The sequence below is a fragment of the Metabacillus sp. cB07 genome (assembly GCF_016839225.1).
Lineage (GTDB): Bacteria > Bacillota > Bacilli > Bacillales > Bacillaceae > Bacillus_P > Bacillus_P indicus.
On the sequence record NZ_CP069296.1, the window covers coordinates 400372 to 456745 of the forward strand.

At 44.5% G+C, this 56374-nt stretch carries 63 protein-coding genes and 1 pseudogene (1 of these 64 cut by a window edge); 51 read left to right on the forward strand and 13 right to left on the reverse strand.

All coding sequences use genetic code 11. From position 1 onward, the window contains the following. The 15 genes from JOJ89_RS02150 to JOJ89_RS02220 all read left to right on the forward strand — a co-directional run. Positions 1–686, forward strand: partial view of an ABC transporter permease gene (locus tag JOJ89_RS02150; RefSeq protein WP_203289459.1) — the 3' portion only. Its footprint begins 250 nt before the window's first position; only the last 686 of its 936 coding nucleotides appear in the window; its start codon lies off the left edge, out of view; the stop codon is at positions 684–686. A gap of 10 nt (positions 687–696) precedes the next feature. Beyond that, positions 697–1620 carry a carbohydrate ABC transporter permease gene (locus JOJ89_RS02155; protein WP_203289460.1) on the forward strand — a complete coding sequence of 308 codons (924 nt, stop codon included), beginning with the start codon at positions 697–699 and terminating at the stop codon, positions 1618–1620. An 88-nt stretch (positions 1621–1708) separates the two neighbouring features. Next, positions 1709–3352: a type 2 periplasmic-binding domain-containing protein gene (locus tag JOJ89_RS02160; protein WP_203289461.1), complete on the forward strand. Its 1644-nt coding sequence runs from the start codon at positions 1709–1711 to the stop codon at positions 3350–3352. 76 nt (positions 3353–3428) lie between these two features. After that, the gene (locus tag JOJ89_RS02165) at positions 3429–5747 is read left to right on the forward strand and encodes a glycoside hydrolase family 2 TIM barrel-domain containing protein (protein ID WP_242524650.1); all 2319 of its coding nucleotides are present in this window, start codon (positions 3429–3431) and stop codon (positions 5745–5747) included. A 143-nt stretch (positions 5748–5890) separates the two neighbouring features. Continuing rightward, entirely contained in the window at positions 5891–6820 is a 930-nt protein-coding gene (locus tag JOJ89_RS02170) for an ABC transporter ATP-binding protein (RefSeq protein ID WP_203289462.1), read from the forward strand. After that, the gene (locus tag JOJ89_RS02175) at positions 6817–7905 is read left to right on the forward strand and encodes an ABC transporter permease (RefSeq protein WP_203289463.1); all 1089 of its coding nucleotides are present in this window, start codon (positions 6817–6819) and stop codon (positions 7903–7905) included. The genes JOJ89_RS02170 and JOJ89_RS02175 overlap by 4 nt, the downstream gene beginning before the upstream one ends. A 231-nt stretch (positions 7906–8136) precedes the next feature. Continuing rightward, positions 8137–9198, forward strand: a complete 1062-nt coding sequence (locus JOJ89_RS02180; RefSeq protein WP_203289464.1) for a cyanophycinase — start codon at positions 8137–8139, stop codon at positions 9196–9198. A 163-nt stretch (positions 9199–9361) separates the two neighbouring features. Further along, positions 9362–9784 (forward strand): GNAT family N-acetyltransferase, encoded by a 423-nt coding sequence (locus JOJ89_RS02185; RefSeq protein WP_029566426.1) that lies wholly within the window; start codon positions 9362–9364, stop codon positions 9782–9784. A gap of 15 nt (positions 9785–9799) precedes the next feature. Next, positions 9800–10225 (forward strand): DUF1801 domain-containing protein, encoded by a 426-nt coding sequence (locus tag JOJ89_RS02190; RefSeq protein ID WP_029566425.1) that lies wholly within the window; start codon positions 9800–9802, stop codon positions 10223–10225. Between the two features lie 227 nt (positions 10226–10452). After that, positions 10453–10599 carry a hypothetical protein gene (locus JOJ89_RS02195; protein WP_168713789.1) on the forward strand — a complete coding sequence of 49 codons (147 nt, stop codon included), beginning with the start codon at positions 10453–10455 and terminating at the stop codon, positions 10597–10599. Positions 10600–10636: 37 nt separating this feature from the next. Next, positions 10637–11179 (forward strand): signal peptidase I, encoded by a 543-nt coding sequence (gene lepB, locus JOJ89_RS02200; protein WP_029566424.1) that lies wholly within the window; start codon positions 10637–10639, stop codon positions 11177–11179. A gap of 141 nt (positions 11180–11320) precedes the next feature. Beyond that, positions 11321–12139, forward strand: a complete 819-nt coding sequence (locus JOJ89_RS02205) for an SDR family NAD(P)-dependent oxidoreductase (RefSeq protein ID WP_203289465.1) — start codon at positions 11321–11323, stop codon at positions 12137–12139. 137 nt (positions 12140–12276) lie between these two features. Further along, positions 12277–12717, forward strand: coding sequence for a DUF2243 domain-containing protein (locus tag JOJ89_RS02210; RefSeq protein WP_203289466.1), 441 nt, complete (start codon positions 12277–12279; stop codon positions 12715–12717). 2 nt (positions 12718–12719) lie between these two features. Further along, positions 12720–13508 (forward strand): cytochrome c oxidase assembly protein, encoded by a 789-nt coding sequence (locus tag JOJ89_RS02215; protein ID WP_203289467.1) that lies wholly within the window; start codon positions 12720–12722, stop codon positions 13506–13508. Between the two features lie 13 nt (positions 13509–13521). Next, positions 13522–14358 (forward strand): NAD(P)H-hydrate dehydratase, encoded by an 837-nt coding sequence (locus JOJ89_RS02220; protein WP_203289468.1) that lies wholly within the window; start codon positions 13522–13524, stop codon positions 14356–14358. Here the strand turns inward: JOJ89_RS02220 and JOJ89_RS02225 are convergent. From JOJ89_RS02225 to JOJ89_RS02235, 3 genes are read right to left on the reverse strand one after another with little or no spacing between them, the layout of a single operon-like run. Then, positions 14355–14561 (reverse strand): hypothetical protein, encoded by a 207-nt coding sequence (locus JOJ89_RS02225; RefSeq protein WP_203289469.1) that lies wholly within the window; start codon positions 14559–14561, stop codon positions 14355–14357. The two genes, JOJ89_RS02220 and JOJ89_RS02225, sit on opposite strands and share 4 nt — an antisense overlap. After that, the gene (locus tag JOJ89_RS02230) at positions 14558–15550 is read right to left on the reverse strand and encodes a sensor histidine kinase (RefSeq protein WP_203289470.1); all 993 of its coding nucleotides are present in this window, start codon (positions 15548–15550) and stop codon (positions 14558–14560) included. The genes JOJ89_RS02225 and JOJ89_RS02230 overlap by 4 nt, the downstream gene beginning before the upstream one ends. Positions 15551–15562: 12 nt before the next feature. Beyond that, entirely contained in the window at positions 15563–16261 is a 699-nt protein-coding gene (locus tag JOJ89_RS02235) for a LytR/AlgR family response regulator transcription factor (RefSeq protein WP_029566418.1), read from the reverse strand. A gap of 192 nt (positions 16262–16453) precedes the next feature. On the opposite strand from JOJ89_RS02235, the gene JOJ89_RS02240 reads away from it, so the two are divergent. From JOJ89_RS02240 to gvpU, 26 genes and pseudogenes are all read left to right on the forward strand, one after another. Beyond that, entirely contained in the window at positions 16454–17203 is a 750-nt protein-coding gene (locus tag JOJ89_RS02240; protein ID WP_203289471.1) for an ABC transporter ATP-binding protein, read from the forward strand. Then, a complete protein-coding gene (locus tag JOJ89_RS02245) occupies positions 17193–18350 on the forward strand; it encodes an ABC transporter permease (protein ID WP_203289472.1) in 1158 nt (385 codons plus the stop codon). Before JOJ89_RS02240 ends, JOJ89_RS02245 begins: the two co-directional genes overlap by 11 nt. Before the next feature lie 435 nt (positions 18351–18785). Beyond that, complete coding sequence (proC, locus tag JOJ89_RS02250) at positions 18786–19628, forward strand: pyrroline-5-carboxylate reductase (RefSeq protein WP_203289473.1); 843 nt, start codon at positions 18786–18788, stop codon at positions 19626–19628. A 29-nt stretch (positions 19629–19657) separates the two neighbouring features. Then, positions 19658–20779 (forward strand): glutamate 5-kinase, encoded by a 1122-nt coding sequence (proB, locus tag JOJ89_RS02255; RefSeq protein WP_029566413.1) that lies wholly within the window; start codon positions 19658–19660, stop codon positions 20777–20779. Positions 20780–20792: 13 nt separating this feature from the next. Next, positions 20793–22064, forward strand: a pseudogene (locus tag JOJ89_RS02260) (glutamate-5-semialdehyde dehydrogenase); the annotation flags it as partial. Between the two features lie 226 nt (positions 22065–22290). Beyond that, positions 22291–24696: a carbohydrate binding domain-containing protein gene (locus tag JOJ89_RS02265; protein ID WP_203289475.1), complete on the forward strand. Its 2406-nt coding sequence runs from the start codon at positions 22291–22293 to the stop codon at positions 24694–24696. A gap of 357 nt (positions 24697–25053) precedes the next feature. Continuing rightward, positions 25054–25374: a WXG100 family type VII secretion target gene (locus JOJ89_RS02270; RefSeq protein WP_029566410.1), complete on the forward strand. Its 321-nt coding sequence runs from the start codon at positions 25054–25056 to the stop codon at positions 25372–25374. A gap of 247 nt (positions 25375–25621) precedes the next feature. After that, entirely contained in the window at positions 25622–26869 is a 1248-nt protein-coding gene (locus tag JOJ89_RS02275) for a hypothetical protein (RefSeq protein ID WP_029566409.1), read from the forward strand. Between the two features lie 10 nt (positions 26870–26879). Continuing rightward, positions 26880–27692 carry a hypothetical protein gene (locus JOJ89_RS02280; RefSeq protein ID WP_051827205.1) on the forward strand — a complete coding sequence of 271 codons (813 nt, stop codon included), beginning with the start codon at positions 26880–26882 and terminating at the stop codon, positions 27690–27692. A 14-nt stretch (positions 27693–27706) separates the two neighbouring features. Then, entirely contained in the window at positions 27707–28258 is a 552-nt protein-coding gene (locus JOJ89_RS02285) for a DUF5381 family protein (protein WP_029566407.1), read from the forward strand. 199 nt (positions 28259–28457) lie between these two features. Then, the gene (locus tag JOJ89_RS02290) at positions 28458–29003 is read left to right on the forward strand and encodes a DUF5381 family protein (protein WP_029566406.1); all 546 of its coding nucleotides are present in this window, start codon (positions 28458–28460) and stop codon (positions 29001–29003) included. A gap of 64 nt (positions 29004–29067) precedes the next feature. Further along, positions 29068–29616, forward strand: coding sequence for a DUF5381 family protein (locus JOJ89_RS02295; RefSeq protein WP_242524651.1), 549 nt, complete (start codon positions 29068–29070; stop codon positions 29614–29616). 420 nt (positions 29617–30036) lie between these two features. Then, positions 30037–30303 (forward strand): gas vesicle structural protein GvpA, encoded by a 267-nt coding sequence (gene gvpA, locus JOJ89_RS02300; RefSeq protein ID WP_029285673.1) that lies wholly within the window; start codon positions 30037–30039, stop codon positions 30301–30303. Between the two features lie 41 nt (positions 30304–30344). Continuing rightward, complete coding sequence (gene gvpT, locus JOJ89_RS02305; protein WP_235728248.1) at positions 30345–30836, forward strand: GvpT/GvpP family gas vesicle accessory protein; 492 nt, start codon at positions 30345–30347, stop codon at positions 30834–30836. Between the two features lie 25 nt (positions 30837–30861). After that, entirely contained in the window at positions 30862–31350 is a 489-nt protein-coding gene (gvpQ, locus tag JOJ89_RS02310) for a gas vesicle protein GvpQ (RefSeq protein WP_029285677.1), read from the forward strand. Positions 31351–31353: 3 nt separating this feature from the next. Beyond that, positions 31354–31614 (forward strand): gas vesicle protein GvpJ, encoded by a 261-nt coding sequence (gene gvpJ, locus JOJ89_RS02315; protein WP_029285679.1) that lies wholly within the window; start codon positions 31354–31356, stop codon positions 31612–31614. Between the two features lie 76 nt (positions 31615–31690). Then, positions 31691–31954: a gas vesicle protein GvpO gene (gene gvpO, locus JOJ89_RS02320; protein ID WP_029285681.1), complete on the forward strand. Its 264-nt coding sequence runs from the start codon at positions 31691–31693 to the stop codon at positions 31952–31954. 22 nt (positions 31955–31976) lie between these two features. Then, the gene (gene gvpN / locus JOJ89_RS02325; protein WP_029285683.1) at positions 31977–32888 is read left to right on the forward strand and encodes a gas vesicle protein GvpN; all 912 of its coding nucleotides are present in this window, start codon (positions 31977–31979) and stop codon (positions 32886–32888) included. A gap of 19 nt (positions 32889–32907) precedes the next feature. Continuing rightward, entirely contained in the window at positions 32908–33675 is a 768-nt protein-coding gene (locus JOJ89_RS02330) for a GvpL/GvpF family gas vesicle protein (RefSeq protein ID WP_203289477.1), read from the forward strand. Between the two features lies 1 nt (position 33676). After that, a complete protein-coding gene (locus JOJ89_RS02335) occupies positions 33677–33940 on the forward strand; it encodes a gas vesicle protein GvpG (RefSeq protein WP_029285687.1) in 264 nt (87 codons plus the stop codon). A gap of 3 nt (positions 33941–33943) precedes the next feature. Further along, positions 33944–34747 (forward strand): GvpL/GvpF family gas vesicle protein, encoded by an 804-nt coding sequence (locus JOJ89_RS02340; RefSeq protein ID WP_029566398.1) that lies wholly within the window; start codon positions 33944–33946, stop codon positions 34745–34747. Between the two features lie 21 nt (positions 34748–34768). Continuing rightward, positions 34769–35038 carry a gas vesicle protein gene (locus JOJ89_RS02345; protein ID WP_029285691.1) on the forward strand — a complete coding sequence of 90 codons (270 nt, stop codon included), beginning with the start codon at positions 34769–34771 and terminating at the stop codon, positions 35036–35038. Beyond that, complete coding sequence (locus tag JOJ89_RS02350) at positions 35010–35294, forward strand: gas vesicle protein K (protein WP_029285693.1); 285 nt, start codon at positions 35010–35012, stop codon at positions 35292–35294. Before JOJ89_RS02345 ends, JOJ89_RS02350 begins: the two co-directional genes overlap by 29 nt. 21 nt (positions 35295–35315) lie before the next feature. Then, a complete protein-coding gene (locus JOJ89_RS02355; protein WP_029285694.1) occupies positions 35316–35648 on the forward strand; it encodes a gas vesicle protein in 333 nt (110 codons plus the stop codon). Positions 35649–35663: 15 nt separating this feature from the next. After that, the gene (gvpT, locus tag JOJ89_RS02360) at positions 35664–36422 is read left to right on the forward strand and encodes a GvpT/GvpP family gas vesicle accessory protein (protein WP_203289478.1); all 759 of its coding nucleotides are present in this window, start codon (positions 35664–35666) and stop codon (positions 36420–36422) included. Between the two features lie 27 nt (positions 36423–36449). Further along, a complete protein-coding gene (gene gvpU / locus JOJ89_RS02365; protein WP_029566395.1) occupies positions 36450–36863 on the forward strand; it encodes a gas vesicle accessory protein GvpU in 414 nt (137 codons plus the stop codon). On the opposite strand, the gene JOJ89_RS02370 is transcribed toward gvpU, so the two are convergent. Beyond that, complete coding sequence (locus tag JOJ89_RS02370) at positions 36847–37023, reverse strand: hypothetical protein (protein ID WP_158001616.1); 177 nt, start codon at positions 37021–37023, stop codon at positions 36847–36849. The genes gvpU and JOJ89_RS02370 overlap by 17 nt on opposite strands. Positions 37024–37183: 160 nt before the next feature. Here JOJ89_RS02370 and JOJ89_RS02375 point away from each other — a divergent pair, with 160 nt between their 5' ends. Then, on the forward strand, positions 37184–37840 hold the full coding sequence (locus JOJ89_RS02375; protein WP_234703388.1) for a 5-bromo-4-chloroindolyl phosphate hydrolysis family protein: 657 nt from the start codon (positions 37184–37186) through the stop codon (positions 37838–37840). Further along, complete coding sequence (locus tag JOJ89_RS02380) at positions 37840–38853, forward strand: toxic anion resistance protein (protein ID WP_051827203.1); 1014 nt, start codon at positions 37840–37842, stop codon at positions 38851–38853. Before JOJ89_RS02375 ends, JOJ89_RS02380 begins: the two co-directional genes overlap by 1 nt. 54 nt (positions 38854–38907) lie before the next feature. Here the strand turns inward: JOJ89_RS02380 and JOJ89_RS02385 are convergent, their stop codons facing one another. The 8 genes from JOJ89_RS02385 to JOJ89_RS02410 all read right to left on the reverse strand — a co-directional run bounded on the left by JOJ89_RS02385 (position 38908) and on the right by JOJ89_RS02410 (position 46503). After that, positions 38908–40359, reverse strand: coding sequence for a carbon starvation CstA family protein (locus tag JOJ89_RS02385; RefSeq protein ID WP_029566392.1), 1452 nt, complete (start codon positions 40357–40359; stop codon positions 38908–38910). Positions 40360–40514: 155 nt separating this feature from the next. Then, positions 40515–41246, reverse strand: a complete 732-nt coding sequence (locus JOJ89_RS02390) for a LytR/AlgR family response regulator transcription factor (RefSeq protein WP_029566391.1) — start codon at positions 41244–41246, stop codon at positions 40515–40517. Continuing rightward, positions 41239–42984: a sensor histidine kinase gene (locus tag JOJ89_RS02395; protein WP_029566390.1), complete on the reverse strand. Its 1746-nt coding sequence runs from the start codon at positions 42982–42984 to the stop codon at positions 41239–41241. The genes JOJ89_RS02390 and JOJ89_RS02395 overlap by 8 nt, the downstream gene beginning before the upstream one ends. A gap of 92 nt (positions 42985–43076) precedes the next feature. Beyond that, the gene (locus JOJ89_RS21215) at positions 43077–43202 is read right to left on the reverse strand and encodes a hypothetical protein (protein ID WP_277987847.1); all 126 of its coding nucleotides are present in this window, start codon (positions 43200–43202) and stop codon (positions 43077–43079) included. Positions 43203–43444: 242 nt separating this feature from the next. After that, positions 43445–43834, reverse strand: coding sequence for a hypothetical protein (locus JOJ89_RS02400; RefSeq protein ID WP_203289479.1), 390 nt, complete (start codon positions 43832–43834; stop codon positions 43445–43447). Positions 43835–43936: 102 nt separating this feature from the next. Continuing rightward, complete coding sequence (locus JOJ89_RS02405) at positions 43937–44998, reverse strand: Mur ligase family protein (RefSeq protein WP_347401528.1); 1062 nt, start codon at positions 44996–44998, stop codon at positions 43937–43939. After that, the gene (locus tag JOJ89_RS21340) at positions 44958–45452 is read right to left on the reverse strand and encodes a Mur ligase domain-containing protein (protein WP_347401513.1); all 495 of its coding nucleotides are present in this window, start codon (positions 45450–45452) and stop codon (positions 44958–44960) included. The genes JOJ89_RS02405 and JOJ89_RS21340 overlap by 41 nt, the downstream gene beginning before the upstream one ends. Positions 45453–45540: 88 nt before the next feature. Further along, positions 45541–46503, reverse strand: coding sequence for a D-2-hydroxyacid dehydrogenase (locus JOJ89_RS02410; RefSeq protein ID WP_203289480.1), 963 nt, complete (start codon positions 46501–46503; stop codon positions 45541–45543). A 160-nt stretch (positions 46504–46663) separates the two neighbouring features. Here JOJ89_RS02410 and JOJ89_RS02415 point away from each other — a divergent pair, with 160 nt between their 5' ends. From JOJ89_RS02415 to nadE, 8 genes are all read left to right on the forward strand, one after another. Next, entirely contained in the window at positions 46664–46957 is a 294-nt protein-coding gene (locus tag JOJ89_RS02415) for a hypothetical protein (protein ID WP_139015485.1), read from the forward strand. Positions 46958–47085: 128 nt separating this feature from the next. Next, the gene (locus JOJ89_RS02420; RefSeq protein ID WP_203289481.1) at positions 47086–48429 is read left to right on the forward strand and encodes a DUF6612 family protein; all 1344 of its coding nucleotides are present in this window, start codon (positions 47086–47088) and stop codon (positions 48427–48429) included. A 45-nt stretch (positions 48430–48474) separates the two neighbouring features. Continuing rightward, positions 48475–48705 carry an excisionase family DNA-binding protein gene (locus JOJ89_RS02425; protein ID WP_029285714.1) on the forward strand — a complete coding sequence of 77 codons (231 nt, stop codon included), beginning with the start codon at positions 48475–48477 and terminating at the stop codon, positions 48703–48705. A gap of 785 nt (positions 48706–49490) precedes the next feature. Continuing rightward, a complete protein-coding gene (locus JOJ89_RS02430) occupies positions 49491–50264 on the forward strand; it encodes an NUDIX hydrolase (RefSeq protein ID WP_029566387.1) in 774 nt (257 codons plus the stop codon). 54 nt (positions 50265–50318) lie between these two features. Further along, a complete protein-coding gene (locus JOJ89_RS02435) occupies positions 50319–50867 on the forward strand; it encodes a cysteine hydrolase family protein (protein WP_029566386.1) in 549 nt (182 codons plus the stop codon). 16 nt (positions 50868–50883) lie between these two features. Continuing rightward, positions 50884–52359 carry a nicotinate phosphoribosyltransferase gene (locus JOJ89_RS02440; RefSeq protein ID WP_203289482.1) on the forward strand — a complete coding sequence of 492 codons (1476 nt, stop codon included), beginning with the start codon at positions 50884–50886 and terminating at the stop codon, positions 52357–52359. Between the two features lie 27 nt (positions 52360–52386). Further along, positions 52387–53001: a nicotinate (nicotinamide) nucleotide adenylyltransferase gene (gene nadD, locus JOJ89_RS02445; protein WP_029285718.1), complete on the forward strand. Its 615-nt coding sequence runs from the start codon at positions 52387–52389 to the stop codon at positions 52999–53001. 12 nt (positions 53002–53013) lie between these two features. Beyond that, on the forward strand, positions 53014–53835 hold the full coding sequence (gene nadE / locus JOJ89_RS02450; RefSeq protein WP_203289483.1) for an ammonia-dependent NAD(+) synthetase: 822 nt from the start codon (positions 53014–53016) through the stop codon (positions 53833–53835). 645 nt (positions 53836–54480) lie between these two features. Here nadE and JOJ89_RS02455 read toward each other — a convergent pair. Next, on the reverse strand, positions 54481–56151 hold the full coding sequence (locus JOJ89_RS02455; protein WP_029285722.1) for a glutamine--tRNA ligase/YqeY domain fusion protein: 1671 nt from the start codon (positions 56149–56151) through the stop codon (positions 54481–54483). Positions 56152–56374 lie beyond the last annotated feature (223 nt).

Sequence of the window (56374 nt, forward strand, 5' to 3'; positions counted from 1 at the left end):
ATACGCTTGCGATTAGCTTTCTGAAACTGCTGATTGGATTTACAGCACCGATTGTCCTTGCAATTATGATTTTTGAATTAAAGGATGGTTGGTTTAAAAAGTGGGTTCAGACGATTTCCTATTTGCCTCATTTTCTGTCTTGGATTGTTGTGGGTGGAATGCTGATCAGCTGGCTTTCTACAACCGGCATGCTCAATACGGTTTTAGTGGGAATTGGTGTACTTGACAGTCCTAGAAACTTTCTTGTTGAACCCGAGAGCTACTGGATGATTGCTGTCCTTTCAGATGTATGGAAGGGTGTGGGCTGGGGAACGATTATTTACCTTGCGACTATGGCAGGAATTGATCCGACCTATTATGAAGCAGCGAAAATGGATGGTGCCACCAAGCTTCAGCAAATTTGGCACATTACGCTGCCGCTGATGAAATTTATCATCTTGCTGATGTTTATTCTTGCAGTTGGAGGCATTCTTGGTTCCAATCTTGACCAGACGCTTGTCCTGATGAATCCGCTGAATGCATCACATGCAGAGGTAATCAACTCATACGTTTATAAAATCGGGCTTGCCCAGGGGGATTTCTCGTATGCGACAGCTGTCGGTCTTGGAATTTCAATCATCTCGCTGATCCTGGTGCTTATTACAAACCGCCTCACTAAAAAATTTAGTGACCGTTCGGTGTTTTAAGGAGGGTGCTATGAAGGTAGCCAATACAGAAAACATACAAATTGCCGTGAAAAGTCCAAAACGAAGCACCAAAGTAAAGGAAAACAAGCTGTTTAACATTGTGAATATTATCTTTATGTCGCTGTTTGCGCTTGTGATCATCTTTCCAATATGGGATATTGTCGTCGCTTCATTCAGCAGTCCTGACACGCTTAGAAGTTCAAGGCTGAGGATTTGGCCTGAGGAATTTTCGCTTGAAAACTACAAACTGGTGTTCAATGATCCAAGTATTTGGAATGCCTTTATGATTTCCATTTTAAAAACGGTCATCGGAGTTGTCACCCACGTGTTTTTCACAGCCATGGTTGCCTATGCGATGAGCAAAAAGGATCTATTGGGACGGAATGTTTATACAGCGATGGGAATCGGAACGATGTTTTTCTCAGGCGGAATGATCCCAACCTACCTTCTGATGAAGTCACTCGGGCTGCTCGATAGCTTCTGGGTGTATATTATTCCGGCACTCTTCAGCTATTACGACATGATTATCATCATGAATTTTTTTCGGGAAATCCCAAGCTCGCTTGAGGAATCAGCAAAAATGGACGGAGCCGGGGTATGGACGATTTTTATGAAAATTATCATCCCTCTCTCTATGCCCGTGCTTGCGACTATTGCTCTTTTCAACGGTGTGTTCCAATGGAATGACTATATTACAACCAAGCTCTACATAAGCAATGAAGCGCTGTATCCGATTCAAATGAAGCTTTACGAAATCATTGTTCAGCAGCAGGCACAAACGATGCAGACGGTGGGCTCAGTTGTGATCCCGACATCATCTGAATCCATCCAGCTTGCGACGATTGTCATTGCCACTGTGCCGATTGTTCTTGTGTACCCGTTCCTGCAGAAGTATTTTATTTCCGGAATGATGATCGGAGCGGTGAAAGAGTAGACTTTCCTTCATGCGCAGGAGCTTGTTTGTAAGCGTTAACACTGCGCGCGGGGAACTGACTTTATTTTAATTTATTGGGGGAAATGAGATGGGGAGAATGTTGAAATCATTGTTTTCAAAGGGGATTATTCTGGTGCTGGCACTCACGATGCTCTTGACAGGGTGTTTCAATTCGGAGAGTGCTTCGAGTAAGCAAGGATCAGGAACGAAGGAAAAAGCGCGCTATGAGGTGGACGAAAATACACCTGCCTGGAAGGCCGATAAAAAAGAAAGCACAGAACTGACTTGGTATGTCAATGCAGATTGGTTCAACAAAGAATACGGCAACGATACGATTACAAAGAAACTGAAGGAAGACCTGAATCTGGACATCAAATTTTTGACGGGTGACGATACAAAACTGAATACGTATTTTGCAAGCGGCGAGCTGCCTGATATTATAACGATCTTTGGTGGGAATTCGCCCACTGCCCAAAAAGCCGCCACGTGGGCGCTGCCGCTGAATGAACTTGCCGATAAATATGATCCATATTTTCATAAAGTAGCAGAAAAGCAGACTCTTGACTGGTATCAGCTGAAGGACGGCAACACTTACGGGTATCCGAGTTTTTCGAATACAGAAGAGCATTATGATACCAATATGATTCCCGGCATGGATGCTTTTGTCGTCAGACAGGATATCTATGAAGCGATTGGGAAGCCAAGTATGTCTACACCTGAAGAATTTCTGGCCGCTATGGAAAAAATTAAATCACAATTCCCGGAAACAGTGCCATTCGGATTCCGAGGATTTTCTGCAGCCGGTGATACAGGCTCACTTTCTCACTTTCTGCAAAACCATCTGGGAGTACCGATTACAACAGAAGACGGAAAGTGGTATAACCGAAACTTGGATGAAGACTATCTCAGCTGGATCAGTACATTCAATAAGGCCTACAAAGAAGGCTACATCAGTGATGATAACTTTTCTGATGACAACGTGAAATTTGAGGAAAAAGTGGCGCGCGGGGATTATGCAACTATGTTCATAAGCGGAGCCATTCAGCTTGGAGGCGCCCTTCAGAAAAACATTGCTTCAAACCCTGAGCAAAAATACATTGCCATTGATGGACCTAAGAGTACAAAAGGAAATGAGCCGACGCTTAGTCAAACGGGTATTTCCGGCTGGTCAGTAACGTATGTGACGAAAAACGCTAAGGATCCTCAAAAAGCGATTCAGCTGTTTACTTATTTGCTTAGCGATGAAGGACAGTATTTGACCACATATGGAGTTGAGGGAGAGACGTATGATCTGAATGCTGAAGGAAAAGCTGTTCTGAAGCCGGAGGTTGTAGAGCTTCGCGATTCAAACCCGGATGAGTTCAAGAAGAAGTATCGACTGGGCGAATTCTGGTTCTTCGGGCACGATACATTTGCACTTGAAAAAGGACAAAATGAACCTGTAGAAGCTACCTCTCAAATAACAGACTGGGCAAAAGGAAAGCTGAAGCCTCAGTTCCTGCTTGAGAATACAGACCCTGATCAGGGAACGGGAGAAGCACGAAGCTTAACCAATATCAATTCTTACTGGGCTACGACGCTTGCCAATATGCTGCGGGCTAAGAACGACGAAGAATTTGAAAAGCTGAAAGCGGACTATGAAAAGTTCCTTGAGGCAAACAACTTCGACTCTATTGTTAAAATCAGAAATGAAAAAATGAAAGAAAACGCCAAAAAGCTTGGTTCGGAATAACACAAAAAGAGAATCAGAGCATATCGCTTTGATTCTCTTCTTTTTACTATATTAAAAGAGAGGCTGGTGCAGCAGCGTGACATCTAATACATATGAAGTGATTGGGAGCTTAAAATCGACGATGCAGCTGAAAACAATAGACGGGAGGACCGTGCCTTTTCAAAATGATATTCCGTATCCATCGTTTGAGCCGCAGCAAAGAAACATTCTGAATCTTTCCGGTGAGTGGAAAAAACAGCGCTTTGAAGCTGATCATGATTGGTCGATGAGTGAGAGAAATGATGAGTGGATCCGCCAAACGGAAAGAGAAGGGTACCATTCTCTTACATTTGATGACAGCAGCTGGGAATCCCGCAGTCTTCCGCTTCCTGAAAACAGACTGACTGGAAAAGAAGAAGTAAAGGCAGCAGAAACCTATGAAAATGGGGTGTGGTACAGAAGGACGTTTCTTCTAGATGATACCTGGAGTGAAAAAGTGATCACTCTTAAATGTCTTGGTGTTTCATATGTCGGCGATTTTTGGATTAACGGGACATATGCAGGCTGTCATGAGGGCGGATATACGCCATTTGCTTTTGACGCTACAAATTTGGTCACAACGGGAGAAAATACGATTGCGGTAAGGGTTGATAATCCCCCATGGACAACGCGTATTGATATGGTCCCTGCTATTAACAATGACTTTTTTAACTATACAGGAATCATTCACGACCTTTATTTAGAAGCCGCAAGTGCGGTGCAGGTTGTTAGGACAGATGTAGTGCCGAAGAATACGGAAGGTGACCTCGAGGTTTCAGTCGTGCTTGAAAATAGAACAGACAGTGAGCAGAATCTTTTTCTTACAGGCCTCGTACATGAAACCGACATGTTATCGCCCGTTTTCTTAACAGAACCTGATGCAAAAAGCATTTGTGCAGGGAAAGCGGAGTTCAGCGGGATGGAAGAAAGATCTGTTTTTCTGGCGGCAGGAGAAACAAAGGTCATATCCTATCATGTCAAAATCGCTGCTCCAAAGCTTTGGAGCATACGAGAACCAAATCTGTATGTTATGGAGGTACAGCTTTCTAAAGGTGAAAAACAGCTGGATGCATTTTATTCGCAGTTTGGCATCCGGACACTGGAGACGGAGAAGGCTCAAATTAAGCTGAACGGCAAACCTGTTTTTCTCGCAGGCGTTGCCCGGCATGAGGAATGGCCGGAGTATGGAAGAACCGCATCTTGGGAACGGATCAAGAGTGATTTCCTTCAGATTGCTGATCTGTCTGTTAATATGGTGCGTACCGCTCATTACCCAAATCATGTCTACACCTTCATTATGCTCGACCGCCTGGGGCTTACCGCGATGAGCGAGATTCCGCTTTGGCAGTTTGAAACACACCATTATGAAGCACAGGAGCAGCGGGGCATCTCCTATCAGATGTGGAGGGAAATGATATATTCCAATTACAACCGCCCGTCAATCATCATGTGGAGCACGCAAAATGAATCAAAGGATGTTTTGCTGCGGAAAGCCTATAATGAACGGCTGGCAGCGGAACTGCGGTCATCCTACAATGATGGCCGGCTGACGACTCAGAGTGCTGCAGCAGATCAGCCCGGTTATGATGATGCTTCGATGGAGCCGCTGGATGTAGCGGGCTGGACGATGTATTTCGGCATTTTCCATGGCAGCACGCCTTATGAAGGTACACGTGATTTTATTGAAAAAGCTCATGCAAGGTGGCCGGACAAACCGATCATCAACACAGAATACGGAATCTGGAGCAATGCTGATAAGAGCTTTATTGAAAAGCAGGTTGAGATTTATGAAGACGTCCAGCTTGCCCTGATTGAAAAAGCGACTGTCTCTCCGCAGGGAATCGTCAATGAAAAAGGATACGTTGCGGCTATTGACTATTGGACGGTCTTTGACTGGTATGTAAACCATAATGAATTCTATCAGACAATGGGTATGTATCATATGGACAGAAAGACAACAAAACCGCTCTATGACCGTTTCATTGAAGACCACCGCAGGCTGATGGGAGAAACGAATGGAATCGGTGAGGTTTCATACAAACAGTACCTGAGCAAATTAAAGGGGGCGATAGAAAAGGATACCGGAGAGTTCTTCCTTGAAGAGGTAAAGGATTTAAGTGAAGACAATTACTTGATTGTGAGTATCTTTGATCCAGAGAGCGAAGATGGCATGAGTGTTTCTATTACAAACGCGTCCGGCATTTCAGATTCCTATCAAACATACGGCATCAAAACAAAGGAAGCATTCCCTGTTCATGTCCCGCTTTGGAAACTGAAAAAAGATGTCCTTAAAACAGCATCAAAAATAAAAATCACCCTTAAAGGCGGCCGAAAACTCGAGATCATTGAAATGATGAGCGGCATGTTCGGGAGATAATGAAATAGGGGTCAGTCCCTCATCACAGTTAAGTGATGAGGGACTGACCCCTTTAAAGGAATATTCACTGCAAAAAGAGAATAAATACATATCGTTATCAAACCGGAGGCAGCACCAATCTGCCTCCTTTTGGAGTGTGAAAAATGTTTGAACAAAATCAGATGATCAGCGTGAACGGGTTAATCAAGACGTATGGGGACTTTACGGCAGTGGACGGCATTACGTTTGAGGTTTTCAAGGGCGAAGTGTTTGGCGTGCTCGGCCCGAATGGAGCGGGAAAAACGACGACACTTGAAATGCTTGTCGGCTTGCGGAAGCCTGATGGCGGGTCGGCTGATATTGGAGGCTTTGATGTTGTCAGGGATTTAAAGAAGGTCAAAGAGGTTATTGGCGTCCAGCTTCAGTCTACGACTCTTTTTGAACTTTTGACAGTGGAGGAGATTCTGCAGCTGTATGCCAGTTTCTACAAGAAGCATGTCCCTATCCATCCGCTGATTGAGGATATGCTGCTGACTGATAAAACGAAGAGCAGAATTAAGAGTCTGTCTGGCGGACAGAAGCAGCGGCTTGCGATTGCTCTTGCCCTTGTGCATGACCCGTGGATTATTTTTCTGGATGAACCGACGACGGGACTTGATCCGCAGGCGAGAAGAACGCTGTGGGATATTATTTTTAAGTTGAAGGAAAGAGGCGTGACAGTCGTTCTGACCACCCACTATATGGATGAGGCGCACGTATTATGCGACAGGATTGCGATTATGGATCAGGGGAAACTGATTGCCCTTGATACTCCGGCTCAGCTTGTCAGAAATCTTCACTCTGAAAATGCGGTGGAGTTTCGCTTTGAAGCAGAGGGGGCTGAGGTTGATTTCAGCCGGATTCAAGGAGTGAAGCAGGTCGGAAGCCAGAAGGATGCAGTTATTCTTTATACAGATGATCTGCAGGCAACGCTGACGAGCCTGATTGGGACATCGGCAGAACAGGGGCTGAAGCTTGCTGATCTGCAAATACGCACGGCGACTCTTGAAGATGTCTTTATTCATATGACAGGAAGGAGGCTGAGGGAGGCATGAGAGCTTATTGGCAGCTGACGTTAACCCAGCTTCGCATTTTCATGCGGAACCGGCAGGTGTTGTTCTGGACTCTGCTCTTTCCGATTTTTCTCATGGTGATGCTTGGCTCGTTTCTGGGCGGCGGAAACAATATGTCTGTAACCGTCGGCGTGGTGGACCAGGATCAATCAGATGAATCCAAGGTTTTGGTGACAGCACTTAAGAAAAACCAGGCAATGAAGGTCCAAGAAGAAAGCAAGGAAGACAGTGCACTCGGCAAAGTGAAAAAAGGAGATCTTCAACTTGCAATTGTAATTCCTGAAGGTTACGGGAAGAACACTGGAGACGAAACTCCAGCCTCACTTCCGGTTTACTACGATGAAACAAATGCAGCAGTCTCTCAAATCGGCCTTCAGCTCGTAAATGGGGCGGTCGATCAGATCAGCAAAGAAAAAGTCGGCTATAAGCCCGCTGTCGTAACAGAGGCAAAAGGGATTGAAACCCTCAATCTGCAGTATATCGATTTTCTGGTTCCGGGCATCGTTGCCATGATGATTATGAGCAACAATATGAACGGAGTAGCAGGGCAGATTGCTGCCTGGAGAGAGCGGGGGATTTTGAGGAGAATGCAGGGAACAACGCTTAAAGCCTCAACATTTATTGCCGCACAGATTACGGCCCGGCTGATGCTGAACGGCCTGCAGGCACTGCTTGTCCTTGTTATTGCCCAGCTGATCTTCGGGGTGGATGTGCGGGGATCCTGGCTCACGCTGATTGCGTTTGTGGTGCTTGGCACTCTCGCGTTTATGGCAATCGGATTTATCATTGCCGGCATTGCAAAAACGCCGGAAAGTGCAGCGCCAATTGCCGGATTTTTATCCTTCCCGATGCTGTTTTTGGGAGGCGTCTTTTTTCCCATCAGCAACATGCCTGATTTCCTTCAGCCGGTCGTCTACGCGCTTCCGATTTCCCATCTGAGCCATGCACTCAGAGAGGTCATGAATGTCGGAGCACCGGTACTTGCACTCGGAACGGAAATGCTGATTTTAGTTTGCTGGGCAGTGGGAGCGTTTATTGTAGCCAGCTTTACATTCAGGTGGGAATAAAAAAAGGGGTCAGTCCCGCTGTGCTTTAACGTGCAGCGGGACTGACCCCTTTTTTGTTAGAAAATGGAATATTATTGGTCGTTTTGGGTTTATATTAGGATCTTCTAACAGCCTACATCGCCCAATTAATGGTGATGGAGAGCTGCAGCCCTTGAAAGGACAGGCTTCCTGTGAGTTGGCACACAACTTGCATGTAGTTATTTGAATTTTCGAATAAAAAGGAGGCTTTTTATGAAGAGGTTAAAAGCAGCAGGAAAAAAGGCAATGGTATGTGCAGCTTTAGTCGGCGGTCTTGTGTCGTTTTCAGGAGTAAATGATGTTGAAGCAGCGTCTTCGTATACACTGTATACGACAGGAAGCACCACAGATAAAGTGACAACTGCATCGTTCGGCCAGGTATACATGGGCGGAAGCACGGATGTGGATAAAGCGATGGAATGGATGATCCAAAAGGCCAATGGGGGAGACTTCCTCATTATCAGGGCAACAGGTTCCAACGGCTACAATCAGTATCTTTACGATCTTGCACAATCTATCGGAAAGCCGCTGAACTCAGTCAATACAGTTGTAGTGACGAATTTAACCCAGGCAGGCTCTGATTCTTCGCTGATTGACCGCATAAATAAAGCAGAGGCCATTTTCTTCGCCGGCGGAAACCAGGCAGATTACGTGAATTTCCTTGAGGGATCGCCAGCTTTAACTGCGCTGAACAGCCGGATACAGAATGTGCCGTTTGGCGGCACAAGCGCAGGTGCCATGATTCAGGGAGACCACATCTATGATGCCATATCCGCAGGTTCAAAAACACTGGACTCATTAACTGCTCTGAGAAACCCGTACAGTTCTCTCATTTCTTTCACGGATTATCTTATCCAGACCCCTCACAACAATAACATTCAGACTGACACACATTTCGAGCAGCGAGACAGGATGGGAAGACTGCTTACGTTTATGGCCCGTAATATTCAGGACGGGGAAGAGACAGGAACCTCTGCCAAAGGCATCGGCCTGAATGAGCAGTCGGCGCTGCTTGTTGAAAAAGACGGAACAGCAAAAGTTGTAACCCAGCCAGGGGCTGTGAATGCAGCGGTCTACATGGCAAAATCAAACCAGGCGCCAACCCGATGTGTGAGCGGAAGTTCGCTTACATACAACAATATCTCCATCTATAAACTGAAAGACGGAAACACCTTCAACTTATCAACCTGGACCGGTTCTGGCGGGCTCTCGTATACGCTGAACGTTAATAGCGGAACAATCAGCTCGTCAACTGGGAAAGTATACGGAAACTAAAGGGGAATCCCCCCTTCTGCTTTAATGCTGTAATGAAAAGAGGGTCAGTCCCCCAACACGTTAAAGTGACAGGGGACTGACCCTCTTTTTTGTGGTAAAATGAAGGAAATTATACGATTAACACGAATGTAGTTAAGACATTAAGTAAATGGGGAGACAGCATATGGGATTTATCATTTCAAAAGAAAACAACCAAACGTACAAAAACTTTGTGAATCAAAATCTTTATGAGTACAACGCGATGCATTTTCCTGAGGATCTCAACGGACGGTATGAGGAAGTAAATGTGTACCTCAAAGATGAAAGCGGTTTAGTTCGCGGCGGCATTCTGTGCGAGATTTGCTGGAACTGGCTTGAGATTCATACGCTGATGATTGATGAGGATCTGCGCCACTCCGGGTATGGTTCACAGCTTCTTGCCGAGGCGGAGAAAATTGCTTCTGAGAGAGATTGTGACTTTGTCAAAGTGGATACACTGAGCTTCCAGGCGGTTGATTTTTACAAAAAGCACGGGTATGAGGTGTACGGCACACTTGACGGAGTCGGACGCGATTTCAAGCACCATTACTTGAAAAAAGACCTGTAAAAAGGAGCGAATCAGATGGCCTATGAACTGAAAACAAAGGAAACGGATCACAGCGTTGTGGAGTTTATTGAAGGAGTCGAATCTCCAAAAAAGCGGGAGGACGCTTACAGGCTTCTGGACCTTTTTACAGAAACAACGGGATATGAAGCTAAGATGTGGGGGCCGAGCATTATTGGGTTCGGCTCATACCATTACAAGTATCCTACAGGCCATGAAGGAGACGCACCGCTTGTCGGATTTTCCCCCCGCAAAGCGAAAATCAGCCTTTATTTTGCAACGGGTGATTCTGAACGGGAAAAACTCTTAAAGGACTTTGGAAAACACACAACCGGAAAGGCGTGTGTGTATATAAACAAACTGGCTGATGTCGATGAAGACGTGCTCAGACAGCTCATCATCCAGTCGGTAGACTTTTTGAATAAAACCTATCCAAAATCATAAAGAAGCGGTGCCTTTGAGGCGCCGCTTCTTTATGATTGCGGCATCTTTTCATAAAAAGGCAGTTTGCACATGCTGTCAATTTCTTTTTTTGGCTGAGAAACATATAATAAAAAGTGCAGAAGCATTGGGACAAACATACATAAGAAAATGAGTTTTTCTGCTGTATTCATGTCAAACCTGAAACTTTCCAGCCTTCTCCTTCGTAGAATTGGTAAGGAGATGAGGACATGAGCACAAAGAAAATGGCAAATGCAGGCTGGGTTTTTGGAATAGCTGCAGGAGCAGGACTTGGGATTGCATTTGATAACATTTCAATGGGAATTGCTTTTGGCGTCGCTTTTGCAGTTATATTCAGTTCAGGAAAAAAACCTTAGGCTTTTAAATACGTGTTGAATCAATGGAGGGACCGCAATGACAGAACATGAAAAAACCAGCAATACAAGAAAAGAAATCTGGAGCTGGATCAAATCCATCCTTTTTGCACTGGCCATTGCGGTCATTTGCAGGGAGTTTTTATTTGCTCCGGTAGTGGTTGAAGGAAAATCAATGCAGCCGACGTTCGAGGATCAAAACCGACTGATTATCTCAAAAACAAGTGGCATTGAGAGATTTGATATGATTGTCTTTCATTCACCTGAACCAGGCCGGGATTACATCAAACGGGTGATCGGGCTTCCCGGTGACCTGATAGAAATGAAAAAAGATGTACTGTACATCAACGGCAAGCCGTTTGAAGAACCTTACTTGGCAGCGAATAAAAATACGCTGGGCTATGGGGAGCAGTTAACGGAAGATTTTCAGGTCACAGTACCGGACAATTCCTATTTTGTTATGGGAGACAACCGCCGCCAGAGCAGGGACAGCCGTGAAATTGGCTCCATAGCAAAGGATGAAGTGATTGGGGAAGTGAAGCTTCGCTTTTTCCCGTTTGATAAGGCAGGCATTCCTGAATAATACGAGAAACCTCCATTGTTTGTCCATTGGAGGTTTTTTTAATTGTGACGGTTTCAGCAACAATCCAGGTATACTGTTTCAAGCGTTAAATACTCCTATATAATGGAGGTGTGGGTAAATATTCCAATTGGAGGAATGTACATGGTTGAGGTCAAAAAGGTTGCGATTGTGACAGGCGGGGCTTCAGGAATCGGCAAAGCGATATGCCGCGAGCTTATCAAAAATAAGGTATTCGTCATGATTGCGGATGTGGATGAAAAAGAAGGTAAGACAGCTGAAACAGCATTTAATGAAAAAGAGATTGTATCAAGATATGTGCATGTAAATGTAAGCGATTACAATGTTGTTGAACAGCTCATTTCTGAAACATTCAGTGAATTCGGCCGTCTTGACTATATGTTTAATAATGCCGGCATTGCCATGTACGGCGAGCTGTACGACATGTCTATAGACCACTGGAAAACAATCATGGATGTCAACGTCTGGGGAGCAGTGAACGGTACTCAGGCTGCTTATCCTCTTATGAAAAAACAGGGTTTTGGACATATTGTCAACACCGCATCTGCAGCAGGGCTCGGTCCTGCACCTGTCTCTGCCGCCTACGCTGCCACTAAGCACGCAGTTGTCGGCCTCACTACATCCCTGCATTACGAAGCGGAGGAATACGGGGTAAAAGTAACAGCACTCTGTCCCGCCTTCGTGGATACTCCCATTTTTACTAAAGCTACTGCCATCAAGATCGACAAAGATAAAATGAGCACCCAGATGAAAAAACAAAAAATGATGTCACCGGAAAAAATTGCGAAACTTGCCATTGACGGCGTTCACCGGAATAAGCCTGTTATTTGCCCAATGCCCCTCAGAAAAACGATGGATGGCTTTTTTCTCCTGGTTCCTGCCGCGCACCGGGCGCTGATGAGGCTTGTCTGCAGGGTTAGCAGGGAGGCAAGGATTGAATAAGAAAACCGCCATTACGGCGGTTTTTCTTTGTTGCCTTACATCAAAAAATTATTCCAAAGCCTTGTCTTCAACTCGTTTACATCCAGGTGCTGCAGGGAATTTTGTTTAACAGACACTATTTTGGAGAGGGGATACATATGACAGCACGCAAGAAGAACCTTTTGTCAGGCATTCTTTTCGGTCTTGGGCTTGTCGCTTTTATAGATGAAACCATCTTTCATCAGCTGCTTCACTGGCATCATTTTTATGATAAGTCAACAACGGATATCGGGCTTGTATCAGATGGGCTGTTCCATGCATTCAGCTGGTTTGCGACAATCGGCGGATTATTTATGTTTGCCGATTTGAGAAGGCGGCAGTCACTTATTGTGATGAGATGGACGGGAGGCGTTCTCGCAGGGGCAGGGGCTTTTCAGCTTTACGATGGCACCATTCAGCATAAGCTTATGGGGCTGCACCAGATAAGGTATGTCGAAAATGTTTATATTTATGACTGGATTTGGAATGTCACAGCTGTCCTGATGCTCTTATCAGGAATGTATTTTATTCTTCGTGAAAAAAGAAAGCAGGCGGGCTGAAGATGCACCATGCTCATCACACATTAAGTGCAGGCATTCAATATATTATGGCTGCGCCATTTGTTTTGGCTGCCGTTTTATACGCCGCAGCTGTGATTTATTCAAACAGAATGTACCGGAAATGGCCTGTTTACCGGACGGCATTCTGGCTTGCGGGAAATTTGTGTGCAGCTGCTGCTGTTTTTGGTCCGCTTGCTGAGAAAGCGCACGGCCATTTTGTTTTTCATATGGCCGGTCACTTGCTGCTTGGCATGCTTGCGCCGCTTTTAATGGTCCTTGCTTCACCTGTAAAGCTTTTGCTTAGAACCCTTGATACTGGCAGGGCGAGGCGTGTAACGGGAATTCTGAAAAGCAGAGCTTTTTACATCCTTTCACATCCGGTTCCGGCAGCTGTCTTGAATGTCGGGGGGCTTTGGTTGCTTTATACGACTAATTTGTATGACATGATGCACCAGTCGACTTTTTGGCATGCAGCCGTTCATTTTCATGTGTTCATTGCGGGATATCTCTTCACGGCATCTCTGCTATACATAGATCCTGTTTTTCACAGAGTAAGCTATTTATATAGGTCGGCCGTCTTGCTCGGAGCGCTTGCCGCCCATGGCATCCTGTCCAAGTATTTGTATGCGCGCCCTCCTGAGGGAGTACCGCTCAATCAGGCTGAGCTGGGAAGCATGCTGATGTATTACGGGGGAGATGTAATTGACGCATTGATTATCGTCATTCTTTGCTTTAAGTGGTATCGTTCTGAAAAACCGGGATTTGATTCCCGAAGCGTAAACTCATACTGAGAGGAGATAAATTATGAAGGAATGGACAGAAAATCATGTGAAAGAAACACTTCCGCAAAGAACGAAATCCGGGCATAAAGGCACGTTCGGGACAGGCCTTCTTCTTGCAGGAAGCAAAGACATGCCGGGAGCAGCTTTGCTTTCAGGGCTTGGAGCCATGCGCAGCGGCATCGGCAAGCTTGTAATCGGGACTGAGGAAGAGGTCATTCCCTATGTTGTGCCGGTCCTTCCGGAGTCGACGTATTTGCGGAATGCTCTCAAAATGGCGGCGGAAGGGGAAGTAAATACAGCAGAGTATAAAGCGATTGCTGCGGGCCCTGGGCTTGACCCAAACGAGGAGACCGAAAAGGCGGTACAGCACCTTCTTCAGGGGGATTGTCCCATTATCCTGGATGCAGGTGCGCTGTCAGAGCGTTCTTACACTAAGAGGCAATCTCCTGTTATTCTGACTCCGCATCCCGGAGAATTTGCCCGCATTACTGGTGTAGATGTCACTGAGCTGCAGGAAAACAGATCTCATTTTGCTTCTCACTGGGCGAAAAAGCTCGGCGCTGCCATTGTAATGAAAGGGAATAAAACTGTAACGGCCTTCCCGGATGGCAGTGCCTGGACCAACCCGACTGGAAACAGTGCCCTTGCAAAAGGCGGGACAGGAGATACCCTGACAGGAATGATGCTTGGTATGCTCTGCTGCCATGAAGATTGGAAGGACGCTGTCCTGAACGCCGTTTATCTTCACGGAGCCTGTGCGGACAGGTGGACAGAGACCAGATCGGCTCATACAATGCTCGCGCATGAATTGACCAAATTGCTTCCTGAGGTATGGAATGAAAAAGAGCAGAGGGATTAGTCCTTCTGCTCTTTTTGCATTTCGATGAATCGGGGAATATCGCGGAACATCTTCACTAAGTCATCTGCACAATTCTTGCTCGTATAATCCCCATTGCCATTAACTGCGATATCAAGCCTCGCATATGTCAGTTTCAGCAGTGACTTTGCGTGATCTTCCTCTAACTCGCTGATGCTCTCTAAAATTCGTTCAAACTCATTCATAAATGGTCTCCTGTAACCGCAGGTATTTTAATTTTTACTGTAAATTGTTCATCTTTATGGATAAAGTCGAGATACCCCCCGTGTTTTTGGACAATATCTTTTGCGATTTTTGTCCCAAGTCCATCATGTTCTCCGCCTTTTGTTGTGAGCCCGTCAACTTCAAACAGCCGATCAACAATATTTACGGGCAGCGGCAGGGTCGCGTTTTTTACGGTAAGAAGATAAAGCCCGCTCTTTTTATAAAGCTGCATGGACACTTCAGCCTGTCTGCCTCTTGCTGCTTGCCATTCTTCAGCCGCATCTATGCTGTTTGAGAGCAGGTTTCCGGCAAGGGCTACAATGTGCCTGTCAGGTAAAGGAAGGGCTGATACAGGGAGGTCAAGGTCATAAACAAGCGTTATACCTGCTGTTTGAGCGCGTTTGTACTGCTGATGAAGCATTCCTGCGACAATGCCGCGCTCTCCTTTTATAGAAAGATTCGTCTGCTCATATTCCCCGACAAGGTCATCCAAGTAGGCTTTAGCCTCGTCATGCTTTTGATGCTCAAGCAAAAAGTGCAGGGCAGATACATGCTTTAAAAAGTCATGCCGTTCATTCCGCACCGCTTTAAACGTTTCGTTCAGGTGCGATTGCTGCTTTTCAGCCTGTTCAAGCTCATGAGAGAGAGCATAAAACTTGTTTGCAGCAGCCAGTCTGATTGTTTCTGTCCCGGCAAAAAGGAAAAGTGTCATAAAGTGTAAAAGTACCGGCAGATCGGCGAACGACAATGAAACAACAGCGAGCTGAAGAATCGTTAATAACAGATGCCATTTTCCGCTCAGTCCAGTCATATGAAAGACGGCTTTCCGGCTTAGAATCAGTCCCATTCCTCCTGCAATCAGCCCGGCTGCATAAGCTGAAAAGGAAATGGACAATTTCTCAAGAGCCATGTAAAGAGGAACCGCTCCAATTAAGGATGCCAGAACCCAGTATATTTTTTCATTGATCATTGGTACCCCGCCTTAAAAATAATGCTTCTGCAGATAATCCACTTTTTCTTTTGTGATCATCGCCTGGCCGTCCAATCCCTCGAAGGTAACAACATAAGAATTTTTGGCGTAAAGCGAGAAGTTTTTGACAAAGTGAATGTTGATGATAAAGGACCGGTGTGAGCGGATAAAGTCCCGCTCTCTAAGTTCGCCTTCAAGTTCATTAAGTGTCAGGTAAGTTTTAACGGCCCCGCTCTTCGTGTAGATGGTCGTCGACCGGCCGGAACGTTCAATAAAGATAATATCCTTTTTCTGAAGGATGTGAATGTCGTTTTTCTGTTTGAGATAAAGCCTGCCGGCAATATCCGCTGATTGTGTCTTTTCCTTAAGCCGCTCAACTGATTTTATGAGCCTTTCTTTCGGATAAGGCTTCATAATGTAATCATGGACATTAAGCTCAAAGGCATGAACAGCATAGCCGCTGTTTCCGGTCACAAAGATGACGGAAATATTGAGTGCATGCGAATGTATCACATCTGCCAGTTCATAGCCGGACAGATTGGGCATTTCAATATCTGCAATCAGGACATCCACCACTTCTTTTTTTATATACTCATAGGCTTCTTCTGCAGATTGTGTGGAAAACACAATCTCTACATCCGGAATGCCTGAAATAATGCCGTTCAGTTTATCAAGGTCAATAAACCGGTCATCTACTAGTCCAACTTTCATGGGAAAATCTCCTCTTTGTGTATAATACTGAACTTCATAATGAAGGAATATTCACTTTATTTTACCATCTTGAAGGAGTGTTTTGGCATTTTCGCGACATGAAAAGCACATTTCGCGACATAAGTGCAGATTCTCAATTCAAAGGTTTGTATGATAAAGACATCAAAAAGAACGCATACGAGGTGAAGAAAAATGATAAACGTTCAGGCGGTATCAAAAACATTTAAGGATAAGAAAACATTTGTCACTGCTTTGAAGCATGTGTCGTTTTCAATGAAAGAAGGCGAAGTTACAGGACTGCTTGGAGAAAACGGAGCTGGAAAAACCACGCTGCTGCGGATGATTGCCACACTTCTCACCCCTTCAGAAGGCAGTGTATCAGTCGCCGGCTTCGATACGGTTAAGAATTCTGCCGCAATCAAAAAACAGATTGGCGTCCTGTTTGGAGGAGAAACTGGTTTATACGACCGGCTGACAGCAAGGGAAAATCTTGAGTATTTTGCGCGTCTTTACGGAATGAGCAAGCATGAAACAAAAGTAAGGATTGATGAGCTGGCGAAAATGTTCGGTATGAGGGATTACCTGGATAGAAAAGTCGGCGGTTTTTCAAAAGGCATGCGGCAAAAGGTGGCCATAGCGAGAGCCATCATCCACAATCCGCAGATTATTCTGTTCGATGAACCTACCACGGGCCTTGACATTACCTCGTCCAATGTCTTCAGACAGCTTGTCCACCAGCTGAAACGTGAAGGGAAAACGATTGTGTTTTCAAGTCACATTATGGAAGAAGTCTCGATGCTGTGTGACTCTGTTGCGATGATGCATAAAGGGGAACTTGTGTATCAGGGAGACCTTGAAGGACTTTATAAAGAAGAAGGCAGCCGTGATCTGAATTACATTTTCATGAGCAAGCTTGTGAGGAGAGATGAATATGCTTCTTAATTGTTATTTAAAAGAGATGAAGGATTGTTTTCGCGACAGCCGGACACTGATCCTGACCGTCCTTCTGCCAATCATTCTTATGACGGGACTGACACTGTTTTATGAACGCATGGTTTCAGACGGGGGAGAAAACACGTATACGCTTGCTGTAGAAAAAACGATAAGTCAGGCGGAAGCGGAATTGTTCACCCCTCTTAAAAATGTGGAGCTGGTCAAGACCGGAAATCCTGAAGAGGCTGTCAAAGAGGGCGATGCGCAGGCCGCTGTGATTCTTGAGAGTGATTTTAATGCGAAAATTGAGGATGGAAAAACAGCTGCCATTACTATGATCGGCGACTCCTTCAGCCAGAATTCATCGACGCTGATGACGCTTGTGTCCGGAGTCTTGACTGCCTATGAAAAAACGGTTGTAGGGGAGCGCCTGGCTGAGAATGGTACAGATCCGTCCCTGATCCAGCCGCTTGCCATTGAGCAGAAGGAAATGTCACAGGAAGACCCGACCATTAACCTCGTGGCTTTATTAGTGCCGATGATTCTTGCACTTGCCATCGGGATTGGCGCAAGTCCGGCAGCATCCGATCTTTTTGCTGGAGAAAAAGAGAAGAAAACGATGGAAGCACTTCTTATGACACCTGTCAGCAGAACGACTCTGCTTTTCTCAAAGTGGCTGGCCATTTCTTCTCTTGGAGCCATTACCGGCCTGATTACACTTGGTGTCGTCTCACTTGAAGTTGCCTTTTTAACAGAGAACCTTCGAAAAGCTGTATCATTCGGAAGCGATGCACCCATCATCATCGGCATAGCTCTCCTGATATCTGTCGTTTATGCCATGTTCATGGCATCTGTTCTGATGCTGACAAGCATCATCGGCAAGACAGTAAAAGAATCTCAAAGCTACAGTTCTCCGGTGTTAATGATTGGAACCATCCCTGCATTAACGACTACGAGCATTGGAATCAATGAATTTGAGCTCCACCACTTTGCGATTCCGGTACTGAACTTGTTTACGATCTTAAAGGAGCTGCTTTTTGGCATCGTCGAGTATGACCATATTCTCCTTGTCCTTGGAAGCAACCTGGCTGTTATTGTGATTGCTTTAATCATTGGAAGAATTCTGTTTTTAAAAGACAAATGGGTGATGAATTAGGATAAAGCTGCGGGCAATCACATTGCCGGCAGTTTTTTTCATTTGTTAGGAAATTATAAAGAATAAAAGGCTGTGAATAACATAATAAAATTATCAGCGGCAAGCGGAAGCGCCTAGATCCTCTGTCAGAACAAATCCTTCAAAAAAGGCGTGAACCGGACTTTTCCGCCGGATTCTTATCTGCCTATCGGAGCGGGCCTTGGCGCTTGCGCTTTTGTTCTCTGCAAATATCGCCATATTTCCGCTTAAAACCGAATTAATCATGATTAGACGGATTTGCTGAAGGCAAACCGCATGATGATAGCGCTTCCTTTCACTATCTCGGCCGTATCCTCACGAATGTCCTGTTATCCCTTGAATCTGCTTCTCAGCATGTTACGATAGTAACCGTTGAAAAAACGAACGGAAACACAGCGAACACAGAGGGGGCACATTATGCTTAGAGAAAAAAGAGTAGCGTTTTTAGGTGCGGGATCGATGGCAGAATCGATGATCGCTGGAATAGTACAGAAAGAAATTATTCATGCTGATCAGCTATATGTAACAAACAGAAGCAATCAAATGAGGCTTCAGGAGCTGAATGCAAAGTATGGCATTCAGGCACTGACTAAAGACGCCTTGCCGTACGGTGAAATTGATTTATTTATTCTCGCAATGAAACCTCAGGGTGCAGCGGATGCACTCGGTGAACTGAAAGACAAAATAAGGCCGGATCAAGTGGTGATTTCCGTTTTAGCCGGAATTTCGACTGAGTTCATGGAAGATCACCTGAAGGACGGACAGCAGACGATTCGAGTCATGCCTAATACGTCGAGTATGATTCAGGAATCTGCGACGGCTTTAAGTCCCGGCAGGCATACAGACATGGACAGCGTTCTGCATGTAAAAGAACTGCTGAGCTGTATGGGAAAAGTATTTTTGATTGAAGAAAACCAGATGGACATTTTCACAGGTCTTGCAGGAAGCGGACCCGCCTATTTCTACTATTTAATGGAGCACATGGAGAAAGCAGGCGTCGAGAAGGGCATGGATGAAAACATGGTGCGCGAAATTGTTGCCCAGACAATTCTCGGTGCTGCCAAAATGATTCTTTCAAATGACGAAGCACCGTCAAGCTTGAGAGAAAAAGTAACGTCTCCAAATGGAACGACGGCATCAGGGCTTGAAGCATTGCGCAAAAACAATGGAGGAAAAGCCATTTCCGAAGCAGTCTATCATGCTGCAAAACGTTCAAAAGAACTGAACGAAGAGATGGCAGGAGCGTTGGTGACGTCTTAGCCCGTCTTAAAAAAATCAGGAGGGATAAGATGGTAAACGAAGAAGAGAAACAGATAAAAAGAGTTGTTATTAAGATTGGAAGCAGTTCACTGACAAGTATGCACGGCGAAGTCAGCCGCAGAAAGCTTGAAAAGCTTGCAGACCAGATTGTTGAGCTGAAGGATGCCGGCTATGAAACCGTCGTTGTGTCGTCAGGCGCTGTTGCAGCAGGCTACAGAAAGCTTGGCTGCATTAACCGGCCATCAGACCTTCCGGAAAAACAGGCAGCAGCATCAATCGGACAGGGTCTGCTGATGGAATCTTATTCAGAGCTCTTTTTATCTCATGGATATGTCGCTTCCCAGCTCTTAATCACAAGAGGCGACTTTTCAGATGAAACACGCTACGGAAACATGAAGAACACGATGGAGGTTCTGCTTCAGCGCGGAATTATCCCAATTGTGAATGAAAATGACACGATCACAGTCGACCGTCTGAAATTTGGAGACAATGATACACTTTCAGCTAAAGTTGCCGCTCTCATCGGAGCTGATCTGCTGATTATTTTATCCGACATCGACGGTCTCTATGATGATAATCCAAACAATAATCCAAATGCGAAGCTGCTTGAAAAAGTGGATGCCATCACGCCTGAGATTGAAGCGGCAGCCGGCGGTTCGGGAAGTGCAGTCGGCACAGGCGGCATGAAATCCAAAATTGCCGCATTTAAGATTGCCATGGCTTCAGGCATTCAGTCATTCCTGGGAAAATCCAGCACAAGAGATATTTTAATGGATGCTGTAAACGGCAAGGCGAAAGGGACGTATTTTGAACCGAAAGCCAATGCGTTTAACCTTGACCGCAAGAAACAATGGATTGCGTTCCATTCAGGTCCGGAAGGCAAAGTGATGATATCAAATGACGCAAAAGCAGCCATTATCGATAAACGGAGAAATATTTACGCGGTTGATATTCAGGAAGTGACCGGGCGCTTTAATGACGGGGCAGTTGTCACGATTTTGGATGAAGACGAAGAAGAATTCGGCCTTGGCCGCATCAATTTTTCTACAGAACAGCTGAAAGATTTGAAAGAAAACAATACATCGGCAGCAGCGATTGATCAAGAGACGTTTGTCTGCTCTCTGGATTTCTCGATGAAGGTGCCGAGCTAATAAAACAGGAGGCGTTTTGATGAGTATTGCAGCTCTTAAACCGATGACGGTGGAAGAACAGGCAATCACAGCAAAAAAAGCAGCGAAAACGTTAAGCATGTTAACAACGGAAGAAAAGAACGAGGCTCTTAGAATCACGGCAAACGAGCTTGAGCATTCTTACGAAGAAATTTTAAAAGCAAATGAGGAAGATCTCTCAAAAGGAAAAGAAAAGGGATATGACAAAGCCTACATGGACCGACTTGCACTTACCCAGGAGCGCATCGGGGACTTTGCAGAAGGGCTGCGCCAGGTTGCAGACCTTCCTGATCCAACAGGAGATGTCTTATCTGAATGGACGCTTGAAAACGGGCTGAACGTGCAGGAAGTCCGTGTGCCGCTGGGTGTCATCGGCATGATTTACGAAGCGCGTCCAAATGTGACGGCAGATGCTGCAGGACTTGCGCTGAAATCAGGCAACTCCATTGTGCTTAAAGGCGGATCTTCCGCTCTCTCTTCTAATATGAAAATTGTAGAAGTCATGCACCGTGCACTTGAAAAAACAAAAATCCCTAAAGAAGCCGTTCAGTTCATTGCGTCGACAGACCGCGCTGCAACCCAGCAGCTCTTTACCATGAAAGAACATATTGACGTGCTGATTCCGCGCGGCGGAGCTTCTTTAATCAATGCAGTTGTTGAAAATGCAACCGTGCCGGTGCTTGAAACAGGAGTTGGAAACTGCCACATTTATGTAGACCGCAAGGCAGATGTGGAAAAAGCGCTGAACATTATCATCAATGCAAAAACAGACCGCCCTGCAGTATGCAATGCAGCCGAAACCCTTATTGTTCATAAAGACTGGCTGAAAGAAAACAGTGACCAGCTTGCAAAAGCTATAAAGGATCACGGTATCACTCTTCACGGAGATAAAATGGCTGCAGATGCTCTTCCGAATGTTGTTCCAGCCGGTGAAGAAGACTGGGCAAACGAATACTTGAGCCTTGATCTTGCTGTGAAAACGGTCGGTAATTTGGAAGAAGCCATTGATCACATTGATCAATACGGAACAAAGCATTCAGAAGCAATCATCACAGAAAACGCGGAAACCGCTAAGCGCTTCATGCACTTAGTCGATGCAGCAGCCCTTTATCATAATGCTTCAACAAGATTTACAGATGGCAGCGCGCTTGGATTCGGCGCAGAAATCGGCATCTCCACACAGAAGCTTCACGCACGCGGGCCGATGGGATTGCCTGCACTGACAACTGTAAAGTTTATGATGAGAGGAAACGGGCAGATTCGATAGGACGTTTAAGAGCACCCATAAAAATGGGTGCTCTATTTATGTTTCTTTCATTCGACAGGAGCCCCGTATTACAAATATGAACTATTTAACATATATGCGTACCCTTGTAAAATCCTTCCTTCTATTCCTAAAATCCTGATACCTTAAACAAAATTATCTGCCTCCAGTTTAGATAAAGCGGAAGGTAGACTTATAGATGCAGACTATTTTTGGGGGAGGGGATTTTTTGAAGAAAACCGCCGCTTTAATGCTTAGCTTCTTTATGGCCATTGGGGGCAGTGTTGTTCATGCAGACAATGGAACCGAAAAGAAAGGGCAGGGAGAAAACGTGAAGAAACCCAAGTGGGAGCTCGTATGGGCAGATGAATTTAACACGGACGAAATTGATAAAAGCAAGTGGAGTTTTGATATCGGCAACTGGATCGTGGACGAAAATGGGAATGGAGTTGCGCAAGGCTGGGGAAATAATGAAAAAGAGTATTATACGGACTCTAAAGAAAACGCTTACACTAAAGACGGAAAGCTAATTCTAAAAGCGAAAAAAGAGCAAACGACTGATCAGTTCGGCACGTACGATTATACGTCTGCCAAAGTGAAAACAAAAGGACTCTTCAGCCATAAATACGGACGCTATGAAATTAAGGCAAAGCTTCCTTCGGGTAAGGGAATATGGCCTGCTCTCTGGATGCTTCCTGAAGAAGATAAATATGGTACATGGGCAGCTTCCGGGGAAATCGACATCATGGAATCATGGGGAAGCAAACCAAACCTTGTAGCCGGTACGATTCACTACGGGGAAGGATGGCCGAACAACAAATATACAGGCAAAGATTATGAATTTAAGGATGGCTCTACAACGGAAGACTGGCATACGTATGCGCTTGAATGGGAACCCGGTGAGCTTCGCTGGTACGTAGACGGTGAGCATTATCAAACACAGAACAAATGGTACTCAAAAGGAACCGGAAACGCTGCAAATTTCAGCTACCCTGCACCTTTTGACCAGAACTTTTACTTAATCATGAACCTGGCCGTAGGAGGATGGTTTGACGGGGACCCGGATGCATCAACTGTCTTCCCTAAGCAAATGGAAATTGATTATGTGCGCGTCTTTGATTTGAAAAACGGCAAATATAAGACACCGACAGAGCCTGCTGATGAACCTGCCGTTCTTCCAGCTGATGCGAAACAGCCTTTAAGCGACGGCAATTATATTTACGATGCAGCATTTGAGCAGCCTATTACCGATGTGGATTCTGGAGACGATGTTTTCAGCCGCGATTATTGGAATTTTGTCCATCTCCCTGATTTTGGCGGACAGGGCGCAATTTCAGTGGATCAGAATTTAGCGAAGATAACGGTCGCAAACCCGGGAAGTCAGCTCTATTCGCTGCAGCTGATTCAGAATCTTTCTCTCGCCGAGGCCGGCACATACAAAGTGAGCTTTGATGCAAAGTCTGATTCAGCCAGAAATATCATGGTGAAAACGGGTGCCGGCGCTGAAAGAGGCTGGGTAAAGTACTCGAATGAAGAAGTTTTCGCTCTTACGGAAGAGCTGAAATCCTACTCTTATACCTTTAAGATGGGCAATGAAACAGACATCCTTTCCAGGCTTGAATTTAATCTCGGCGGAAACGGCACAAGTCCTGTATGGATTGGAAATGTGCGCGTGGAGGATATTACAGGAGAGCCGCTTGATGAAAATGCTTCAAAACCTGTGCTTTCAAATGGAAATCATGTGTACAACGGCACGTTTGACCAGGGAAACATGGATAGGCTGACGTACTGGAACCTTCATACAGAAGGTGCAAAAGCAAATGTGAGCGTGGAAGAGCAGACTAGAGAAGCGCAATTGGACATCAAGAACGGCGGAAAAACACCGGATGCCATCCAGTTTTCGCAAAAAGGCCTTCAGCTTCTAAAGGGAAATGAGTATACCCTGACCTTTAAGGCAAGAGCTGCAAAACCAAGAACCATTGAACTGAACGTGACTAACCAGGATGGGAGGATCCATTATTCACAGCCGACGACAATCGATCTGACAACTTCTAAGGAAGAAAAAACAATTATCTTCACGATGACGGAAGATAGTGACATGGAAGCACAGCTTCTTCTGAACGCTGGAGGATCAAAAGAAGATGTGTACTTCGATGATGTCGTTCTCTTAAAAACGAAAGACGGCAACGTGGATCAAAATCCTTTAAAAAATGGAGATTTTAGTACGGGGTTAGCTCCATGGACCTCTTACATTCATTACGATGCAACTGCAGGCATAGCAGCTGAAAACGGTGAAGCGAAGATCACGGTTGGAAACCAAGGAAATGAACCTTGGAGTGTCGTTCTCGAGCAGGGTGATATGAAACTGTCCAGGAACGTAACGTATGAGGTTTCATTCAAAGCAAAATCAACCAAGCCAAGAGAACTGGAGCTGACGATGGAAAATGCCCAGTATACCCGCTTCCTAAGTGAAAAACCTGCCCTTACAGGAGACATTCAGACTTATGCGTATGAATTCGTCATGCCTTCCGACGAAACAGCTGCATTAAAATTCCTGATGGGAAAAACAGCCGGATCACCGATTGGAGAGCATGAAATAGTGATTGATGATGTGGTCCTTAAAGTAAAGCAATAATGCTGATCAAAAGAACGAAACAAAAGCCCGGACACTTCTCCGGGTTATTTTAATTGGAAATTTTTACAGAATCAGGTTTAAAAATGTGTGGGTACGTGGTATCAGATAAATGGGATAATTTTCTTTTGTTTTACCATCGGATAGTCCTGTTAAATAACGCTATCCTTTCAATATGTGGTAAAAACATGACTTTTACCATATGAAAAGCTGAACAAACAGAATCAGAATTTGTTACTGGGGACTTATGGAAATTGGAAGTGTATTCTAGTAATATTTTCTTATATGTTCAAAACGTGTAAATCTTGATGAAAAAAGACGAAAGTACATAGAAAATGTCAAATAGACAGAGGTGAAAAAATGAATTCTGAACAAGTCAGAGCTCTTGCGAGAGTCTTCCAGCAGGCATCCGATTCCGTCAAAGACCAGGAATCAAAGCTCGTGCAGGAAACAAACGAAAAAGCAGCAACATGGAGCGGCAAGGCCCGTGACAAATTCGATTCCGCCATGGACGAAGCCAAGATCCTCTTCCAGCGCCACTCAGACAACCTGTACGACATCAGCCGCGAACTAGAAGCCGCAGCAAACTCCGTCGACCGCGTGCGCGAAGAGATTGAAAGACAGGAAGAATTAGAGAGAATGGAGCGCATATTGAGGCTGAAGAAGCTGGATGTGCAGTGAGATTCCTAATTGAAAAATAAGATTGAAAGTTTAGAGGTGCGTTATGAGTCATCGGTATGATCATGATCCTAACTATAATAAAAAAAAGCAAAAAAAGCAGGTTGATGAAAGAAAAGGAATGAATGACGGGTGCGTACCCGGATGCGTAGACTTTTTCATTATTCCGATCCAGGTTGGAATTTTGGGTTACCAATTTTTCCAATTCATTTAATGAGAAGATTAAGCGGGTGAAAGGGGCTGTATGGCTTTGGCAGGAAAAATATCAGTAAATCCGGATCAGTTGGATGGACTGGCAAATTCGTTTGTAAATAATCTTTCAGATATTGAAGAGGAATATAAAAGGCTTCATCTAGAGCTTGCAAATTTAATTATGAACGCACCGCCGGAATATCAGCACTGTTTTTATCAGGTCGGAGATCCTTGGGCGACGGGGAATGCGTTATCGGATAAGCTGAGCAATCTGGAATACGATCTTCGTTCGACGGCAAATAAATTTGCAGAAGCTGATAATTTAATCGGCAAATTATTTAAGCTGCATGAAAACTATGGTGCCATAACCGCACTTGGAGCGCTCTCTGCTAGGCAGGCTGCCTATTACGGAATCGGTCTTACCAAGTTTGTAAAAAATGCTGACGGTATCTATACATTTAAGCACATGGGAGCATTAAACAAACTGTCAGACGTAATTGATAATTCGAAGTTCAGAAAACTGGCACGCGGTTATCTGCGGTTTTCATTTATTTCCAAAAAGTATAATGGCTATTCATTTGCGGACTTGGTTCATAAAAAGTATGCGAAATATTTGCCTACAGATGCGGTGGATTTTGCAAACGATTCAAGGTCCTTCCTGAAAAATGTTAAAAATAAATCTGTAACAATGGATACCCTTAAATCGTTCGGAAAATCCAGCTTGAAGTTTGCTAAAATCAATGGTCCGATTACATTTGCAGTAACCGGTGTTACCTCCGGAGTAGGAATGGGCCTTAAGATCTCAGAAAACTATGCAAAGTACGGAAACAATCCAGAAGTTTTAAAACGGGAGAATGCTAAAGCGGTTGGAAAAGCTGCTAACGACACGCTTGTAATTGGCGGTGCATCAGTTGCCGGTGCTGTTATTGGAGGAACACTGGGCAGTGTCATTGGACCTGCAGGAACCGTTATTGGCTCTGCTGCCGGATCTTTCGTCGGTGGGGTAGTTGGTGAAAAACTGGCAAAGCATACCGCTCCATATTTTGAGAAAGCTGCAGTTGCGTTTAAAGAGCCAATCCACAACATGGTAGACGGTGCAAAAGGAGTATTTGAAAAAGCAGGTAAAGGCGTTGAAGCATTTAATAACGGTGTAGAATATGCCAATGAACAAATTAAAGAAACATTTAAAGATCCCGTTAAGAAAATAAAAGAAGTTGGCGAGGGACTTTCCAAAGCGAAAGATACAGCGAAATCTCTTTTAGGCGGAGCATCAAACTTTGTTAAAGGAAAATTCTCATTTGGATAAGGAGACGACTATGGATAAAGTGAAAGTAAGCTTAGAAGAACTTATCTTTTCGTTTTACAGTGAAGGTCTATATGAACAGGGAATCCAATTAAAAGATACTTTCTTCCCTGAACTTGGTGATCAGGAACTGCAGATGATGCTTGAAATCGCATCAAGATCTCTTATGGCAAAAGATATGATCAGAGAAGCTGATGGACGCTACAAGCTGACAGAAGAGGCGGCCGAATTCATTCACATTCTGAGCAGCGCAGATTATTCCGTGCAATTTTCCTGTTTTTCTTCAGATATGGAGAGAGAAGAAGCGCTGTCTGTTCATATGAAAAAACAGATTGGGTACGTTCATGAACTTCACTATGATCAGCAGGTGCATACTATCAGACGTCTTACAGAGGATGAGACCATTAAACTGATAAGCAAGCGATTGTCTGACAAGGAAATGCTGTCTGAAAGGGCCATCATCACAGAAATGTCGAATGAGGACCTTGAAAAGATTTTAGAGGAAGCAAGTCAGCCGGCACAGCTTTCGTCCATCATCAGTAAATGGTCTTCAGAACTTCAGCCAGAAGACATTCAGGCATTTGGAAGCTTTATGATTGATTTATCCAACAGACAATCAAAGCTAAATACAATGATGCTTCTTTCATATGATAAAAACAATAATCCTGATGTGGCCGATATCTGTTTTTCAATTCCGGGTAAGCAGAACGACTGGATTATTTCTAAAAATCAGGAAAATCGATTCAATTTAGAGCGCACAAGCAAAGTGTTCTTGGAAAGCTTCATTCCTTCCCCTATATTTAAAGTGAGTGCAAACATCAGCTAGAAGGAGGAAGAAGATTGCTCAATTTCAGAGAATCCGGCAAAGAAATATACATCAAAGGAAGCAAGTTTTATTATGGCATCCTGGCAGCCTTCTTAATAGGAGGATTACTGGGAACAGGCTATTTAATTATTGAGGGGCTGAAGTTCAACTCGGCTTTCTCGTTTGTATGGATGATAGGAGGATTTATCTTTTTCCCTATTTTTTGTTATCTGTTTCTGTGGTTCCTCCCTGGAATGATTCCCGGAAGAAACCTGGTAACATTAATACAAGGGCCAGGAGGTTCTCTGCGTTCTAAAAAAGAAGATATCCCTTTTGAAGCAATAAAATTAATTGAATTGCGTCGGAATGGCTTGACGTTGGTAAACAGTATGTACATTGAAACCTTTGATGGGAAATCATTTCGAATCCCCACTTATGATCTGATTGATGATACTGATTTCTCTATCTTAGTAGATCAGTATATATATCCTAATATGAATCAGGATGCTAAAAAAGTTTGGGATCGCCATGTAAACTTAAGCAAGCTGTTTGATGAGGTTGGATACGAGAGAAAAACAGTACAGTAATAAATTGAAACAATTATCCGGCGTGGTACCTTTCCCGTCATCCTGGATATTTTTAATGGCTTCTTCCCTGCCCTATATCCGGAAGAAGCCATTTTCAGTTGGTGAGGATTTAAAAGTAACTCACCTTATCAATTAGGAAACTTGCCATTAATGTCATTACGAAGAATTCTGAGGTGTACGATTTTCGGGAGTGGAAGAAATGCAGGATAAACATATTAAAATGAAGCCGTCAAATATTTTAAGAGTTTGGTCAGGGCTTTTTACTATAGGAGGTACTTTTGTTTGTGCATTTCTTGCATGGCAAGGATTGAAGTTTAATTCCTCTTACTCTCTTCTCTATCTTGGTACAGGTGTATTTTTATTTCCGTTCTTCGCGAACATGATGTTTTGGGGCCTGCCAGCCTATATCCCCGGAAAAGTAATTTTCGAAATCATACCGGGTGAAAATGGTATCATTAAGTCGAAAAACAAAGTAGTTCCAATTAGAGAGATTAATGATATTGAGATGGTTCGAAATATCCTAACTTTGTATAACAGCATTCGAATCAAAACAACAGATGGAAAAAATATTTATATCAAAACATATAACGTCATTCCTGATTACGGTTTTTTCGAAGCAATCGATAACTATGCTTTTCCATATATGAATCCGTATGCAAAAGAAGTATGGAATCGAAAAATAGAAAATAACCAGTTGTTAAAAGATTTAAATTTTGTAAGAAAAGATCACAAAATCGACCAATAATGCTTGAATTAGCGACCTGAATCAGGTCGCTTTGTTTAAATGAAAAATGCGAGGAGGTATGAACTTGCTCAATCTGGAAAAAGATTTTAACTCAATCCGCGTCAAAGGCTCCAAATTCATGTATGTCTGGATGCTCCTTGCAACGTTCGGCGGTCTTGCAGCATGCATGTTTCTCATAGTGAATGGCTTAGAATTTGATTCGAAGTATTCGTTATTCTATCTAGGAGGAGGGATCTTGCTGTCTCCTGTATTTCTATACCTCACCTTATGGTCGCTTCCCGGTTTTGTACCAGGGAGAGTTCTTCTGAAGTTAACGGAGGGTCCGAATGGCAGCGTGGAGAGTAATAATAAGAAAATCCCATTCACAAGCATAAAAAATATTCGCTTCGCAAGGAATCCCCTTAACCTGATCAATGACATAGTCATTGAAACGTATGATGGAAAAACCACAAAAATTAGGACATACAATCAGCTTGATGATACGGACTTTGCTGTTTTAGTTGACCAGTATATCTATCCATACATGAATCAGGATGCTAAAACAGTATGGGACCGGCATGTTAATCTTGATCAGCTGTTCGAAGATGCAAAGTATGAAAGGAAAGCAGAATAACTTTATAGAGGAGAAGTTGTCCCATAATGAAAACATCGAATCTTTAATCCCATCCTCTCAGCATAAAGTCTACAGCGCAAATGAACGAGTATCCATATTTATTATCAACCCCGTATTCTCCAATACGGGGCTTTTTCACGTCCAAAACGAAATAAATCTTCTCCTGGATCACTATGTCACCATCTTGTAACAAAACTGTTTTAATTGTCATATAACTCTTTAAAATCTTCTGAAAATCCATTCGTTTCAGGCTTTTTTGAAGACGTTTTCGAAATTTGAAGCGGAAATACTGGAAAATCAAGGCATCTTATTTCTACTATTATCCAAGTCATGTTTTAAGGGGCGTTTTTGAAGGTATATCCCAAGTAACAAAGCGATAAGGGCACGCCTCTATCGTCAATGAAAGGAGCTTGTTAGTCAGTGAGTATTCAAAAAAGTACGGACAGTTCCAGTTTAGCAGAAGTCATTGACCGGATTCTTGATAAAGGGATCGTCATTGATGCATTTGTCAGAGTGTCGCTTGTGGGAATCGAGATTTTAACAGTAGAAGCGAGGGTTGTCATCGCGAGTGTCGATACATGGCTTCGCTATGCAGAAGCAGTTGGTCTTCTTCGGGACGAAGTGGAGGAAGAGGGTCTTAAGAGCCAAAAGAATGAGCGCGGCAGCCAGTCAGCTTTTACATTTTAATAGAAAACAACTATAAATCTATGGAGAAATGAGGATGAAACATGGCTAAAGAGACAAAAGAGAAAATGGAAAACCAGGAAGAAACGGAACAGCAGAATCAAAGCGAAGAGCAGGATGACAGGCAGCAGAATCAAATTAATATGGCGATTCTCGGCGGTGTTGTTGGAGCGGGAATTGGGCTGCTTTCAAGTCCTGAAACGAGCAAGAAAGTATTCGGAAGCCTAGGCCAGTCTGAGATTGTACGATCGGCAGGCAAGGAGCTTAGAAGAACAGCGCAAGAGATTATTGCCGAGCAGGCGATGGCAGCGCTGCGCCAGACGGCAACGGGATATTTGGACAAAGGCAATATTACGAGCCTTTTGGCCCCTAAGAAGAAGAGAGACAAAGAATCAAATTCAGAAAAGGATTCAAGCGGCGAGAATGAATTGAATTCTTCTCAATATAATGAGCTGAAAGAAGAGAACAAGAATATGAACGACCAGCTGCAGCGGATTGAAGAGATGCTGAATCAGCTGATAGAAGCAAAGAAATAGCAGTTTGCCCTGAGAGGGTGATGGCATGGATGACATGAAAAAAGCGCTTTTTAAGGCAGGCAAGAAAATCTTCGATAAGAGTCCCGAACCTGTAAAAGAGAAGATGGAAGAAAAGGTAAAGGAAAAGGCGAAAGAAAAATTTGTCGAGGCTACAGAAGAAAAGCTGCAGGGAAAAATGAATGAAGCTTCTGAAAAGCTTGGCCAAGCCAAAGACGAAAATGCTGATAAAGTTCACGGCAAAGCGGAGGAAGCAAAGGAAAAAGTTCAGGATGTTCTTCTGTCTGTGAAAGATAAGCTCGGCAATGTGAAAGAAGCCGGTGATGAGTTTCAGAAAAAGATGTCTTCTTCATCATCATCTGAAAAGAAAAAGGTTAAAGGGTATAACGATATCAAGAGCGCCCGTAAAATAAAGAGCTCGACTGACATTAAAAGCTCGGTGAAAATCAAGAGTTCCAATGATATTAAATCGTCTTCGGGCGTCAGGACAATGGGTTCAGGGCCGAAAGGAGAATGAAGAATGGCTATTCAAAAAAGTACAGACAGTTCAAGTCTGGCAGAGGTTATTGACCGGATTCTCGACAAGGGGATTGTCATTGATGCGTTTGTCAGAGTTTCTGTCGTAGGAATTGAAATTCTGACTGTTGAAGCGCGCGTTGTCATCGCGAGTGTGGACACTTGGCTTCGCTATGCAGAAGCTGTCGGCCTGCTGCGTGATGAGGTGGAAGAAAAAGGTCTTCCGTCCCAATCGAATGAGCGAGGCGCACAATTCAGCGTTTAATTATGATCGTCAGCATGGAGCCTGATGGCTCCTGCTTATTTCAAAGCAACGGCGGAACAATCGGAGGCGACTTTAGGTGTCTATAAAAGAGATTATGAAAAATGTGAATGATTTCTTCAGTGAGCATGTCGCACCGCCCCATAAGATTACCTCTGTTGAAGCAATGGACGAGGGGTGGCGGGTGACAGTTGAAGTGATAGAGGAAAAAGAGTACATGAAACGGTACGCAAAGGATGAAATGCTTGGAACCTATGATTGCCAGCTTGATAAAGAGAAAGAGGTTGTTTCTTTTAAAAGGCTTGATATCAGGTACAGAAGTGCAATAGGAACCGAACAGTGAGGCTGCTTGGAGGGAAGAGAAGATGACGGTCCTAAAAGAGAAAATGAAAAAAGATGCCAGAACCCTCATACAGGATGATGAGACGAAACAGATTCTCAAGAGGTCCCTTCATTACTTGAAATCGGGCTATTCCGTTCATTTTACGGGACCCTCCGGTGCAGGAAAAACCTCGCTTGCCCTGGCTCTTGCCAAAAAGAGAAAACGGCCGGTCATGCTTATGCACGGGAATCATGAATTAAACAACAAAGACTTAATTGGTGATTTTACGGGCTATACAAGTAAAAAAGTGGTGGATAATTATGTTAGGTCCGTTTATAAAAAGGACGAAAGTGTAAGCGAGATGTGGCGGGATGGAAGGCTTCTCGAAGCAGTTAAACACGGATATACGCTGGTTTATGATGAGTTTACGAGATCCAAGCCTACTACGAATAATATTTTTCTATCAATCTTAGAAGAAGGTGTACTGCCCTTATACGGTTCTAAATTGACCGACCCATTTATAAAAGTCCACCCTGATTTTGCCGTCATTTTCACAAGCAATCCTGCTGAGTATGCAGGTGTTTATGATACTCAGGATGCTCTTCTTGACCGTCTCATCACGATCTTTATTGATTATAAGGATGTTGAGAGGGAAACGAAGATTGTCGCAGAGAAAACAGATGTGGATGAAGATGAAGCAAGAATTATTACTACTCTTGTTACGAATTTGCGGGATGCATGCTCGAATCAGAAAAACAATGGTCCAAGCTTAAGAGCTTCAATCATGATTGCAAAGCTTGCATCAGAGCAGGACATTCCGATTGACGGGGAAGATTCAGATTTTCAAAGCTTATGCATCGATGTCCTGTGCCATCCGATCAGCAGGTGTCTTGATTCGGATAACAAACAGGAAGATGCAACCAGCCTGATTATAGATGAATGCAGCAAACTGTAGTGTGCAGAGGGAGTGTTTGATGATGAGTGAACAGGAAATGGGTATTTATCTTTTTTGCGGTATCCAATTAACAGAAGAGGAAGATTTCGGGAAAGCAGAGATTGAAGGGGAAGAAACAGACCTCTTTACAATCCGGTACAAAGATGCAGCGATGGTAGCAGCTGAAGTGCCGATGAAAATCTTTCATCCAAACAGGCAGAATCTGATGATGCATCAGCAGACGGTTTCAAAGGTTATGGAAAAAAACGACACGGTTATTCCAATCAGCTTCGGGAATGTGTTTAAAACAGAAGACGATGTAAAGGTCCTTCTGGAAAACCTATACCCGCAGTTTGAAAAGCTCTTTCCAGCCATTAAAGGCAAGATTGAGGTCGGGTTAAAAGTCATCGGCAGTAAAGAGTGGCTCGAGGAAAGAGTGAACGAAAATCCGCAGGTTGGAAAAATGTCTTCTTCTGTGAAGGGCAAATCTGAAGCAGCAGGCTACTACGAGCGCATCAAGCTTGGCGGCATTGCCCAGAAGGTGTTTGAAGATCTTCAGAATGAACTTAAGGCGGAAGTCTTCACACCTCTTAAAGAAGCATCAGAAGCCGCGAAAGCGAATGAGCCGACAGGTGAAACGATGCTCCTCAATGCGGCGTTTCTCATCGACCGCGACAAAGAGCAGCAATTCGATGAGAAAGTGAACGAAGCACATGAGAAATGGAAGGATAAAGTGAATTTCCATTACAGCGGTCCGTGGCCGGCTTATAACTTCGTTAATATCAGGTTAAAAGTGGAGGAGAGCTGATATGCTTCACAAATTGGTGGCAGCGCCAATTAACCTTGTGATTAAAATCGGGCAGAAGGTTCAGGAAGAAGCAGAAAAAGAATTGTACGATCTCCCGACAATCCAGCAGAAACTCATTCAGCTTCAAATGATGTTTGAGCTTGGCGAAATACCGGAAAAAGCGTATCAGGAAAAGGAAGATGAGCTTTTAATGCGGTATGAAATCGCCAAACGAAGAGAGATGGAAGAGTGGGAGAAATTGACCAAACGGGGAAATGAGGGATAGCAGATGGACGATTTGATTTATTTATACGGACTGATTCCTTCAGACGAAGCAGACCATCAATCGTTTCCATCTTTTAAGGGCTTTGATGGTGAGAAAAACATTTATACCATCCCAGCTGGCGATGTCACCGCAGTTGTTTGCAGACTGGATTCTGAGCAGTTTTCAGAAGAAGCCATAAAAGACAAAATCGACAATGATATGGAATGGCTGCAGGAAAAAGCGTTCCATCATCATGAAACGGTTACGGCACTTTATAAATCTTTTACAATCATTCCTCTTAAGTTCTGCACCATTTACAAGAGCGAAGAAAGCCTTAAGCAGACAATTGAGGCAAGCGGGCCTAAAATCAGCGAAACCCTGCAGTCGCTCAAAGGCAACGAGGAATGGAACGTAAAGATTTACAGTGATGACCCGGTGCTGAAAAAGAAGGTTGGCGAAACCCATCCTGCAGTAGAAGCAAAAATGCAGGAAATCAGCGTGCTGCCCAAAGGCAGGCAGTTTTTCGAAAAGAAGAAGATTGACAAGCTGATTGAGGATGAGCTGGAAAATGAGAAGAATCGAGTTTGTGAACAGCTGCATGAACAGTTGAAGCACTATGCCCTGCATGCAGCGATTAAAAAGAACTGGAACAAAGACGTGACAGGCTTGAAAGAGAACATGGCCTGGAACAGTGTTTTCCTCCTTCAGTCGGAGAAGGTGGAAACGTTCCTTGAAGAGATGAAACAGGCTGATGAAAAGCTCGGGGGAACCGGATGGAGAATTGAAGCAACCGGCCCGTGGCCAGCTTATCATTTTTCCAGTTTTTAAATGAAATGAGGGATTTTCCGGATGTCTCTTAGAGAGTCAGTTGAAAACAAAGATATTGCCCTTATTGATATATTGGATGTCATTTTGGACAAGGGTGTTGCGATCAAGGGAGACTTAATCATCTCGATAGCAGGTGTGGATCTGGTGTATCTGGATCTGAGGGTTTTGATTGCATCTGTTGAAACCCTTGTTCAATCAAAAGCGGGAAACCGCAAACCTGTCACAAGCGAACAATTTGACAGACAAAGGGAGGAATTAATCGATGCAACAGGCCAGCCAAACAAATGGTAGAATCCAGCTTGATCCTGACAATGCCGAGCACGGACTGGCACAGCTGGTCATGACGGTGATTGAGCTTCTCAGGCAAATTGTCGAACGTCATGCGATGAGGCGGGTGGAGGGTGGAACGCTGACGGACGAGCAAATCGAAAATCTTGGAGTAGCCCTTATGAACCTTGAGGAAAAGATGGAAGAACTGAAAGAGGTCTTCGGCCTTGATGCCGAAGATTTGAATATAGATCTCGGCCCGTTAGGCAGCTTGCTTTAACGGCCACTGGAGGGACAAGCTATGGCAGTCCAAACGACTGGGCAATCGAGCTCAATTGTCGATGTGCTTGAGAAGATATTAGACAAAGGAGTCGTCATCGCAGGTGATATTACCGTAGGAATTGCCGATGTCGAACTGCTTACCATCAAAATCAGACTGATCGTCGCTTCTGTCGATAAAGCGAAAGAAATCGGCATGGACTGGTGGGAGAACGATCCTTATCTCAGTTCCAAAGCGGAGAACAGCAACACTAAAGCGCTAGAAGAAGAAAACCGCAAATTGAATGAACGATTAGAGCTGCTTGAAAATCAGCTTGGCTCAAATCGTTTAAATACTTCAAACCAACTAAAATAATCGGAGGGATTCACAATGGCAGAACAAAAATTAGACAATACGCAGGCAGAAAGCACAAAGGAAAATAAACAATCAGAAAAGAATACACAGGAAAAATCATCAAGACGAAGCATGCCGATCAAACGCACGGTTGCAGGAGGACTCCTTGGTGCGACAGTAGGCTACCTGGCAACACCTGAAAACGGGAAAAAGATCTTATCTCAAATTGATACTGACGACTGGAAGAGCAAGGCAGCCGATTTCGGTAAGGCTGCGAAGGAAAAGTCATTCAAAGGCGCTTCAAGCTTAAAAACGTCTGCTGGCAAGCTTTTCAAAAAGGATCAAAATCAAACAGATGATACAGAACAGAATGAATCACCATCAGCCGAATCAACGACTGAAGATTATGAAGCATTAAAGCAGGAAAACCAGACGCTTCAGGAACGTCTTCAGCAGCTTGAAGAAAAAATGAATCAGCTGACTCAGACAAGCTCTGATGATGCAGAAGATGATGATGAGGAAGAAGATGAACAAGAGGAAAATCAAAGCAAGAATAAATCGGGCAAATCAAAAGCGGCATCAGAAGATGATTCTGAAGACGACGATGAAATCGAAGAAGACGAAGAAGAAGAGGAAATGATGGACGACGGCAAAAATGAAGTGAAAAAGCCGAGAAAGCCTGCACGCAATAAAGCAAAAACGGCAAAAGCTTCAAAAGCGAAAGATGAAAAAGAAGAGGAAGATGAAGAGTCAGAAGATACTTCTCTAAGCAGTGACGACGACACTTCATCATAAACGGTGTGAAGAGGAGGAGATGTGGAAATGAGTACGGCAACAGCCTCATCCAAAGACAGTGTTCTTGAATTTTTTGTACAGGCCTCAAACAAGCACGGTTTTGCGCTTGATATTACGCTCAATATGAACGGCGCTGTTATTTCAGGCACGATGATCTCAGCGAAAGAGTACTTTGACACGCTGAGCGAAACGTTCGAAGATGGCAGTGAAGTCGCACAAAATCTAAGCGAGCAGTTATCCCGGGCAAGTGAATCCATTGAAGAAAACGGAAGCGGGGAAGCTCATTTCATTCACCTGAAAAACACGAAAGTGTACATCGGTGACAGCAAATCCACCCCTTCAAAAGGCCAGATTATCTGGCGCGGCAAGCTGAGCGAAGTAAATGGATTCTTCCTCGGGAAAATATCAGATGCAAAGCCGGCAGCTAAAAAAACGGAATAACGCCACACATGAAAACCGGAAGAGAGCTTCCGGTTTTTCTGCTGTAAACTTCCCCGCGCGCGCTGATTTCAGCATGCTTGGAAAACGTTTTAATGGAACCAATCCTGCTAGACCAGAAAACAGTTCTTTCCTTTTTATCATCAATCCATCTAAGCCTCAAGTCTTACCTCCTGTACATTCACCGGCCAATAGAAAAATAGGCGGGGATGCTGTATAGTAAAAAGAAAGGCCTTTTTTTCCAGTTTACTGGCACAGGACTGAAACCCCGCATGTGCTACATACGTATAAACAGGCAGAATTTTTATGTTAGGAGTCGATTGATGATGAATCCGTTTGTGGCATTCAGTGTCCGGATGATGGCTGCGCTACCTGCTGCAGGGACAGCGGGAACAATCAGCCTGATCGGATTTGATCAGCCTTTAATAGCGGCCGCCGCCTATTCAGTTGCAGGCGGAGCTTCCGCCTATTCAATTGCTTCTGTGACGATGAAGTCACGTTTTTTAAAGAAAAATGCTCTTACCCGCAAAGACTATAAATACATTAAAAAGCAGCTCGAGGAAGCAGCACCCAAGATGGCGCGCCTTCAGAAGACCCTTCTTACGATCAGGCATCTTCCATCTTTAAAAGAGCGTGCAGATCTTGTCCGTGTAGCGAGAAGAATAGTTGCCCTGACAAAAAGAGAACCGCGCCGTTTTTATCAGGCGGAGAAGTTTTATTTTTCCCATCTGGATTCGGCCGTCCAGCTCAGTGAGAAGTATGCCTTTTTATCATCACAGCCAAAAAGAAATTTCGAGCTTGAGAAATCGCTGAATGAGACCCGCAGAACGCTGTCAGATTTAAAACGGCTGATTGAACAGGATCTCTTCAATATGGTTCAGGATGACCTGGATGATCTGAATCTTGAGATTGACGTTGCCAGGCACTCGATTCAAGCAAACAAGGATAAAAAATCTCTTGATGAAAAGTGGAAAATGTAATGAACCGCGACCTTTTTAAAGAGGGTGAAAACCTTCTCCAGGCTGAAGAAAAAGAGAAGGTTCTTCACCTTGTCAATCAGCTCAGCCCAAAGAACCACGCCATGCTCGTATCATACGGTCTTCCTGCTCAATCCAAGCTCCTTGCTTTTTCAAACACCATGCTTGATCAGGTGCAGCGGAAAGATATCGGACAGATCGGAGACACTCTGGATGAGTTCATTAAAAGCCTTAGTGATGTAAACCCGGAGGATCTCATGCAGGATGAGACCTCTTTTTTCGGCAGGCTGTTCGGCAGAAAAAAACGGTCTGTGCAGGAAGTGCTGTCAAGATTTCATAAAGCAGGGGTACAGATTGACCGAATCAGTGTCAGACTTGAACGCAGCAAAAACGTTCTTCTTTCGGATATCGTCATGCTTGACAGGCTTTATGAGACAAATAGAGAGTATTTTCATTCGTTAAATACTTACATCGAAGCAGCAGAGTTAAAGCTTCACGAATTGCACAACGAGACAATACCCGCCCTGAAAAAAACAAATGAATGCTCAAGCGATCCGATGAAGCGGCAGGAGGAAGAGGACCTGCTGCAATTTGCAGACCAGCTGGATCAAAGACTTTACGACCTGAAAGTCAGCAGGGAGCTTACCATTCAAAGTGCACCGCAAATCCGCATGATTCAAAAAACAAACCAGAAGCTCGCAGAAAAAATTCAGGCATCCCTTATGACCGCCATTCCTCTGTGGAAAAACCAAGTGACTATAGCCCTTACACTGCTGAGGCAAAAACATGCTGCTGATGCGGGCAAAACATTGACCAGTTCTGCGAATGATCTTTACCAAAAACAGGCCTCCACGCTTGGGAGAAACCAGTTTGATCTGCAGACATTGAAAGAAATACAGGAAAATCTGCAAATGGCCATCAAAGAAACGCTTACCATTCACAAGGACGGGAAACATACCCGGGAAGAAACCGAAGCAGCATTACTCGACATAGAACAGAAAAAACTCCAGGCATAAAAAACAGGAATCGGATGGTCCGATTCCTGTTTTTTTAGCTTAGTGCTGTTGTTCTTATGAAACCTGTTTCCAGCCTGAAACATCATCTTCGAGAGGAAGGTTGTTTTCTCTGGCTTTTTTCGCAGCTGCATAGAAGATGACAATAACAGCGATTGTTGCAATGGCTGCTCCAATATAGGAGACGGTCATGGATAACCCAAATCCTATAGGTGCATTAAGAATATACGTTGTCGTTACCATGGTCATAAAAATGCCAGGCACCATGGCAATCCAGTAATTTTTCTTCGCGATGAACAAGTACATCGCTCCAACCCACAGGGCAATTACGGCTGTGGATTGGTTTGCCCATGAGAAGTATCTCCATAGAATCGTAAAATCGATTTTTGTCAGGGCAAAGGAGATAACGAACAATGGAAGAGCAATCCAAAGGCGGCTTGCAACCTTTTTTTGTGAAATGTTGAAGTAGTCGGCAATGATCATGCGCGCGCTTCGGAATGCAGTATCTCCGGATGTAATAGGAAGAATGATAACCCCAAGAACAGCAAGTGTTCCGCCGATTGCACCAAGCATAAGAGTGGAAGCTTCGCTTACTACAGCGCCGGGTCCGCCTTCAGCAAGAAGGGCATTCAGTCCAGTGCCTCCATCAAACAGGCTCATTGCTGCTGCAGCCCAGATCATAGCAATAACACCTTCTGCGATCATCATGCCGTAGAAAATTTTACGGCCTTGCTTTTCATTTTGAGTGGTTCTTGAGATGATCGGTGTTTGTGTCGCATGGAAGCCGGACAGAGCTCCGCAAGAAATCGTCAGGAACAATAACGGAAAGATCGGCACATTGTCAGGATGAAGATTTGAAAGCGTCAGCTCAGGAATAGGAGCCCCGGTAATAACAAGGCCTCCGCCGACACCAATCGCGCTGATCAGCAAAAGCGCACCGAAAATCGGATAGAATCTTCCGATGATTTTATCAATAGGGAGAAGAGTCGCAAGAATATAATAAATAAAGATGGCGCCTAAAATAAGTCCCATTGTAGCCCAGCCATTCATCAGGCTGAAGAGAAGACCTGCCGGAGCTGTAACGAAAACAGTTCCAACTAAAAGCAGCAGAAGAATCGCAAATGCGTTTACGACATGCTTCATAAATTTACCGAGGAATTTACCCGCAAGCTCAGGCAAATGCGCACCGCGGTTTCGGATTGAAATCATTCCTGTTAAATAGTCATGGACAGCACCTGCAAAGATACAACCGAGTACAATCCACAGGAATGCGACAGGTCCGTACAGGGCTCCCATGATCGGACCAAAAATCGGGCCGACTCCGGCAATATTGAGAAGCTGGATCAGCGAGTTTTTCTTCGTGTTCATCGGGAGATAATCGACACCATCCTGGTGCGTGAATGCAGGCGTTGTTCTGCCTTCATTCACACCGAACACTTTTTCAACAAATTTTCCGTACGTAAAGTAACCAACAATTAAAAGGACAACCCCGGCTAAAAAAGTATACATGATAACCCTCCTTGTTTTGTATGCGTTTACATAAGTATAAAGCACTACAGGGGATCGTGGAGGTTTTACAAACAAGATGCAGAAATCCGGGGATAAGATGCAGATACAGGGCTGTGACCTGCAAAAGGAAAAACACCTGGGAATGCCAGGTGCTGTTAATGGATTTCAAGCCGTTCTCTTAATGCTTTCACATAGTTTCTGCTGACTCCAAGGACTTCTTTTGTGCCTGTAAGCTCAAGCTGGTAAGCGCCATTGAACCAGGGGGTAAGCTTTGCCGCATACTCCAGGTTAACGAGATAACTTTTATGAATTCTGAAAAAACGGAAAGGAGCAAGCTTTGCTTCCAGGTCTTTGAGCAGTGTCTTCGTATAGTAGCTTTCGTTTTTTGTTACCACTTTTGTCGCTTTTTCATCACGGTATATGTACAGAATGTCTTTTGGATCCAGATAAAAAATCTCGCCCTCTGTTTCAATCGCAAGCTTAGCAGGAAGAGCTGAACCGATATCTGAACCGGCGGGCTGAACAAGCCTTTGGATTCTCTGCACGGTCCGCTTCAGCTGTTCTTCATCATATGGTTTCAGCAAGTAATCAATCGCTTCATATCTAAAAGCTTCGGCAGCAAATTGAGGATAGGCCGTGGCGAAAATGATCAGCGGAGGCTTTTTTAGTTCCATCAGTGACTTGGCTGCTTCCATTCCGTTCATCTTCGGCATTTCTACATCTAAAAAAACGGCGTGCGGCTGATGTTTAAGAGCTTTCATGACTGCGCCTTCACCGTTATCCGCCTCGTCTGCAATTTCTATACACGTGTACTCACTGAGAAGATGCCTAAGTTCCTCCCTGCTGTACCTTTCATCATCTGCAAGTATGATTTTAATTTTATCCACGTTTGTTTTCCTCCGAATCAGGGATGAAAAATTGAATTTCTGTTCCTGCACCGGGAGAGCTCTTTACATTTAGGGCAGAGCCTTGTCCAAAGACCATCGACAGCCTGCGGTTTACATTGTAAAGGCCAAGTCCGGTTCCGCTTTCAGAATGCACGGCTTCTTTTCCAAGCTTTCCTAAGCGATTTGACGCTATCCCGTTGCCATTGTCTATCACACTGACGTGGGTTCCATCCTGCTCCCTTTGAACAGACAGCTTAATCAGGCAATCCTTTTCTTTCTCTTTAATGCCGTGTTTCACTGCATTTTCTACGATCGGCTGCAGGCTCAATGGAGGAAGCCTTACCATAAGGGCTGCTTCGTCTATCTCATAAAGAACAGTCAGTTTATCAACGAACCGCGTTTCTTCAATCGCAAGATAAGCCTTAATATGCTCAAGCTCCTGTTCGAGCGTGGTCATCGTTACGGTCGTCGCATTAAGGTTTGACCGCAGAAAGTGAGAAAGGGAGATGAGAAGCTTCCTTGCTTTAGAAGGGTCAATCCGAATAAGAGAAACAATGGTGTTAAGGGAATTGAACAAAAAATGAGGACTAATCTGTGCCTGCAAAGCCTTAATTTCTGCTTCTTTGGCAAACTGATATGCCTTCTCCGCTTCAGCCAGCTCCAGCTGGTTTCCGAGCAGGCTGCTCAGACCCGATATCAGTTCCATGTTCACGTCGGTAATTTCTTTTTTTGACTGAAAATAAAATTTAAGGGTGCCGATTGTTTCTCCTCTTTGTTTCAGCGGGGCAATAACAGCAGCGCCGAGAGGACAATCTTTATGAATGCAGTGAATGGCTCTTTCTTCCGCCACAACGAGTTTTCCTTGTTGGATGACGTCTTTCGTCATTTGAGTCTGGATGGGACTGTTTGCTGTGTGATGATCATTTCCGAGCCCTGTGTGAGCAAGGATTTCAGTTTTGTTGGTCATGGCGACAGCACTAGTCTTAATTTCTCTATGCAGGATTTCACATACTTCGCGGGCAGATGTGGTATTCATGCCGCTTCGCAGGTGAGAAAGAGTCTGGTTAGCAATCCTGAGAGTTTTTTGAGCCTGCAGAGCCCCTGCTTTTTCTTCTTCGTTCACGACATTTTTAATGATCAGGAGAAAGAGCGCAGATCCAAGGCCATTCGCCAGAATCATAGGGAGGCCAATCATCTCGACAAGTGCAAGCGCTTTGTCAAATGGCTTTGAGACAGCGAGAATGACGAGCATTTGAACGGTTTCAGCAAGAACTCCGATTATAAAAGCGGACGACAGCTTTACATGAGTATTTTTCCGGTAAAAGGCACCTGCAATCAGTCCTGCTAAAATAGCAGCAAGGCCGCATGAAAGGGAGGTGAATCCCCCGAGAGTAAAGCGGTGAACTCCCGCAATTAATCCCGCGCCAATCCCAACTTTATATCCTCCAAGAAGACCGGCAAGGACAATTCCAATGACCCTCGAATTGGCAATAGCCTCATCCGCAGCGAGTCCCGATGCAAAACGGCCGAATTCCATCGTTTCCGTACTCAGCGAAAGACCCGAATAGGTTCCTGTAATGCCAAAGAAGCCAAAAAACAAAATGGCCTTATACTGCTGGCTCCGGTCAAGCCTGTCCTGATACATCATGCTCCTGAAGAATCGGAATCTCGTTAGTATAAAGGCAATCGTTACAATAATGCCCAGGCGTTCGAGCATGGTGATGAGAAGTTCAAACATATGCCCGCCCCTTTACAATTGATTATATCGTTTATTGTAATCGAAGGCGGGTGAATAAGAAAATAGGATTGGAAAAAGCGACTCCGCTTTTCTCATTGTCCAGCTCCATCAGCCAGCTCCTCCGTCAGAACAAAATCCCCGAAAAAGTCAAAATCGGACTTTTCCGGTGATTTCTTATCTGACTGCCAGGCCTGAACAGTCGGCTTCGCTTTTCGCATTGTCCAGCTCCATCAGCCAGCTCCTCCGTCAGAACAAAATCGACCAAAAAGGCAAACCCGGCCTTTCTGGTCGATTTCTTTTCTGCCTGTCGGAGCTAAACGGCTGATTCCGCTTTTCTGGTGTCCAGCTACGCCTCCTAGTCCTTCTGTCAGAACAAAATCCCCGAAAAAGTCAAAATCGGACTTTTCCGGTGATTTCTTATCTGACTGCCAGGCCTGAACAGTCGGCTCCGCTTTTCTAATTAGAATCCATCCTCAGCAGTAAAAGGAATATTCAGTCTGTTTTCGACTGCTCTGAGGCGCTGGTTCAGACGGTTTAGTCTTCTTGTGTGGCGTTCGACAACTTGGTTCAGTCGTGTGACTTCCTGGTTTGTCTGATTGAGTTCGCGGCGCAGGTTGCGGATCTCCTGATTTTGACGGTTTATTTCTCTGGACTGCTGCTCGTTTTGTCTTTCAAGCTGGTTAATTCTTCTTTCAAGTGACTGAAATTGCGGCGGCTGGCGGTCAGGGTCCAATTGATCCTGCTGAAACTGATCCTGCTGGAATTGAGGCTGATAGGGGTTGTATTGATAGTTCATGTAATAGTCGGTTTGCTGAGGCACGTAGCCTTGATAAAAATGGTATGGGTTCATAGGTTGAAGTCTCCTTTTTATTAGTGAATCCTTCATTAGCCTATGCGGCTCTGCCCATGGTGACAGGGCGGATGCCCAATTGCGCGCAAAAAAGCCATGGGCTCAGGCTTCAAGCTCATGGCGTACTTCTGAATATGAATCGTAATGGGACTGGATAATCTCTTCATCTGAGTGGGGGATTTCCATTCCTTTAACGATTTGGGCTCCGTTAATGCAGCCGCTGGTGAGAAGGATAATATCATCCGGTTCTCCGGCTGCAAGTGAAGCCATAACCCCTTCTTTGCGGGTAAGTGCCGCTTTGATATTCGGGGATTTTGGTTCGGTAAATCCCTTCATCACCTGATCAATGATGATTTGCGGATCGTGGTGTCCAGGGTGGTCCACGGTGACGATCACTTCATCTGCGTGCCCTTCAATGGCAGCAGCCATTTTGGGCATTTTGTTGAAATCCCTGATGCCGATTCCGGCAATCATGACGATCAGACGGTTGTACTTCATTTTTTTGACCTCTTCCACTAGACGTGTCAGCGCAACCGGTGTATGGGCGTAGTCCAGGATGATTTTCTTGTTGTCAGGGCCTGTGATGACTTGAAAACGGCCTTCTGGACTTTCCAGCATTGGAAGGACCTGAAGGATATTCGTTATTTTGTATCCGAAAAGAAGGGCAGTTCCAACGGCAGAAAGGGCATTGGCGATATTATAAGTGCCAAACACCGGCACAGCTGCATGGTGGCGCTGGCCCTTGTAAATAAGTGTGAACGAGCTGCCGACATCTGAAAACGAAATGTCATCTGCGCACAAATCAGCTCCGCTGCCCGGCACGAGACTGTACGTAATCTTCCGTCCGGGAAATGTTTCTGCAAGTTCTGCGCCCATTTCCATATCGTCAATGTTGATCACGGCTGTTTTAGATTGTTCAAAAAGAGCAAGCTTGCACTTTTTATAATGATCCATCGTTTTATGGTACTCCAGGTGCTCTTCAGAAAAATTGGTGAGAATAGCTGCATCAAACTCCATGCCGTGAACCCTTTTCTGGTCCGTTGCTATGGAGGATACTTCCATAACCATAGCTTTGTCACCGAGCTCCAGGAGGTCGTGGAAAATTTGGTGAAGATCGGTTGATTCAGGTGTAGTAGGCGTGCTTTTTTTTATAAGAAAGCTTATGGGTTGAAGCCCAAATACCTGTTGTTCCTATCGAACCTGCAGGAAGACCGAGCAAAGTCAGCAGGGAGCGGACGTATGCCGCGACGGTTGTTTTTCCGTTTGTGCCGGTTACTCCGACTGTTTTCAGCTTTTCATCTGAGAAGCCATAAAACATTCTCGCAAACTGTGCCATCGTTTCACGGACATTGTCAGCGAGAAGAAAGGTATGCTCCGGGTAATTTTTGCTCAGCCGTTCAAGCTTTTCACGGCTTGTTCCGACTACAGCAGAAGCCCCGCTCGAAATGGCCTCGTCGATGTACTGATGCCCGTCATGCTCGCCGCCGACAATACTGAAGAAAAGTCCTCCGGGTTTGACTTGTTTAGAGTGAAAGGACAGGCTTGTGATTTCCTGTGAGGCTTGTCCGAAAATCTGTTTAAACGCCACGTTTTCCAGATCATTAAACTGTATGTTCATGTAGGTTCCTCATTTATGATTCCAGATTTGTATTCGTTTTTTTATTTTCCAATACAAGCGCTCTTCCTATACTTAAAATTTCAGACTGTCAGTATCCTTTTTTGTAATCGACAAAATTTACAGATGGGACGCGATCTGACAGGTAGGTTTTCAAGTTTGGAATCAGGATGTTCTCTGTAAGGCGCTCGTTGTAAAACTCCGTTGATCCGGAGGTATGGGGGGTGATAATGACATTCTCAAACTCCCACAATGGACTTTTTACCCCAAGCGGCTCGTGTTCAAACACATCAAGGCCTGCTCCTGCAATTTCATTTTCCGCAAGAGCCTGTATAAGCGCTGCTTCTTCAACCACTTCACCGCGGCCAATATTGATGAAGTAAGCAGAAGACTTCATCTGTTTAAATTGTTCATATGTAAAAAGGCGTTCTGTGTCTGACGTCAGCGGCACGGTCACAGCTACATAATCACATCTTGGCAGAATGGTGCTGAGGTCACCCTGGGTATACATTTCATCCACAAAATCTGCGGGTTTGCCTGAATGCCTCACGCCAAGAACAGTCATTCCGAAAGCTTTTGCGATTTTGGCTGTTTCCTGCCCGATTGCGCCAACACCAATCACACCAAGCGTTTTGCCGTGAATTTCAAGCTTCATGTTCTCATGGTGCCATTTTTTCTCGCTTTGATTGCGGACATAGGCATGAATTTTCCTTGTTAATCCGAGCATAAGAGCAAAAATGGTTTCGGAAATGGGGTTTGCATGAACGCCGTTTGCACTTGTAAGAAGCACTTCTTTCTTTGCCAAAGCTTGAAGCGGCATGCTGTTTACCCCGGCACTCCATGACTGCACCCAGCGCAATTTGGATGATTCATGGAGGCATGTCTCCTCCATCCCCTTTTTCCAGCCGGCAATAATCTCAGCGTCAGCCAGATGGCTCCTCCAAACAGACTCATCCCGCCCGGCGATTACCTCCCAGCCTGAAGCAAGCTCCCTGATCTCAGTAAGATGTTTCTCCTGCAAATCTTGTGCGATAATCATTTTTCTTTTAGACACCGTCATTCCTCCCTTTATCAATAGGTTTATCTTAACAGAATTTTTTGTTTTTTATTTCTTGTTTTTCTCGTTAGGAATGTGAAAAACTGGGTAAATAAACCTGTAGATATATGCTGCTTAGTGGTATCGAACTATATTTCAAGGGGTGGACTTGCTTGCTATGAAAATTCTTCAAGAACGGTTTTACCCGAGTGCCAGAAGGGTTTTGGCGCTTGCAGGGGAAAAGGAAGATGCCCCGGAGTACCTTGTCGGCTATGATGTAGATGGGAATCAGGTGTTTCATGTGCCAAGTCCTGAAGGCTACTCATTTCTTTATTTATGTTCTCATACGATGGCAGAAGCCGCTGTTGTCTGCGGATATAAGGAGGCAGATGCTGACGGATGCTGGCCGGACTATTATTTTGCAGTGGATCATGAAAGCGGAAAGCTCAACCGGATCTGCAAGGCGAGATAATGATGAACCCCGCTTTTTCAAGTGAGGGTTTTTTTATGGAAAAAATAGTTTAATTATTGGAAAATAAGTGTAAATACTTACTAGTTCACATGGTAAAATTGGAATCTATGAAAACTGGGAGGATTGACATGAAAAGAATGACAGGGTGGCTGGTCGTTGCAGGGATGGCACTATTGCTTGCAGCGTGCGGGGGGAAAACCGCAGAAGAAGCGTCTTCTGATATGGAAAAAGCATATAAAGACGTGAAAACGATGGAGATTAAGTTTAAAGAAAAAGCAGCCTCACCTGATGACTACGATCTGAAAGGAACCAGGCAGCTGGATCTTGAAAAGGGCCTTTCCTATTCGGAATATGACGACGGGGAGCGAATCACTAAAATCTCATCGGGCAAAGATGGAGTCACCTTTGATGATGGCACGAAAAAAGAGGTGCTCGAAGGAAGACTCAGCGATTATATGCTCTATGTCGAGCAGTATGAGTTTGACCTGCACAAAAATCCGCTTGCCTTCTATGAAAAATACGATCCCGATTTTTCGGAAAAATTGAAGCTTAAAGAAACAGACAGTGAATACATCCTTACATATGAAGGCTCATCAGAAGAAGCGAAGAAACTGATGAGTGATTTGACGAAAGATTACTATACCGGAATTCAAAAAGAAGCAGGCATATCAGAAGTGGACATCTCATCCATAAAAGGAAAAGGGTTTGAGCTCGAGGTGACGGTTGATAAAGAAACATCTCGTGTGAAAGAAATGAAAAGAAACCACGCATTTTCTCTTGAAGTAAACGGGAAAACGCAGGAGCAGAGTGTGAACAAAACACACGCGTATGCTTATAACACGATTGACAGCATCCGAGCGGTCACGGCTGAGGCCAAACCAGAGGCAACACCTGAACAGGAAGCATCAGCTCAGGAAGCAGCCGAATATGTCGATGCACTGATCCAGGCAACGGTTTATCAGAATACGGATGAGTTTATGAAACGTCACCCTGAGGCACCTGATCAGGAAGCTGTTAGAAAAAGAGGAGACTTCCAGAAGTCTGCTTTTGTAGAAATCTATAAATCCAATACGGCGAATAACTTTCAGGGCTTGCCTGCTGCCGTTTCGGAGGACCAAATCAATCTCTACACAGAAGGATTCCTGGCGGCAATCAAGCAAACCAAATATAAAGTGAATGGTGCAGTCTATAATCCTGGCTCCGACTCATATACGGTTGATCTTGAAATCCAGGGCTTCAGTGAAAACCGTCTTCTCGCAGAAGCTGTGCAGCCGGTCATGCAAAAGCAGCAGAACGGCGAGCTGACAAACGAAGAATTTGTGGATGAGCTGATAACAGCATCAGCGAATCGCTTCAAAGGACCGGTTCCGCTTGAGCCGCCTGTAAAGGCATCTGTTAACGTCATCAAAAACGGAGAGGGCCATTATGAGGTGCTTTTGCAGGATGAATACCTTCTTTCTTTTGTTCAGTAATCTTACTATAATAGGGGATAGCTGAAAGAGAGGTCGGAAAATCACATGTACCTGACGATAAAAGAAACCGCAGAGCATCTGTCCATGCCTGAAAACTACATCGAAGCGCTGATTCTTCAGAAAAAAATCAGAGCCGTGCATGACGGTGAGCAGTACCTGATCAATAAAGACCAGTTCACCACCCATCTCGAGCAGATGGAAACATACAAAGAACAGCTTGACGAGTGGCTCAGCAAGCCAATCCCTGAAGACATCGACATCAAGGATGAAGACTAGGAAATGCATACTGTGCATTTCTTTTTTTGTGTAAGTGCGTGAGTTTAGCAGCAGAAGCTGGGAAGCGTGTTTGGTAGAAAGTGTTGTAAACGAGAGTTAGCAGCAGAAACTGGTAAGCGTGAGCGGTTGAAAGTGTTGTAAAAGTGAGTTAACAGCAGAAACTGTGAAGCGTGTGGGGCAGAAAGTGTTGTAAACGAGAGTTAGCAGCAGAAACTGTGAAGCGTGAGCGTCTGAAAGTGTTGTAAAAGTGAGTTAACAGCAGAAACTTTGAAGCGTGTGGGGCAGAAAGTGTTGTAAACGAGAGTTAGCAGCAGAAACTGTGAAGCGTGAGCGTCTGAAAGTGTTGTAAAAGTGAGTTAACAGCAGAAACTTTGAAGCGTGTGGGGCAGAAAGTGTTGTAAACGAGAGTTAGCAGCAGAAACTGTGAAGCGTGAGCGTCTGAAAGTGTTGTAAAAGTGAGTTAACAGCAGAAACTTTGAAGCGTGTGGGGCAGAAAGTGTTGTAAACGAGAGTTAGTCGCAGAAACTTTGAAGCGTGAGCGGTTGAAAGTGTTGTAAAAGCTAGTTAGCAGCAGAAACTGTGAAGCGTGAGCGTCTGAAAGTGTTGTAAAAGCCAGTTAACAGCAGAAACGGATAAGCGCGCGCCGCAGAAAGTGCTCTAAAAATCGCCTCCAAAGTTTTTTTTATTTTCCGCACATAATCCATTGACACATTCCGAAGAATAGAGTATAAATAAATTAACAATTAACAACTTGTTAATTATAAAAGCTGAAGGAGTTTGTATAAATGTCCAATGATGAAGCTCTTAAGAAGTACGATATAAAAAAATACAGAACTCCTGATGGGTATACGTCCGATATTTGTGTGTTTACGATTGTGTCTGAGTTTGACGGGGAGTATAAACCGCCGCTGATGGATCTGAAGCTGATGCTGATTCAGCGTGCTGCACTGGATGCAGAGGGGAATCCGAACATTGAGGCGAGCAAGTGGGCGCTTCCAGGAGGGTTCGTTCAGGAGGATGAGTCAGCGTTTGAAGCAGCCAAGCGGGAGCTTGAAGAAGAAACGAGTGTTTCCGGAGTGCATGTGAAGCATTTCGGAGTGTATGATCAGCCTGGTCGCGATCCGCGCGGATGGATCATCTCAAATGCCCATTATGCAATTGTGCCTGAGCATTCTCTTTCATTGAGAAAGGCGCAGGATGATGCGGCCGAGGTTGAGCTGTTTTCTGTAAAAGAAGTGCTGAAGCTCGATCTGGCATTTGATCACCGCAAGATTATTGAGGATGCAATCAATGTCATTACAAATGATCTTTTGCAGACGACTGTGGCGAAGAATTTTCTTCCTGAATTTTTTACTTATTCTGAGCTGCAGGCAGTACTTAAAACGGTCACGTATGATCCGGCGATCGTAAGCGAGCAGTCCTTTTCGCGGAAAATCAAAACACTGCCATTTATTAAAGAGGCAGAGGGGAAGACTTCGAGAACTTCAAAAAAGCCTACTCAGCTTTATACGTTTATTGAAATGGATGTTGTGAAACCGATTTATACAGCGCGTTATTAGATTTGATAATTAACAATTCATTAAGTGTTAAATACTATAGGGGAGTGGACATTGATGAAAAGAGCGTTAATTAACATTGACTATACGGTGGATTTTGTAGCGGATGACGGAGCTTTAACTTGCGGGAAGCCGGGCCAGGCAATAGAAGAGGAGATTGTAAACGTAACGAAAGACTTTCTTGCAGCGGGTGACTTGGTTGTTTTCGCAATTGATATGCACGAGCAAAATGATCCTTTTCATCCTGAGACAGCTTTGTTTCCCCCTCACAATCTAAAAGGAACAGACGGCCGCAAGCTTTTTGGGAAGCTTGAAGAGGTTTATGAACAGAATAAAGAGCAAAGTCATGTACAATGGATGGATAAAACAAGATACAGCGCGTTTGCAGGAACGGATCTTGAGCTAAAGCTTCGCGCAAGAGGTATAACAGAGGTTCATCTGGTCGGGGTTTGTACAGATATTTGTGTGCTGCATACAGCTGTAGATGCTTTTAATAAGGGATTCGGCATAACGGTTTATGAAAAAGCAACGGCAAGTTTTAATCAGGATGGGCATGCTTGGGCGCTTTCTCATTTTAAACATAGCCTGAATGCGAAGGTTGAATAGATAGATGGAGGTTCCAATGATGAAATACACAGATGACAGCTTGATGCTTCATACAGATCTTTACCAGATTAATATGGCAGAAACCTACTGGGAAGACAATATGCATAACCGCAGGGCGGTGTTTGAGGTTTTTTTCAGAAAGCTGCCTTTCAGCAACGGCTATGGGGTTTTTGCAGGTCTTGAGCGGATTGTTGAATACCTGCAGAATTTCTCTTTTACAGAGAGTGATATAGAGTATCTTCGTGATGAGCTTGGTTATAGAGAAGACTATTTGGAGTATCTAAAAGGAGTGCGTTTCACGGGTAATGTAAGGTCGATGGTTGAAGGAGAGCTTGTTTTTGCGAATGAACCGATTCTCCGGATTGAGGCACCGCTTGCTGAAGCGCAGCTTGTTGAAACAGCGCTGCTGAACATTGTGAATTACCAAACATTGATTGCAACAAAAGCTTCACGTATTAAGCATGTGGTCGGGGAGCAGAGCGCAATGGAATTCGGAACGCGCCGGGCGCATGAGATGGACGCAGCTATCTGGGGAACGCGTGCTGCCTACATTGGCGGATTTGATGCAACATCAAATGTCCGCGCAGGGAAAATGTTCGGCATTCCGGTTGCAGGGACGCACGCTCACGCTCTGGTTCAGGCCTACCGCGATGAGTATACAGCTTTTCATAAATATGCGCGCCGCCATAAGGATTGCGTGTTCCTTGTTGATACGTACGATACGCTGAAATCGGGCGTGCCGAATGCGATTAAGGTTGCAAAGGAGCTCGGCGATAAGGTTAATTTCAAAGGCATCCGCTTAGACAGCGGCGATCTTGCGTACCTCTCAAAAAAAGCAAGAAAGATGCTGGATGAGGCGGGATTCACTGAAACGAAGATTATTGCTTCAAACGATCTTGATGAAAATACAATTATCAACCTGAAGTCACAGGGTGCAAGAATTGATTCCTGGGGGATCGGCACGAAGCTGATTACCGCTTACGATCAAGCTGCTCTTGGCGCTGTTTACAAACTTGTTTCAATTGAAGATGAGAACGGCAAGATGCAGGATACGATTAAAATCAGCGGAAACCCGGAGAAAGTGACGACACCCGGCATTAAGAAGGTCTACCGGATCATCAATACCCTGAACCATAAATCAGAAGGGGACTACATTGCTCTTGAGGATGAAAATCCAGGAGAAGAAAAGCGCCTGAAAATGTTCCATCCGGTTCACACGTTTGTAAGCAAGTTTGTGACAAATTTTGAAGCGAAGGATCTTCACCAGGATATCTTTGCAGATGGAAAGCTAGTGTATGAGCTGCCTGAACTTCAGGACATCCAGCAATATGCGGCAAGCAACATGGAAGTGCTCTGGGATGAGTATAAGCGGACGATGCACCCTGAAGAGTATCCGGTTGACTTGAGCGAAGCGTGCTGGGAGAACAAAATGAGAAACATTGAAGAAGTAAAAACAAAGGTTAAAGAAATGATTGAAGAGGGAAACAACTAAACAGAAGCTTGATGGGAGAGAAACAAAATGGGGAAGATCGGAATTTACGGATCATCATTTGATCCGGTGACAAATGTTCATTTGTGGACAGCAAGTACAGTAGCACACCGCTGCAGGCTGGATAAGGTCATTTTCCTGCCGTGTTCAGGAAAAAGGAAAGACAAAGCAATGAAAACGTCCGATCTTCACCGCTGGAATATGCTTCAGCTTGCTCTTGAAGGAAACGATAAATTCCTCGCCGACGATTATGAAATTAATCAGGAGGCCTGGAATGTATACACGTACTACACACTTGAGCACTTTAAAAAGAAGTACCCGAATGATGAGATTTATTTTATTATGGGTGCGGATCTGCTTGTGGATATTGCGGAAGGCAAGTGGAAGTACGATCAGGAGCTGGTCGCAGGCAATAAATTCATCGTCATGGCAAGGGAAGGCATTGATATGCTGCGGACCATTTCCCGTTCGCCTCTTCTCAGAAACCATGATGACGGGTTCACTTTTCATCTGATTGACAAGGGGCTTGCAATGGAAATCAGTTCTACATACATCAGAGATGAGTTTTCAAAAGGCGGAGAGCCGCGCTATCTGCTGCCTGATGCCTGTTACGAATACATCAAAAAACATTCTTTATATCAATAGGAGGCAATGAAGATGAGCATGCAGGAGAAAATTAGAAATGACTTGAATGTAAAACCTGAAATTGATCCGAAGGCAGAAATCAGAGAACGCATCGACTTTTTAAAAGCCTATGTGAAAAAAGCACATGCTAAAGGATTCGTCCTAGGCATAAGCGGAGGTCAGGATTCTACGCTTGCAGGGCGTCTTGCACAGCTTGCAGTGGAAGAATTGAGAGAAGCAGGCATGCAAGAGGCAAAATTCATTGCGGTCAGACTGCCTCATGGTGTGCAGCATGATGAAGATGATGCCCAGTTTGCCCTTGAGTTCATTAAGCCGGACCAATCCGTCACGTTTGACATTAAATCAACAGTTGAATCTTTTGAAAGTCAGTACGCTCAGGCAGCTGATGACAATCTGAGCGACTTTAACAAAGGCAATGTGAAAGCAAGAACGCGCATGATCACACAGTACGCAATCGCCGGACAGGAAGGCTTGCTTGTAATCGGAACCGATCATGCAGCCGAAGCGGTAACAGGCTTCTTTACAAAATACGGAGATGGCGGTGCCGATCTGCTGCCGCTTGCAGGACTGTCCAAACGTCAGGGCAGAAGTCTGCTTAAGGAGCTTGGTGCAGATGAAAGACTGTATCTGAAGGTGCCGACAGCCGATCTGCTTGATGATAAACCTCAGCAGGCAGATGAGACAGAGCTCGGCATTACCTACGATGAGCTGGATGATTATCTGGAAGGCAAGCTGGTTTCAGAAGAAGTTGCTTCTAAAGTAGAGAAGCGCTATGTGATGACTGAACACAAGCGCCAGCTGCCGGCAAGCAAGTTTGATGGATGGTGGAAATAAGAAGCGGACACTAAGAAAGCAGCCGGAGGATTTCCGGCTGCTTTTTATGGTGTTATCGGAATTATAAAGAATAAAAGGCTTTGCATAACATAACAAAGTTATCTTCGGCAAGCGGAAGCGCCTAGATCCTCTGTCAGAACAAATCCGTCAAAAAAGTCAAACCCGGACTTTTCCGACGGATTCTTATCTGCCTATCGGATCTGACCAAGGCACTTCCGCTTTTGTTCTTCGGCAGGGCATACTGGAATCCCCGCGCTAAATACAGCTATTTCATTATTTTTTCACCCGGTGGCTGACGGCCTGTAAAATGAACTGTTTTTCCTTCGCGCTGAGCATTCTCCAGCTCCCTGCCTTGATCTTCATATCTCACGTTCCTCCCTTCGAATAATTATGTATTTGGGCAATCGTTTATTTTCTTTGTTAGTACGTTTATACCGCATTCCGAAATATGTAAAACCACACAATGTTCATCAAAGTTCGGGGCGCTGATGGGGAAATGGGAAGAATCTCAGGTGCATTCGACTTCACCTGTCATGAAGCGACAGGTTTTAACATGGACCGCTGACGAAAGATGAAGAAATGTTTTGAATAAAAATAGGAAAAAGACCTGATTTCAGCTCGTGAAATCAGGTCTTTTCAGGTTTATTATAATTTAAACGAACTCTTAAGCGATACGATTCTGTTGAAGACCGCTTTTTCAGGAGTCGAGTTTTTAGGGTCAACGTTAAAGTATCCGTGTCTGAAAAACTGGAACTTGTCGTGTGCCTTTACTTCTTTCATGTTTGGCTCGACAAAGCCTTGCGCCACTTCCAGGGAGTTTTCATTGACGAAATCGAGGAATGTTTTTTCCTCTGCTTCTTCTTCGCTTTTTTCAGCTTCAAGGTCTGCATCGCGGATTAGCGGCTCGTACAGGCGGAATTCTGCTGGAACGGCCTGCGATGCTTCCACCCAGTGGATGGTGCCTTTTACTTTACGGCCTGTAAAGCCGGTGCCGCTCTTAGTTTCCGGATCATATGTGCAGCGGAGCTCAATGACCTGGCCGTTTTCATCTTTGATGACTTCTTCACATTTGATGAAGTAAGCATGCTTCAGACGAACTTCGTTGCCAGGGAAAAGACGGAAATATTTTTTCGGAGGATCTTCCATGAAATCATCCTGTTCGATGTAGATTTCACGTCCGAATGGAATTTGGCGCGAGCCCATTTCAGGTACTTCCGGATTGATTTCTGCATCGAGCATTTCCGTTTGTCCTTCAGGATAGTTGGTAATCACGACTTTAAGTGGCTTGAGCACGCCCATTGTACGTGGTGCTTTCAGTTTCAGATCCTCGCGCACATAGTACTCGAGCATCGCCTCGTCAACCGCGCCGTACCCTTTTGATACGCCTGTTTCTCTTACAAAATTGCGGATGGCATCAGCCGTGTAGCCTTTTCTTCTTAAACCGGATACAGTCGGCATGCGCGGGTCATCCCAGCCGTCTACAAAACCTTCATCCACAAGCTGTTTCAGTTTGCGCTTGCTCATGACCGTGTTTGTGATATTCAGGCGTCCAAACTCGATTTGCTGCGGTTTCGTTTCCATTTCACATTCTTCAACAACCCAGTTATAGAGAGGGCGATGGTCTTCAAACTCGGTTGTGCAGATGGAATGAGTAACGCCTTCAATCGCATCTTCCAGAGGATGGGCAAAGTCATACATCGGATAGATGCACCAAGCATCACCTGTGTTATGGTGAACAGCGTGTGAAACGCGGTAGATGACCGGGTCGCGCATGTTCATGTTCGGCGACGTCATGTCAATTTTAGCGCGGAGCACTTTAGTTCCTGTTTCGAATTCGCCATTTCGCATCTTCTCAAACAGGTCGAGGTTTTCTTCCACAGAACGGCTGCGGTACGGGCTGTCTTTTCCCGGCTCAGTAAGGGTACCCCGGTATTCGCGGATTTCATCAGGCGTAAGGTCATCCACATAAGCTTTTCCTTTTTTAATTAGCAGAACCGCACGATTGTACATTTCCTCGAAGTAGTTGGATGCGAAACGAAGCTCGTCCCATTCATACCCCAGCCACTTTACATCCTCTTTAATGGAATCAACGTATTCCTGATCTTCTTTGAGAGGGTTCGTGTCATCAAAACGGAGATTTGTTCTGCCGCCGAAATCATCGGCAAGTTCAAAATTGATGAGGATCGATTTTGCATGTCCGATATGAAGATAGCCGTTTGGCTCGGGAGGGAAGCGTGTGATGACAGTCGAATGCTTGCCGCTTTCCAGATCTTCTTTCATGATCGTTTTAATAAAATTTGACGAGTTATTTTCCAAAATGTATCGTCCTTTCTTCTATGTAACCTTCATTATATCCATAAATCATCAGTTCATTTTACAATTATAAGTTTCCCGCGGCATTTATTCAAATGAATTCAGCTGTTTCTTGGCTTGCGGGGCTTTTTTGTATAAAATAAACCTTTAAAGGAAGGAATAAACTGTACGGAGTTTTCTATATATTCTAATAGTAGGAAAGGTGAATCGGGTTTCTAGTCATATT

Excerpts from the sequence above, each read along its gene's own strand:
- JOJ89_RS02155 (WP_203289460.1), top strand. The coding sequence starts at position 697 with ATGAAGGTAGCCAATACAGAAAACATACAAATTGCCGTGAAAAGTCCA.
- JOJ89_RS02160 (WP_203289461.1), top strand. The coding sequence starts at position 1,709 with ATGGGGAGAATGTTGAAATCATTGTTTTCAAAGGGGATTATTCTGGTG.
- JOJ89_RS02170 (WP_203289462.1), top strand. The coding sequence starts at position 5,891 with ATGTTTGAACAAAATCAGATGATCAGCGTGAACGGGTTAATCAAGACG.
- JOJ89_RS02175 (WP_203289463.1), top strand. The coding sequence starts at position 6,817 with ATGAGAGCTTATTGGCAGCTGACGTTAACCCAGCTTCGCATTTTCATG.
- JOJ89_RS02180 (WP_203289464.1), top strand. The coding sequence starts at position 8,137 with ATGAAGAGGTTAAAAGCAGCAGGAAAAAAGGCAATGGTATGTGCAGCT.
- JOJ89_RS02185 (WP_029566426.1), top strand. The coding sequence starts at position 9,362 with ATGGGATTTATCATTTCAAAAGAAAACAACCAAACGTACAAAAACTTT.
- JOJ89_RS02190 (WP_029566425.1), top strand. The coding sequence starts at position 9,800 with ATGGCCTATGAACTGAAAACAAAGGAAACGGATCACAGCGTTGTGGAG.
- JOJ89_RS02195 (WP_168713789.1), top strand. The coding sequence starts at position 10,453 with ATGAGCACAAAGAAAATGGCAAATGCAGGCTGGGTTTTTGGAATAGCT.
- lepB (WP_029566424.1), top strand. The coding sequence starts at position 10,637 with ATGACAGAACATGAAAAAACCAGCAATACAAGAAAAGAAATCTGGAGC.
- JOJ89_RS02205 (WP_203289465.1), top strand. The coding sequence starts at position 11,321 with ATGGTTGAGGTCAAAAAGGTTGCGATTGTGACAGGCGGGGCTTCAGGA.
- JOJ89_RS02210 (WP_203289466.1), top strand. The coding sequence starts at position 12,277 with ATGACAGCACGCAAGAAGAACCTTTTGTCAGGCATTCTTTTCGGTCTT.
- JOJ89_RS02215 (WP_203289467.1), top strand. The coding sequence starts at position 12,720 with ATGCACCATGCTCATCACACATTAAGTGCAGGCATTCAATATATTATG.
- JOJ89_RS02220 (WP_203289468.1), top strand. The coding sequence starts at position 13,522 with ATGAAGGAATGGACAGAAAATCATGTGAAAGAAACACTTCCGCAAAGA.
- JOJ89_RS02225 (WP_203289469.1), bottom strand. The coding sequence starts at position 14,561 with ATGAATGAGTTTGAACGAATTTTAGAGAGCATCAGCGAGTTAGAGGAA.
- JOJ89_RS02230 (WP_203289470.1), bottom strand. The coding sequence starts at position 15,550 with ATGATCAATGAAAAAATATACTGGGTTCTGGCATCCTTAATTGGAGCG.
- JOJ89_RS02235 (WP_029566418.1), bottom strand. The coding sequence starts at position 16,261 with ATGAAAGTTGGACTAGTAGATGACCGGTTTATTGACCTTGATAAACTG.
- JOJ89_RS02240 (WP_203289471.1), top strand. The coding sequence starts at position 16,454 with ATGATAAACGTTCAGGCGGTATCAAAAACATTTAAGGATAAGAAAACA.
- JOJ89_RS02245 (WP_203289472.1), top strand. The coding sequence starts at position 17,193 with ATGCTTCTTAATTGTTATTTAAAAGAGATGAAGGATTGTTTTCGCGAC.
- proC (WP_203289473.1), top strand. The coding sequence starts at position 18,786 with ATGCTTAGAGAAAAAAGAGTAGCGTTTTTAGGTGCGGGATCGATGGCA.
- proB (WP_029566413.1), top strand. The coding sequence starts at position 19,658 with ATGGTAAACGAAGAAGAGAAACAGATAAAAAGAGTTGTTATTAAGATT.
- JOJ89_RS02270 (WP_029566410.1), top strand. The coding sequence starts at position 25,054 with ATGAATTCTGAACAAGTCAGAGCTCTTGCGAGAGTCTTCCAGCAGGCA.
- JOJ89_RS02280 (WP_051827205.1), top strand. The coding sequence starts at position 26,880 with ATGGATAAAGTGAAAGTAAGCTTAGAAGAACTTATCTTTTCGTTTTAC.
- JOJ89_RS02290 (WP_029566406.1), top strand. The coding sequence starts at position 28,458 with ATGCAGGATAAACATATTAAAATGAAGCCGTCAAATATTTTAAGAGTT.
- gvpT (WP_235728248.1), top strand. The coding sequence starts at position 30,345 with ATGGCTAAAGAGACAAAAGAGAAAATGGAAAACCAGGAAGAAACGGAA.
- gvpQ (WP_029285677.1), top strand. The coding sequence starts at position 30,862 with ATGGATGACATGAAAAAAGCGCTTTTTAAGGCAGGCAAGAAAATCTTC.
- gvpJ (WP_029285679.1), top strand. The coding sequence starts at position 31,354 with ATGGCTATTCAAAAAAGTACAGACAGTTCAAGTCTGGCAGAGGTTATT.
- gvpN (WP_029285683.1), top strand. The coding sequence starts at position 31,977 with ATGACGGTCCTAAAAGAGAAAATGAAAAAAGATGCCAGAACCCTCATA.
- JOJ89_RS02330 (WP_203289477.1), top strand. The coding sequence starts at position 32,908 with ATGATGAGTGAACAGGAAATGGGTATTTATCTTTTTTGCGGTATCCAA.
- JOJ89_RS02335 (WP_029285687.1), top strand. The coding sequence starts at position 33,677 with ATGCTTCACAAATTGGTGGCAGCGCCAATTAACCTTGTGATTAAAATC.
- JOJ89_RS02340 (WP_029566398.1), top strand. The coding sequence starts at position 33,944 with ATGGACGATTTGATTTATTTATACGGACTGATTCCTTCAGACGAAGCA.
- JOJ89_RS02345 (WP_029285691.1), top strand. The coding sequence starts at position 34,769 with ATGTCTCTTAGAGAGTCAGTTGAAAACAAAGATATTGCCCTTATTGAT.
- JOJ89_RS02350 (WP_029285693.1), top strand. The coding sequence starts at position 35,010 with ATGCAACAGGCCAGCCAAACAAATGGTAGAATCCAGCTTGATCCTGAC.
- JOJ89_RS02355 (WP_029285694.1), top strand. The coding sequence starts at position 35,316 with ATGGCAGTCCAAACGACTGGGCAATCGAGCTCAATTGTCGATGTGCTT.
- gvpT (WP_203289478.1), top strand. The coding sequence starts at position 35,664 with ATGGCAGAACAAAAATTAGACAATACGCAGGCAGAAAGCACAAAGGAA.
- gvpU (WP_029566395.1), top strand. The coding sequence starts at position 36,450 with ATGAGTACGGCAACAGCCTCATCCAAAGACAGTGTTCTTGAATTTTTT.
- JOJ89_RS02375 (WP_234703388.1), top strand. The coding sequence starts at position 37,184 with ATGATGAATCCGTTTGTGGCATTCAGTGTCCGGATGATGGCTGCGCTA.
- JOJ89_RS02380 (WP_051827203.1), top strand. The coding sequence starts at position 37,840 with ATGAACCGCGACCTTTTTAAAGAGGGTGAAAACCTTCTCCAGGCTGAA.
- JOJ89_RS02385 (WP_029566392.1), bottom strand. The coding sequence starts at position 40,359 with ATGTATACTTTTTTAGCCGGGGTTGTCCTTTTAATTGTTGGTTACTTT.
- JOJ89_RS02395 (WP_029566390.1), bottom strand. The coding sequence starts at position 42,984 with ATGTTTGAACTTCTCATCACCATGCTCGAACGCCTGGGCATTATTGTA.
- JOJ89_RS21215 (WP_277987847.1), bottom strand. The coding sequence starts at position 43,202 with ATGCGAAAAGCGAAGCCGACTGTTCAGGCCTGGCAGTCAGATAAGAAA.
- JOJ89_RS02400 (WP_203289479.1), bottom strand. The coding sequence starts at position 43,834 with ATGAACCCATACCATTTTTATCAAGGCTACGTGCCTCAGCAAACCGAC.
- JOJ89_RS21340 (WP_347401513.1), bottom strand. The coding sequence starts at position 45,452 with ATGAACATACAGTTTAATGATCTGGAAAACGTGGCGTTTAAACAGATT.
- JOJ89_RS02415 (WP_139015485.1), top strand. The coding sequence starts at position 46,664 with ATGAAAATTCTTCAAGAACGGTTTTACCCGAGTGCCAGAAGGGTTTTG.
- JOJ89_RS02420 (WP_203289481.1), top strand. The coding sequence starts at position 47,086 with ATGAAAAGAATGACAGGGTGGCTGGTCGTTGCAGGGATGGCACTATTG.
- JOJ89_RS02425 (WP_029285714.1), top strand. The coding sequence starts at position 48,475 with ATGTACCTGACGATAAAAGAAACCGCAGAGCATCTGTCCATGCCTGAA.
- JOJ89_RS02430 (WP_029566387.1), top strand. The coding sequence starts at position 49,491 with ATGTCCAATGATGAAGCTCTTAAGAAGTACGATATAAAAAAATACAGA.
- JOJ89_RS02435 (WP_029566386.1), top strand. The coding sequence starts at position 50,319 with ATGAAAAGAGCGTTAATTAACATTGACTATACGGTGGATTTTGTAGCG.
- JOJ89_RS02440 (WP_203289482.1), top strand. The coding sequence starts at position 50,884 with ATGATGAAATACACAGATGACAGCTTGATGCTTCATACAGATCTTTAC.
- nadD (WP_029285718.1), top strand. The coding sequence starts at position 52,387 with ATGGGGAAGATCGGAATTTACGGATCATCATTTGATCCGGTGACAAAT.
- nadE (WP_203289483.1), top strand. The coding sequence starts at position 53,014 with ATGAGCATGCAGGAGAAAATTAGAAATGACTTGAATGTAAAACCTGAA.